Annotated in this window: 47 protein-coding genes and 5 pseudogenes; 40 read left to right on the top strand and 12 right to left on the bottom strand. The window is 41.3% G+C overall.

The annotated features are described in order from the left end of the window. Positions 1–342, top strand: a pseudogene (locus DOT_RS14305) (DNA alkylation repair protein); the annotation flags it as partial. Between the two features lie 1,047 nt (positions 343–1,389). Here the strand turns inward: DOT_RS14305 and DOT_RS14300 are convergent. Then, positions 1,390–1,701 (bottom strand): YmaF family protein, encoded by a 312-nt coding sequence (locus tag DOT_RS14300; protein WP_040412251.1) that lies wholly within the window; start codon positions 1,699–1,701, stop codon positions 1,390–1,392. Between the two features lie 243 nt (positions 1,702–1,944). After that, on the bottom strand, positions 1,945–2,487 hold the full coding sequence (locus DOT_RS14295; protein ID WP_009620045.1) for a TetR/AcrR family transcriptional regulator: 543 nt from the start codon (positions 2,485–2,487) through the stop codon (positions 1,945–1,947). A 184-nt stretch (positions 2,488–2,671) separates the two neighbouring features. Here DOT_RS14295 and DOT_RS14290 point away from each other — a divergent pair, with 184 nt between their 5' ends. The 4 genes from DOT_RS14290 (at position 2,672) to DOT_RS14275 (ending at position 6,337) form a co-directional block, all read left to right on the top strand. Further along, a complete protein-coding gene (locus tag DOT_RS14290) occupies positions 2,672–3,862 on the top strand; it encodes an NADH:flavin oxidoreductase (protein ID WP_009620043.1) in 1,191 nt (396 codons plus the stop codon). Between the two features lie 39 nt (positions 3,863–3,901). After that, on the top strand, positions 3,902–4,474 hold the full coding sequence (locus DOT_RS14285) for a flavin reductase family protein (protein WP_040412249.1): 573 nt from the start codon (positions 3,902–3,904) through the stop codon (positions 4,472–4,474). A gap of 271 nt (positions 4,475–4,745) precedes the next feature. Then, positions 4,746–5,669, top strand: a complete 924-nt coding sequence (locus DOT_RS14280; protein WP_009620039.1) for a DMT family transporter — start codon at positions 4,746–4,748, stop codon at positions 5,667–5,669. 326 nt (positions 5,670–5,995) lie between these two features. Then, positions 5,996–6,337: a chemotaxis protein CheX gene (locus tag DOT_RS14275; RefSeq protein ID WP_139024212.1), complete on the top strand. Its 342-nt coding sequence runs from the start codon at positions 5,996–5,998 to the stop codon at positions 6,335–6,337. Between the two features lie 196 nt (positions 6,338–6,533). On the opposite strand, the gene DOT_RS14270 is transcribed toward DOT_RS14275, so the two are convergent. From DOT_RS14270 to DOT_RS14255, 4 genes are all read right to left on the bottom strand, one after another. Continuing rightward, a complete protein-coding gene (locus tag DOT_RS14270) occupies positions 6,534–7,067 on the bottom strand; it encodes a UBA/TS-N domain protein (protein ID WP_009620035.1) in 534 nt (177 codons plus the stop codon). A 140-nt stretch (positions 7,068–7,207) separates the two neighbouring features. Beyond that, positions 7,208–7,426 (bottom strand): hypothetical protein, encoded by a 219-nt coding sequence (locus DOT_RS14265; protein ID WP_009620031.1) that lies wholly within the window; start codon positions 7,424–7,426, stop codon positions 7,208–7,210. A 65-nt stretch (positions 7,427–7,491) separates the two neighbouring features. Further along, positions 7,492–8,136, bottom strand: a complete 645-nt coding sequence (locus DOT_RS14260; protein WP_009620029.1) for a flavodoxin family protein — start codon at positions 8,134–8,136, stop codon at positions 7,492–7,494. A 62-nt stretch (positions 8,137–8,198) separates the two neighbouring features. Further along, positions 8,199–8,567: a helix-turn-helix domain-containing protein gene (locus DOT_RS14255; protein WP_009620027.1), complete on the bottom strand. Its 369-nt coding sequence runs from the start codon at positions 8,565–8,567 to the stop codon at positions 8,199–8,201. A 180-nt stretch (positions 8,568–8,747) separates the two neighbouring features. Between DOT_RS14255 and DOT_RS14250 the strand changes: the two genes are divergently transcribed. Further along, the gene (locus tag DOT_RS14250) at positions 8,748–9,452 is read left to right on the top strand and encodes a flavodoxin family protein (RefSeq protein WP_009620025.1); all 705 of its coding nucleotides are present in this window, start codon (positions 8,748–8,750) and stop codon (positions 9,450–9,452) included. Between the two features lie 54 nt (positions 9,453–9,506). On the opposite strand, the gene DOT_RS14245 is transcribed toward DOT_RS14250, so the two are convergent. Then, positions 9,507–10,454, bottom strand: coding sequence for a YafY family protein (locus DOT_RS14245; RefSeq protein ID WP_009620016.1), 948 nt, complete (start codon positions 10,452–10,454; stop codon positions 9,507–9,509). 215 nt (positions 10,455–10,669) lie between these two features. Between DOT_RS14245 and DOT_RS14240 the strand changes: the two genes are divergently transcribed. The 12 genes and pseudogenes from DOT_RS14240 (at position 10,670) to DOT_RS14195 (ending at position 21,763) form a co-directional block, all read left to right on the top strand. Next, positions 10,670–11,167, top strand: coding sequence for a VOC family protein (locus DOT_RS14240; RefSeq protein WP_009620012.1), 498 nt, complete (start codon positions 10,670–10,672; stop codon positions 11,165–11,167). 655 nt (positions 11,168–11,822) lie between these two features. After that, positions 11,823–11,942: pseudogene (locus DOT_RS28725) on the top strand (GTP-binding protein); the annotation flags it as partial. A gap of 308 nt (positions 11,943–12,250) precedes the next feature. Then, a complete protein-coding gene (locus tag DOT_RS14235) occupies positions 12,251–12,508 on the top strand; it encodes a type II toxin-antitoxin system HicA family toxin (RefSeq protein WP_009620009.1) in 258 nt (85 codons plus the stop codon). Positions 12,509–12,510: 2 nt separating this feature from the next. Further along, positions 12,511–12,855 carry a type II toxin-antitoxin system HicB family antitoxin gene (locus DOT_RS14230; RefSeq protein WP_009620008.1) on the top strand — a complete coding sequence of 115 codons (345 nt, stop codon included), beginning with the start codon at positions 12,511–12,513 and terminating at the stop codon, positions 12,853–12,855. A 279-nt stretch (positions 12,856–13,134) separates the two neighbouring features. Then, positions 13,135–13,746: a 3'-5' exonuclease gene (locus tag DOT_RS14225; protein WP_009620007.1), complete on the top strand. Its 612-nt coding sequence runs from the start codon at positions 13,135–13,137 to the stop codon at positions 13,744–13,746. 50 nt (positions 13,747–13,796) lie between these two features. After that, positions 13,797–14,528, top strand: coding sequence for a plasmid pRiA4b ORF-3 family domain protein (locus DOT_RS14220; RefSeq protein WP_009620006.1), 732 nt, complete (start codon positions 13,797–13,799; stop codon positions 14,526–14,528). A 384-nt stretch (positions 14,529–14,912) separates the two neighbouring features. Next, the gene (locus tag DOT_RS32420) at positions 14,913–15,035 is read left to right on the top strand and encodes a hypothetical protein (RefSeq protein WP_009620005.1); all 123 of its coding nucleotides are present in this window, start codon (positions 14,913–14,915) and stop codon (positions 15,033–15,035) included. A 285-nt stretch (positions 15,036–15,320) separates the two neighbouring features. Next, the gene (bioF, locus tag DOT_RS14215) at positions 15,321–17,261 is read left to right on the top strand and encodes an 8-amino-7-oxononanoate synthase (RefSeq protein ID WP_282433468.1); all 1,941 of its coding nucleotides are present in this window, start codon (positions 15,321–15,323) and stop codon (positions 17,259–17,261) included. Beyond that, complete coding sequence (bioB, locus tag DOT_RS14210; protein ID WP_009620003.1) at positions 17,258–18,229, top strand: biotin synthase BioB; 972 nt, start codon at positions 17,258–17,260, stop codon at positions 18,227–18,229. The genes bioF and bioB overlap by 4 nt, the downstream gene beginning before the upstream one ends. Continuing rightward, positions 18,222–18,902 carry a dethiobiotin synthase gene (gene bioD / locus DOT_RS14205; protein WP_009619999.1) on the top strand — a complete coding sequence of 227 codons (681 nt, stop codon included), beginning with the start codon at positions 18,222–18,224 and terminating at the stop codon, positions 18,900–18,902. Before bioB ends, bioD begins: the two co-directional genes overlap by 8 nt. Before the next feature lie 161 nt (positions 18,903–19,063). Continuing rightward, positions 19,064–20,404: an adenosylmethionine--8-amino-7-oxononanoate transaminase gene (bioA, locus tag DOT_RS14200; protein ID WP_009619996.1), complete on the top strand. Its 1,341-nt coding sequence runs from the start codon at positions 19,064–19,066 to the stop codon at positions 20,402–20,404. Positions 20,405–21,226: 822 nt separating this feature from the next. After that, complete coding sequence (locus DOT_RS14195; protein WP_009619992.1) at positions 21,227–21,763, top strand: hypothetical protein; 537 nt, start codon at positions 21,227–21,229, stop codon at positions 21,761–21,763. 526 nt (positions 21,764–22,289) lie between these two features. Here DOT_RS14195 and DOT_RS14190 read toward each other — a convergent pair. Continuing rightward, positions 22,290–22,829, bottom strand: coding sequence for a flavodoxin family protein (locus DOT_RS14190; protein WP_009619988.1), 540 nt, complete (start codon positions 22,827–22,829; stop codon positions 22,290–22,292). Between the two features lie 115 nt (positions 22,830–22,944). Here DOT_RS14190 and DOT_RS14185 point away from each other — a divergent pair, with 115 nt between their 5' ends. The 15 genes from DOT_RS14185 to DOT_RS14115 all read left to right on the top strand — a co-directional run bounded on the left by DOT_RS14185 (position 22,945) and on the right by DOT_RS14115 (position 35,851). Then, on the top strand, positions 22,945–23,844 hold the full coding sequence (locus tag DOT_RS14185; protein WP_009619985.1) for a LysR family transcriptional regulator: 900 nt from the start codon (positions 22,945–22,947) through the stop codon (positions 23,842–23,844). Positions 23,845–24,013: 169 nt separating this feature from the next. Continuing rightward, positions 24,014–24,421, top strand: a complete 408-nt coding sequence (locus DOT_RS14180) for a Panacea domain-containing protein (protein WP_009619983.1) — start codon at positions 24,014–24,016, stop codon at positions 24,419–24,421. 122 nt (positions 24,422–24,543) lie between these two features. Next, positions 24,544–24,888: a hypothetical protein gene (locus DOT_RS14175; RefSeq protein ID WP_009619981.1), complete on the top strand. Its 345-nt coding sequence runs from the start codon at positions 24,544–24,546 to the stop codon at positions 24,886–24,888. A 270-nt stretch (positions 24,889–25,158) separates the two neighbouring features. Next, positions 25,159–25,425 (top strand): hypothetical protein, encoded by a 267-nt coding sequence (locus DOT_RS30500; RefSeq protein ID WP_207637045.1) that lies wholly within the window; start codon positions 25,159–25,161, stop codon positions 25,423–25,425. A gap of 166 nt (positions 25,426–25,591) precedes the next feature. Then, on the top strand, positions 25,592–26,173 hold the full coding sequence (locus DOT_RS14165) for a DJ-1/PfpI family protein (protein WP_009619977.1): 582 nt from the start codon (positions 25,592–25,594) through the stop codon (positions 26,171–26,173). 394 nt (positions 26,174–26,567) lie between these two features. Next, positions 26,568–27,791 (top strand): Glu/Leu/Phe/Val dehydrogenase dimerization domain-containing protein, encoded by a 1,224-nt coding sequence (locus DOT_RS14160; protein ID WP_009619975.1) that lies wholly within the window; start codon positions 26,568–26,570, stop codon positions 27,789–27,791. Positions 27,792–27,920: 129 nt separating this feature from the next. Beyond that, entirely contained in the window at positions 27,921–28,337 is a 417-nt protein-coding gene (locus DOT_RS14155; RefSeq protein WP_009619972.1) for a Rid family hydrolase, read from the top strand. After that, the gene (locus tag DOT_RS14150) at positions 28,334–28,549 is read left to right on the top strand and encodes a hypothetical protein (protein ID WP_009619970.1); all 216 of its coding nucleotides are present in this window, start codon (positions 28,334–28,336) and stop codon (positions 28,547–28,549) included. Before DOT_RS14155 ends, DOT_RS14150 begins: the two co-directional genes overlap by 4 nt. A gap of 208 nt (positions 28,550–28,757) precedes the next feature. Then, positions 28,758–29,894: a tyramine oxidase subunit B gene (locus DOT_RS14145; protein ID WP_009619966.1), complete on the top strand. Its 1,137-nt coding sequence runs from the start codon at positions 28,758–28,760 to the stop codon at positions 29,892–29,894. A 31-nt stretch (positions 29,895–29,925) separates the two neighbouring features. Further along, the gene (locus tag DOT_RS14140; protein ID WP_040412252.1) at positions 29,926–30,249 is read left to right on the top strand and encodes a (2Fe-2S)-binding protein; all 324 of its coding nucleotides are present in this window, start codon (positions 29,926–29,928) and stop codon (positions 30,247–30,249) included. Beyond that, positions 30,246–31,826, top strand: a complete 1,581-nt coding sequence (locus tag DOT_RS14135; protein ID WP_009619961.1) for an FAD-dependent oxidoreductase — start codon at positions 30,246–30,248, stop codon at positions 31,824–31,826. Before DOT_RS14140 ends, DOT_RS14135 begins: the two co-directional genes overlap by 4 nt. A 5-nt stretch (positions 31,827–31,831) precedes the next feature. Further along, positions 31,832–32,161: a (2Fe-2S)-binding protein gene (locus tag DOT_RS14130; RefSeq protein WP_009619959.1), complete on the top strand. Its 330-nt coding sequence runs from the start codon at positions 31,832–31,834 to the stop codon at positions 32,159–32,161. Continuing rightward, a complete protein-coding gene (locus DOT_RS14125) occupies positions 32,154–33,275 on the top strand; it encodes an FAD-binding oxidoreductase (protein ID WP_009619957.1) in 1,122 nt (373 codons plus the stop codon). The genes DOT_RS14130 and DOT_RS14125 overlap by 8 nt, the downstream gene beginning before the upstream one ends. Before the next feature lie 145 nt (positions 33,276–33,420). Beyond that, positions 33,421–34,758, top strand: a complete 1,338-nt coding sequence (locus DOT_RS14120; RefSeq protein ID WP_009619955.1) for an APC family permease — start codon at positions 33,421–33,423, stop codon at positions 34,756–34,758. A 274-nt stretch (positions 34,759–35,032) separates the two neighbouring features. After that, on the top strand, positions 35,033–35,851 hold the full coding sequence (locus DOT_RS14115) for a helix-turn-helix domain-containing protein (RefSeq protein ID WP_009619951.1): 819 nt from the start codon (positions 35,033–35,035) through the stop codon (positions 35,849–35,851). A 286-nt stretch (positions 35,852–36,137) separates the two neighbouring features. On the opposite strand, the pseudogene DOT_RS14110 reads toward DOT_RS14115, so the two are convergent. Further along, positions 36,138–37,908, bottom strand: a pseudogene (locus DOT_RS14110) (multicopper oxidase). Between the two features lie 44 nt (positions 37,909–37,952). On the opposite strand from DOT_RS14110, the gene DOT_RS14105 reads away from it, so the two are divergent. Continuing rightward, positions 37,953–38,225 carry an ATP-binding protein gene (locus DOT_RS14105; RefSeq protein ID WP_009619945.1) on the top strand — a complete coding sequence of 91 codons (273 nt, stop codon included), beginning with the start codon at positions 37,953–37,955 and terminating at the stop codon, positions 38,223–38,225. A 148-nt stretch (positions 38,226–38,373) separates the two neighbouring features. After that, positions 38,374–39,279 carry an AraC family transcriptional regulator gene (locus DOT_RS14100; RefSeq protein WP_009619942.1) on the top strand — a complete coding sequence of 302 codons (906 nt, stop codon included), beginning with the start codon at positions 38,374–38,376 and terminating at the stop codon, positions 39,277–39,279. Positions 39,280–39,350: 71 nt separating this feature from the next. Here DOT_RS14100 and DOT_RS31080 read toward each other — a convergent pair whose 3' ends face one another. Further along, positions 39,351–39,491, bottom strand: a complete 141-nt coding sequence (locus DOT_RS31080) for a hypothetical protein (protein WP_009619940.1) — start codon at positions 39,489–39,491, stop codon at positions 39,351–39,353. 332 nt (positions 39,492–39,823) lie between these two features. Here DOT_RS31080 and DOT_RS14095 point away from each other — a divergent pair, with 332 nt between their 5' ends. Both DOT_RS14095 and DOT_RS32725 read left to right on the top strand, forming a co-directional pair. Then, positions 39,824–40,267 carry a hypothetical protein gene (locus tag DOT_RS14095; protein ID WP_242833838.1) on the top strand — a complete coding sequence of 148 codons (444 nt, stop codon included), beginning with the start codon at positions 39,824–39,826 and terminating at the stop codon, positions 40,265–40,267. A gap of 57 nt (positions 40,268–40,324) precedes the next feature. Further along, positions 40,325–40,501, top strand: coding sequence for a DUF6199 family natural product biosynthesis protein (locus tag DOT_RS32725; RefSeq protein ID WP_083824113.1), 177 nt, complete (start codon positions 40,325–40,327; stop codon positions 40,499–40,501). Positions 40,502–40,523: 22 nt separating this feature from the next. On the opposite strand, the pseudogene DOT_RS31870 reads toward DOT_RS32725, so the two are convergent. After that, positions 40,524–40,697, bottom strand: a pseudogene (locus DOT_RS31870) (acetyltransferase); the annotation flags it as partial. Between the two features lie 15 nt (positions 40,698–40,712). Then, entirely contained in the window at positions 40,713–41,402 is a 690-nt protein-coding gene (locus tag DOT_RS14090; protein ID WP_009619933.1) for an aminotransferase class I/II-fold pyridoxal phosphate-dependent enzyme, read from the bottom strand. Between the two features lie 119 nt (positions 41,403–41,521). Between DOT_RS14090 and DOT_RS14085 the strand changes: the two genes are divergently transcribed. From DOT_RS14085 to DOT_RS14080, 3 genes and pseudogenes are all read left to right on the top strand, one after another. Further along, the gene (locus DOT_RS14085; protein ID WP_009619931.1) at positions 41,522–42,016 is read left to right on the top strand and encodes a GNAT family N-acetyltransferase; all 495 of its coding nucleotides are present in this window, start codon (positions 41,522–41,524) and stop codon (positions 42,014–42,016) included. 90 nt (positions 42,017–42,106) lie between these two features. After that, entirely contained in the window at positions 42,107–42,232 is a 126-nt protein-coding gene (locus DOT_RS32415) for a hypothetical protein (RefSeq protein ID WP_009619929.1), read from the top strand. Between the two features lie 26 nt (positions 42,233–42,258). Continuing rightward, a pseudogene (locus DOT_RS14080) lies at positions 42,259–42,629 on the top strand (response regulator transcription factor); the annotation flags it as partial.

Below are 42,629 nucleotides of genomic sequence, written 5' to 3'. Positions count from 1 at the left end.
CCTGAACTCTACGAAAAAATCAAAGTCTGGCTGATATCCGGTCAGACTTATACGGTGCGTTTCGGGATCGGAATGCTGATGAGCTTCTATCTCGATGACGCTTTCCGTACGGAGATGCTTGAGCTTGTTGCGGGCATCCGGTCGGAGGAATACTATGTCAACATGATGGTCGCCTGGTATTTCGCAACAGCCTTGGCTAAGCAGTACGAAGGGGCTTTGCCGTATATTCGGGAACAGCGTTTGGTGAAATGGACGCATAACAAAGCCATCCAGAAAGCGGTTGAGAGCTACCGGATCGGCGACGAAGTAAAGGCGTATCTGCGGACTCTGAAAGTAAAATGAAAGCACTGAATTGATGAATTCATTTGCCAGATCGTTTGGTCTGGCTTTTTGTTTTTTATTGGATTATTTTCACGATCTTGGGAGGAGTCATGGGAGCGATGATGCATAAAAATAAAAAGCTAATGGTGTTTATTTAAACACATTAGCTTATTTAGCCATATTCACAGTATTCATCTTTTTAGATAGCATGCTTATGCAACTTAAATAATTTTTTTGTATTTAACATATATTTTACATCTCTAGTTTTCAATGGACCCTGTTGCCTATAATCCATAAAAACAATTCCATAAATACCAATCATTACAATAATACTCAAAATTCCTGATAGCATTTGAAATTCCCCCCTCAAGTTATTGATTTATTCCTTAGATATAGGATAACACAATACCTAGGCATATGTCACATGCAAATTTAATATTTGTCAAATAGTTTTTTGTTATGGCAAAATTTATTCCTGCGTAAATTTAAAAACAATATTTAATCGCAAAGCATGTAAAATGTAATATTAATTAAGGAAAATTCACTTTTGGTTGGATTTTTTCAGCATAATTATATATAAATATATCTAATATTCGAAAAGAGATATTGGCACTAATCTTCGTAATCAGTTTATCTGATATGGTTGCAATAAAAAAAGATAATAGCTATTCTGTAGCGTGAGGCCATAGTGGCTAGAAAATAAAGTCGAGGAAGTTGTTGTTGGCAACGTTAAAGGCATAGAACGACGTACCTCACCTAGAAAGAACAAGCACAAGCACAAACGTTCTCGCAAGCATAATCCAAAAATGTCTCGGTGGTAATTTGGACGAACTACCACTTACATAAATTATAAATTGGCAGTTGAAGGGATGTCCTGTTTGTGGGATGAGAAAGAAAACTACCTCTAGAAATTATAGTTGTACTTGTGGTTATGGTTATTTTGGTTTGGTATATGTTCATTGTAAAGAGCGGATGCTAAGCAGCAGTTAATATATTGTTAATAGATTATTTAGAAATATTCAAGAGCCTTGAGATAAATTATAGTTAGAAAAATTTTGAAAGAATTATTCAGGAATTAGGTGCTGGCATGTCAAGACCACTTACATGGTGGCGATGCGCTGCATCATAAGAAGTGTAAAAGTCCCAATTGTGTGTATGATAGCCGTTAGGAAGTGGAATTGCTGGACTTGAAGCAGATTTATAGTAGTGAGTATGCCCGTATTCATACATGACAAAGCTTTCCGAATAATGAATGTGACTACCTTCAACTGTAACCACTGCCGGGCCAGTAATATCAAGACATTGATGGGAATGGTTATCATCGCAGGAAGTATGAGTAACACTACCGTGGTTGTGACTTAAGAAACCCTGATTATTCATAAAATCCTAACCTCCTCCCGATTATTGTATGAGGATGGTTAGGATAAAGTCCCCTAAAGTTAACTCAATGTGTTTTCAGAACCGACAAATCAAGTACTCCAGGCACGTTGGTGTTACTTCATTGAAGGTTTTTATACAGCATTTAGTATCTATGAATTAGGCACGCAGAGTGTGTTGTGAGAATAGAGAGGAAATAGTCTTGTATTAAAGGCTTTGGGGCATTTTGTCCCTATTTTTTATGTGTTAATAGGTAAACCCATTTTGGACTTTATCAGCCAGAGCTAAAATCGCTTGGTGATCAATTTCAGCAAATTCATGTTGTTCAAGGACACTTATAATGCCACTTATAACAAAAGAAACGGTGCATCGGGATATTCCATTACTTCGATCTATATCATTCACTCTTTCTAATACTTTCCCAAGGATTAGTTGTTTCATTTTACACAAACTAGATGCAAGGCTTGGGGATTTAAGATAGGGCATATACAGTTCTCTATTCATTTCGAATATATCCATAATATTTTCCAGAATAACTGAAAAATTATTTATTATATCAGCAAAGTTATATGGTGCAAAAACTGCACTTAATTCATCTACGATAGTATCTCTTAAGCGATCGGCACAATCATAAATATCTTTATAATGCAAATAGAAAGTACTTTTATTGATATCGGCTGTTTCACATAAACTTTTTACAGTGATATTCTCCATGCTCTTTTCTGATAACAGTTTGGCAAAAGCGGCTTGGATAGCTTGTTCTGTTTTTCTTACACGTCGATCGTTCATCTTAATTCTCCTCTTATAATAGACGTAGTTGATAGATTGGTTGAATAACAGACTTTAGTCTCGACATTGATGGTTGATGGAAAAAAATTTTATCAATATAATAAACTTGTGTCTAAGAATAGATTGTAGTCTATTAAAAGATTCGAGTCAAGAATGGCAAAGTCTATTATAAGGAGGGTCGGGGTTGAAAGAAGTATTTTCAGAAGCTCAAATTGCTGGAGTTACACTAAAAAATAAAATTATTCGCGCTGCAACCCATGAGGCCCTAGCAGATGATTTGGGAAATCCTACTGAAGCGTTAATCAAGAAATATGAGGCGCTAGCAAAGGGGGACGTTGGAGCAATAATAACTGGCTATGCTGCAATTATGCAAAATGGAAAATCACCACTAGCTAATATGTTAATGATTGATAATGATGAAAAAATTCCATATTATATGAAACTCGTAGATCGAACTCATCAGTATAATTGTCCGATCTTTTTGCAGATTACTCATTGTGGTAGACAGACGTTCTCAAAGACAACGGGTCTGCCTACTGTCTCTCCGTCTCCTATCAAAGATAAATTATACAATGAAGACATTCCTCATGAATTGAATGACGCGGAAATCTATGAGATTATAAATAATTTCGTAAGTGCAGTAGAAAGAGCAAAGAAAGCTGGTTTTGATGGTGTTCAGTTACAACTTTCACATGGGTATTTGTTATCATCATTTTTATCTCCTCATATGAACAAACGAAAGGATAAATGGGGTGGAAGTACTGAAAATCGTTTTCGGATTGTTAAGGAGATTATGGAACGGGCCAGGGAGAAGGTCGGTTACTATCCAATTATTGCAAAAATAAACGGTTATGAAAAATCAAAAGACGGTATAACGCTGGAGGAAGCTGTATTAATTGCCAAGTGCCTTGAAAAATCAAAATGCGATGGGATTGAGGTATCCTGTGGCATTGCTGAAGAAGGATTCATGGCTTTAAGAGGTGATTTTCCGTTTGCTATGATAGCGAAGCATAATCATTTAATGAAAAGAATTCCCAAAATCCTTTATCCTGTGGTTAAACCTGTATTAAAATATTCCTTTGCAAGCCCAGAACCTAGGTACTTGTATAATGTTAATAGTGCCAAGAAAATCAAAGAAAATGTAAAAATACCTGTTATTGTTGTAGGAGGCATTAGAAAGCTCAAAGATATTGAAGATATTATTAATAACGAACAAAGTGATTTTGTTTCTATGTCCAGACCATTTATCATTGAACCAAACATTGTAAAGAAGTTCATGGAAGGAAAACAGCAACAATCAAAGTGTATAAATTGCAATTATTGCCAAATTGGAATAGAAAGAAATCCATTGAAGTGTTATTACGGAAAAATTTAAGTGTTTAAACACAATAAATTTAAAAATGGAGTGAATAATATGAGTAAAAAAATTATAAACAAAATGAATGTTTCACCATTACCAGAACCCACTGTGCTGGTAACAGTAAAAGCAGAAGATAAAAGTCCCAATATTATTACAATAGCGTGGACTGGTGTCTTTAGTCACAGCCCTTCTACAGTATACATTGCGGTACATCCAGCTAGATATTCTCATTCAATGTTAAAAGATTCGATGGAGTATGTCATAAATATACCTTCTGAAAATTTAGCCAAGATAACTGATTATTGTGGAATTGTATCGGGAAAAAATATAGATAAATTCAAAGAAACTGGTCTAACGCCTATACCAGCAAGTATTGTAAAAGCTCCGTTAATAAAGGAATGTTTAGTAAATATAGAATGTAAAGTAAAGGATATCCTAAATTTCGGAAGTCATGATATATTTGTTGGAGAAGTTGTTGCAACACATTATGATGAAGAAGTGCTTAACGAAAATGGGGTTCCTGACGCAGAAAGAATAAGATCTTATGGATATACTTTTGGAGAATATCGTTCTATGGGAGAAAAATTAGGATTAGCAGGTTATAGTAAAAAATCGATAGAAGATTAAAGAAAAGTTGTAAATAGTTTGGATGTATTTTTCGAAATACCTCCTTGAGGTGATTCCAGAGTCCGTGTTGCGCTTTTACCTTTCTGCATATTGCATATATTGAGAAGGTGCTGCTCATTGAAATATGAGCAGCACCTTCTGCTTATAGTCGCGTTCTAATCAATGTGAATAACATTCTTACTACACTGGAGAAGGAGAATTCAATTTATTAGAGCTATCCGGACTTACAAGTGCTATTATAGTAGTATTACAGGAATGGAGAATAATCACAATGCCAACAGGAAAAAAGCTGATTTATCTGATATTAGTGTTAGTTGTCCTATTATGGGGTTTGAACGTTGTAATGATCAAATTTTTAACTCAGCAGATGTCCCCGATCCTGGTAGCTGCAATACGAATACCTCTTGCGGGAATTGTTTTGTTATTTTTCGTTTTAAAAAAATACGGGTTGTACAATCCCAGAAAGAAACAATGGGGATTGCTTTTTGGTATAGGATTAATCTCTGTTTGTCTGCATCAGTTGCTTTTGGGCTATGGAGTTTCTGTGACTTCATCTGCAAATGCTTCTCTTATCCTGGCCTTAAATCCTCTGACAACGGCGTTTCTAGCCTCCATATTTGTTGAGGAAAAATTCACTAGGAATTTAGGACTGGGAATACTATTAGGATTTGCAGGGGTTGTTTTGGTAGTATTCTCAAAATCTTCAGATGGCGCTATTGAATTTTCGTTAATCGAAGATGTCATTATGTTAGTAGCCATGTTGACGTATGTCATTGGGGGTTTGCTTATCAAAAAACTGTTGGAAACGCCGATTCCAACCTTAGTAGTGACTGCCTACTCTACCTTAATAGGAGGAATATTGTTAAATTTGGGGACGCTGGTTTCCTTTGGGCCTTCGGTTTATGGACAGATTCATTTATCATCAACAGCTGTACTTGTCTTATTTTTATCAGCCTGGGGAGCTACAGCATTAGGTACAGTGGGATGGAATGAAGGTATTAAACAGTTGGGGGCCAACAGAACGGCTATGTTTTTAAACGGTATGCCTTTTGCAAGCATGTTCGGTGGTGTCGTCTTTTTAGATGAGAAAATTGCCGGGATCCATATCTTTGCACTTATCCTCACTACGTTGGGTATTGTGATTGGGAGTATTCCTAAAAAGAAAGTCATTCTTTGGAATAATACAAAAATATGAACTTGCCAATAGAGTTCTAATTGGAACTCTATTGGCAGGTATAGTTGAAATTCAAGAATCAAATTTGTCCTATATGAAACAAGATGAGAGGTGATTTTTCCTCTCATCTTGTTTTGCTTCGCGTGCTTCAAATATGAGAATGCCAACTTAACACTGGTGGGGTCAATGTCATAGCATCGAACTATGCGCTTCTGCTTCGATTTTGGCTCTCAGGCTTATAATCCTCACAGTAGACCCTTTGTCGGAAGCTTTTCAGTCTTAGGTCTTTAAATTCACGAAAGCAAAGCGAAACAATAGATGTGCCCTATAGGAGCGAAAGCACTCTTGTGCTAATAGGGATAACGGGTGGATTCCATGGAAGTGTCGTAATGTCCTTTAGCAAAGCAATCTGTTGTAAGATTGCTTCGGTTATGATGGGATGCTCACTGATTACAGAAATTGATGAAATAGGAAAAAGTGCCATTGGGGAATTATGCAACATGATCCTAGGCCATACTGCAACTATATTTTACAGAGATAATATAATCGTAGATATCACACCTCCTACGATTTTAACAGGAGACAATATTCAATTGAGCATACCAAATACAGTTGTGGTATCTATACCTTTGTTATTTGAGGATGAATCACAAATTGAGATCAACGTATCATTTGCCGATGGAAATTAGCCAATCGATTAAGCGCCCGGAAGCTCACAACTGTGAACTTCTGGGCGCTTCACTAGTTCTATGGCTGAGTGAAACGATGTCGTATCGAGAAGGGTCAAAATAGATCATCTCCGCTTTTTTCGCTTAAACCGGATATATCTGAAAAATGATGACACGAGCTCGAGACATCCTTTGAGATTCAATCATCGGGATTTCCTTAGATGTTTACAGATTTCTTGAAATTTTCAGCAGCGTCAGCCACACTGTTCATCGCCTCATTGACTTTGTTATTATCAAACTCAGGTCCGATAAACCGATAACGTAAGCCGAAGAATAATCCGATGATAATCAGTGGTAGGGTAACCCAGAATGCGAAGATCAGCAGCAAGCCAAGGACAAGAACGGGAAATGAGCCTTTGATTTCCTCGCCCTTAAGTACTGCGAAGGAATTTGTGCTCCCTTTGCGAATCATTTTCGTACAAAACTGTCCGATTTTCTTCAGGCCGGAAGAAAAGTGATTCCCATGGTGGCAGTGATGATGTCTATAATGATGATGATGTCCATTATGATAATGAGTTTTTTCGTTCTTAAAATAACTGTCTCCAATTGGGGTTTTTACCTTTCCCTGTTTCTCCAACAGGATAATGGCTTCAAGCAAATCACCGTTTGTGGCATCCAGAGCCAACTTGGCTTCTTCGTAGCTAATGTTGGCCATTGTACATAATTTTTCCACTTGTTCTAAGTTTGTCATGATTAATTCCTCCTTGGTTTTGGTATGTCTAAATTCTAACTTCCAAAACTTCAAGGAGAATTTGCCTAAAATTAAAATTCAATTAAAACGATGGCCGGAACCATCAAGATTGGCAGAGTAAATTTTACCATCGACCCTCATTACTCATCCGCCTCCACTTGCAGTACGAAGATTTGGATTTTGACGGGCACTGTGGCATAATTTCTGTTACAGCCATACACACGGATGGTTTCATAATTGGCAACCGGAATCCCATTCGGCAGCGCAGCGTTCAGGCGAACAGTCTCCCCGGCTGGAATGGTGAGTGCCCCTTGCGGGGTCCGGAAGAGAAGATGGTTTTGCTCAATGGGATGGCTCACGAAAATATCCCCTCTCGTTGATACTAACTATAAGAGGGAAAAGGGACATCATTCCTGCCGGATGCTTATGAAACTAGATTTTTTCCCGCTTCGTAAGCTTGTTTCAGCAAAGACTGGGCATTTTCGTAAATAGCCTGCCCTCGGGCTCCGAAAGTTTTCTCCAGTTTTTCGGCCTCAAGGTTAACTTGGCCAGGGATTACCATCCCGTCAGCAATAATTTCCTGGATTGTTCCATTATTTTTGTGCTGAGCTAGATTAAGTTTCAAAAATTCCCGTACGCCATCTGTCATTCCAGGCAGACTTGCTGCGCATACCCCGATAGCCACACCATTTCTGTCTTTGGGGGTTAGAGCACTGGTGATATTGGCTTTACCGTCTGTAAAGTCAAATTTCATGACCTGCCCCACCAGCCGGTCGCATAGAGATTTAAACTGTCCGGGTACATGACCTGAATAGACCGGTGCCCCAAGAACAATGCCGTCGGCACGGTCCAGCTTTTTTACCACCATATTTACATCATCCGGTGCTAATCGGCAGACCCGATCAGCCCTGCATTTCATACACCCGATACAAGGGGCAAATTTTAAATCGCTGATGTAGATCTTTTCAACTTCTGCCCCGGCATCTGCAGCACCTTTAAGTACTTCATCTATCAACAGATCTGTGTTGCTTCCCTTTCGGGGACTGCCTACTATACTGAAAATGTACATGTTTATTCCTCCTCGTTGTGCCTAGACCGGTACGGTCCCACGTGCCTGTTACTTCGAACTTGTTAAGAGTCACCCTGTTCGATTTCCGGTGCTTTGTCGCAATTAATTTCCAGTTGCTTGTTTACCCATTCATCCAGATCCCTTAATATAGGAAGCAAACTTTTGCCGTTGTTGGTTAAGGAATATTCCACCCGAGGCGGCATTTCCAGGTATTGAACGCGATTGATTATTTTGTAATACTCTAATTCCTGCAGGCAGTTACTTAGAGACATATTCGTAATGCCAGCTAATTCTCTTTTTAACTCATTAAAACGTACTACGTCTTTTTTGCTTAAAGTACATAGTATAGGCAATTTCCATTTGCTGCCGAGTACTTGCAACAAATATTGAACAGGGGTAGTTAAAGGCTTATCACTTCTTCTGTTTCCCATCAATCGAACCCCTTTAGTCAATAAAATATACTTAGTCAAAATAATTTGCGTACTTGTATAGTTTTGACTAAGTAATATAATTATAGCATGAATTAAGGTCATGAAAATAGCTGTGCAGAATGTTATTTTTAAAGTTAAGCAGTATCTAATAATTCAACATAATTGAAGGAGAGAACTATCGTGAAGATTATTGCTCTTAACGGCAGCCCACGAAACACTTGGAATACCGCAACCTTACTGAACAAAGCTCTTGAAGGGGCAGCTTCCCAAGGCGCTGAAACAGAATTAATTCATCTTAATGATTTGAATTACAAAGGGTGCATCAGCTGCTTTGCGTGTAAAAGAAAAGACGGGCAGCATGGAAAATGTGCCATGAAGGATGATTTAGCAGAGATTCTGGAAAAATTAGAAACAGTTGAGGCGATTATTTTTGGTTCGCCGATTTACTATATGAGCATTACAGCCGGAATGAGGGCACTTTTAGAGCGTTTCTTGTTTTCCCATAGCATCTATAATCCGGAAATACCAACAGTGTATCCCAGGAAAATTCAAGCCGGATTTATCTATACTATGAACGCAACAGAAAAACAAATTGAGCAATTTGGACTTAAGCAAAGTTTAAATTTACATGAAATGATGATTGCCAAAACCATTGGAAATTCTGTTACAACCCTCTACAGCTATGATACTTATCAATTTTCGGATTATGAAAAATATGAATCATCGATGTTCTCTGAAGAGGCTAAGGCAAAACAAAAAGCTGAACAATTTCCGCTTGATTGTCAAAGGGCTTTGGAAATGGGAATCAAGCTTGCATCCAATGAGAGTGAGTTCTTGAGTTATAAGTTTCCTTGGACACAGCATAGAGACCTGGGTGAAGATTGAGAGACAGAAAGGCGGATAATATAGAGGCTTTTTATTTGGATGTTTGGAAAATAATTATTTTTCCCCATATATTGCGAGGGTATCCCGTAATCTGTTGATAAATAAATCTTTAAGTTCCGGTGGATCTAAAATTACTGCTTCTGGACCAAAGGTTGAAATCAGCGATGCAATATATGGAAATTCACATCTGGATACATATTGATGCAATATGCCTGTATTTTCGTCTTCCCATGTTATTTTAGAGAATTCAAAAAATGGATTTGAAAAGCCGCGAACCGCTTTTCTGCTTATACGCAGTACAAGCTCACAAGGATTTTCAGTAGGTATGGAACTTCTTTCATTTAACCATTGCTTCAAGTGAGGGAGTTCTATTTTACTGATGCTTCCCTCTCTTAATTCGATAATTCTGTCCGCCCTAAAGAGGCTGATGCGATCATGATTGAGGTCATAGGCAGGAAAATACCAGTAGCCGTTTTCAGAATATATTCCGATTGGAATTGCCGTTTTTTCTTTCCGAGTATCTAATGAATCATAATAAAAAAATAAAATTTGATTTGTGATTGAAGCACGGAAAATGGTTTTGAGAAAGGGAGTTTTCTCTATTCTAAGTGGAATTTTCATAAACATATGTTTTTGAATGCTGATAAGTCTGTTTCGTAGCGGTTCAGAAACTTGAGCAAGAAGTTTATATGTTACCGAATCAATTTCAGCTTCATAGGGGATATCTTGATATTGCTTAAGTGACTCATATGTAAAAATAACAGAGGCAGTTTCCTCTTCTGTGAAGGAAACTGGTGGTAACATTTCACCATGAAGCATAGAATAGCCGCCGTTTCTTCCTACTTCGGAATAAAATGGCACACCCATTTCCGTTAATTCAAGCAAGTCTCTTTGAATCGTGCGGATACTGACATTAAATTCATCTGCTAATTCCTGCGCAGTAAAATCCTTCCTTCGATTAATATATAACCAGATATCAATCAAGCGTTTTATTTTTGACATAGTAAAAATCCTTTCGTAATCATGACAATATTTGTCGTAATTTGATAGTACAATAGTGTTATCAAATAGTAAAGGAGCGAGAAAATTAAATACGAAAGGAAATTTGAAGCGATCAGAAATATGGTAAATATGGTATTTGTATCCATATTTAATGGATTGCAATTTATATGAAGTTATTTATTGTTATTTTTATGAACTCAAAGGAGGAACATTCAATGTCGCATACAGAACAAGCGGAGTCAAAGAAATATAACACAGTATCCATATGGTTAACCACGAAAAGTACAAATGAATTAATTATCTTCTTAAAAGCAGCTTTTAATGCCAAAGAGCTTGGCCGGGTATATAATCCAGATGGTTCGATAGGTCATGCAGAAGTACAGATAGGTGACTCAAAAATACTAATGTTTGATTCAAAACCGGAATGGCCTGCCGTTCGCAGTTTTATTCACTTGTATGTCGAGAACGGAGATGAGCTTTATGAGCAAGCACTTAAAGCTGGAGCTAAGTCTATGACAAAGATGACAACTCATTTTTGGGGAGACAGGGGTGGACGCGTAATAGACCCCTTTGGAAATGTATGGTGGATAAATTCACATTTTGAGGATGTGAGCGCAGAAGAAATGGAAAGTCGTTCAAAGCAAAAGGAGTTTATAGAAGCAATGGCTTACGCGCAAAAAAGCTTTAATCCATTTTTATCAACTGACTATTAGTCGAATTCATGATGAAAATCATAATTGAACTGTAATGAAACAGTTGCTTTTGTTTCTTACGATACGCGTTAACGTGTATACAAAGACCAAAAGTATGTTGCCGCTAAGGCCCCACAAGGCTTTAGCGATTTTGTTTGTGTATCTTCAAGGCACACTGATATTACTTTATAGTAACATCAATACCATCACATCAACGCACGCGGAGACGACAATAAAGCTATATTGGAGAAGAAGATAATTCAAAATATTACCAATCTTGGTTTAATATAATAGTTGGAGCGTCTCAAGATCAAATCGAATTGACATTGACATATACTTGTGATAATACTATTATGTTACTTGAGTTTAGACTGATAAGGAGTTTTATCTTATATGCGGCAAGGTATTCTTTAATAATTATTCAATTGAATAAGGAAAGGCGCTCATGTCCTGTGCTTGATATATTCAGTCCAGGATCTGTTTGGTGTGCTTTTCTATTTAAGGATACTCTCATAAGAAATACCTATCTGCTATATTACTCTTACCAAAAGAGTGCTTAACTGCATTTTTTGGTGTCCCTTTTTGGCGGAAAAAAACAGCATGAAAGCTGTCCCCTTGTGATGAGAGTATCGACATCACAGGGGTTTTTTTATTTGCCAAGGGAGGATAAATAAATATGAAAATTATTAATCTAGGAATATTAGCGCATGTAGATGCAGGAAACACTATAGTAACAGAAAGTCTATTATATAAAAGCGGTGCAATTCGTTCAGCAGGAAGGGTTGATAATGGGACTAATTTAAACTTAAGATAGGATGTACTGTATTTCCTGGCGCTTAGTTTGTTTTGCCAAATTAGGCGAGAAGTGGCGGCCACGCGGCCGTGTTTTTTGAATTCTTCCTGCGGCATCGGTGCATTCTTTCTTTGACTTGCCCCAACGTCATTGTATGATCGGGTCGGGAATGTTACTCATCCCGGGGAGGTTCACCGCAAGATGCTAACGGAAGGCGCAGCTCACTAAGTTAATAACGCAAAGGAATATGCAACTAATATTTAGTTGCATATTTTGATCTTTGATAATATATTTAAGATAAGAGGTGCACGATGAGCAAAAGAGATAAACTTATAGATAGATTGCTTAAAAGACCTATCGACTTTGAATATGATGAAGCAAGAAGTCTGTTAGCAAAATTCGGATACAAAGAAGACAACAGGGGGCGTACTTCGGGGTCGAGAGTTGCTTTCGTCCACTGGGAAACAGGACATATTATAAGACTTCATAGACCGCATCCGGGAAATATATTGAAGAAATATCAAATCGAGCAGTTGATTGAAGAGTTGAAAAATCAGGGAGTGGTTTGATTATGAAAGATGTGATGATATACAAAGAATATATTGGTTCAGTGCATTACAGCACAGAAGACGAGATTTTCTATGGCAAGATTGAAGGCATAAATGATTCAATCAGTTATGAAGGCAGTAGTGTCAGTGAACTAAAGTCAGCATTTGAAGAAGCGGTTGAGGATTATCTTGAACTGTGCAATTTGAATGGTAAAGAACCTGAAAAGATGTATAAAGGCAGCTTTAATGTAAGAATAACTCCTGAGCTTCATAGAAAAGCAGCACAAAGGGCCTTGATAGAGGGCAAATCATTGAATCAGTATGTTGAAGAAGCGATAGAACAGTATTCGGCAAAAGAACAAAAATGAAGAAGAACTTATAATTCGGGCTAACCGCTTGGTTAGACAATCTGGGGGGCTGGCGTGCATGCAACACGTTTGTCCTTTTGTTTTACCTGCTTTTCTTAGGTTATCTTTAAGTCTTTAATTATGCATTTTGTAAGAAATAGCTATAGCTGCAGCAGGGTTTAGTAGAAAAAGCAGAAATTATGTATGAGTGTATGAGTAAAAATAGTGCTAAAAACCTGTGCAAAAGACAATTTTCTGATTGGCTTGCTCAAAGATCCAGAGAAATAGGAGGAAAGTTCAATGAGAGCCGTGTGTATAGACTTTGAAACTGCGAACGGATTTATTGGCAGCGCCTGCTCGGTTGGAATTGCAGTTCTTGAAGAAGGACAGATCGTCGATACTCACTATTGGCTTATAAAACCACATCCTCGGTATAGTTACTTTGACCCTTTGAATGTCTCAATCCATGGAATTAAAGCGCAAGATGTCAAGGACGCTCCAGAATTCGATCTCATTTATGGGCAGATTAGTCCTTTCTTTGAGAATGCCTATGTTATTGCTCACAACGCTTCCTTTGACATGTCGGTGCTGCGTCATGTTTTGGACTTATACGAAATCCCATATCCTGAATTAGACTATTTATGTACCTATAAAACGGCACTTAAAACGTGGAGTGGCTTAGATAACTATAAACTTGATACGGTTTGCAAATTTTTAAACCATAATTTTGCCCATCATAACGCTTTAGAAGATGCTATCGCTTGCGGCAATGTTCTATTATCAGCCTTATCTGCCAGGGGAGTGACCACAATAAAGGAGCTCGCGGCTCTTGTGGGAATGAGGCTTGGTAAATTGTACACAGGAGGATATAACCCGTGCAGCATAGCGAAGCGAACATCTAAAAAGGCTTAGAGTCTCCTCAAATAGATATGTGATCAAGTTCTTGGACTTAGGAGGAAAAAATGCAAATATGCTGTACAAAAAAACTAAATGACGAAATGAGGATAGTACCTGGGAAAGGAACTGAGGAAAACGATTTATTTTGTTGGAGCGTACATTTAATCACGGTGAAGCGCAGAAAGACCCTTGTCGCAGTCAATGACAGCAATCGCTATGGATTTGTTCTGCATGGCTTAAGAGCCAACGATTTCAAACACCTCAATGAGTTACTTATCCAAGGAATTAGAAATTGCTTGAGAGACGAGCAAATAAAGAGCGAAATCATCGAAAGGTATTTGAAAGCAGCCGGAGAGTTAGTTTTCTCTAAGACCAGAGGTGCTAAATATGTTGCTCGCCTCAATAAAGCCTGTGAACAGGTAAAAATATTTGATGATAGCTTAGATTCAAAGGAACTTTATCAGACGAATGTTGCCCAAAGGATGAATAATGATCTCATGAAAAGCCCCCAGGAATCTGATTATACATACCCCCATGCTCTTTTATACAGGGATTTCAAGCTTTTTGCCGGGGAAGAAATCGTTCAGTGTGAGGCCGTCGATATAATGGTTAAGCTGAATTTAGATCACCACACAGCCTGGAGACGAGTTATTACTCCTGTAGATATTACGTTCAAACAGCTTCATATCATATTACAAGCAGTATTCGGTTGGAAAAGTTATCATCTGTATGATTTTGAGATTTTGGACGAGGCAAATAAGATGGTTCAGCATCCATTAGTATTGTCTGGAAGATGAAGGAGCCTTTGCCGGGGTTTGTGATGAAGAAGACGGTAAAGGTCATGCAAATTTTACAAAATGGGTAGGCCACGGTCAGTTCCATATGGAAATAGAGGGTCAGCTATTGATGACGGGTGTCTGGATGAGCTTTTTAGCGAAGGCAGAAATGAAGACGAATAAGGGCCTTTGATCTGACAGCAGGGGTATTTTCCCAATATTGACCAAAAGCCATAACACTACAGCGTTGCTTGTCCAACTGCTTGGTTCCAGTTAATAGAGATATGAGCAAATTTGTTAATGTGGACATGACTTTTCTTGGAACGAGAAAAGACCTCCGATTTCTCGAAGATCTTATTTGCAAGCTATTTTGTACTAGCCACACCCTTTTGGAAAGGGGGGGCTATGATGATCTCAATGGTTGAGGCGATGTATCTCATGATTGCATTTGCAACACTCGTTGTTATGATCATAAAGAAGAAATTACCGCCCCCACTAAGGATTGCGGTTATTTCTTATAACCTCTAATTCGGGTTAACCTTTCGGTTTGACAACCTGCCGGGCTGGCGTTATTGCAACACGTCGGTCCTTTTTTTAGATTGTACCCAGAGACTGTAAAATATGCAACCGGCTCACATAGGGAAGGGCTAGAACGAGTCGAAAGCTATTGTAAACCGTGATATTAAAAATGGTTGACAATAAGGAGGGGAAATCTATATTATATAAGTAATATCGAAGAACTATTTTAGGATAAGATTGCCGTTTAATTCATTTGATGAGTGGTGTCTTTTTCATAGTTATTTAAGAAATCAGGTGAAGCTTTTGGAGCTATACAGTTTGAAAATGAGAGCAAGCGAAAGCAATGCTGGAATTGAAAGACATATTTCAGGCGTCGAGAAAATAGTAAGCGAGGGCAACATCGGGAAATATTTGGAAGATTTATTGAATAGAGCCTTGCATCATTCCAAAGGTAAGGCGGATTTTATTAATCTTAAACTAGAAAAGGTAAGCAAAGACGATATTTTATACTTGGATTCATTACCCGTTAGTACGGTTTATGTAGATAATTATCAAGAAGGGCTCCAAAGGGTAGTAGCTCTTCTTGAACAGATGAACATTGCAAATCCAAAGGAAATTATTAAAAAAATCAACGAAACCTATACTATGCGTGGCGCTATATTATTGGATGTAGACACTTTAGAAAGATTAGAGCCTAACCAAGCGAGAGGCATCCGCGCTACCTATATGGATGCCGATAACTCTTTTATCCCAGAAACTATACAAGTTAAGAACCATTATAATGAAGCAATCGTATTAGCTACGAAAGTAGCCTATGCTCCCAATATTATTGCTGAAATCTGTATTTCTGATGATCCGGATTATGTAACAGGTTATGTGGCATCTAAAGAAATAGGATATGTACGAATTACGAAGCTTAAGGAAAGGGGAAGTCAGGAGGGAGGCAGGATCTTCCTCTATAGGGGGGAACTTTCCGCAGTCCAAGGTTGCATTGATTATCTGGAAAAGCAAAAAGTCTTAGTTAAAAATGTGCGTTCCATTACGAATAATCAATATACGAATAATAAATGGAATTTTATCGAAAATTCTTTAGAAAATTTAAAAGACAACAACTTGTACCGAAGTATGAATGAACTTTACTCAGCGCAAAGTGCTCATGTCAACTTTCGGGGCCAAGACGTGCTTATGCTGGCTTCCAATAGTTATTTGGATATGTCGAATGATCCCCAGGTAAAAACTTATACCATAAAAATTATGGAGGAATATGGTGTAGGCTCGGGTGGATCCCGCCTGACAACCGGCACAACAAGGATACATAATCAATTGGAAACGTTGTTAGCAAAATTTAAAGGAACAGAGGCGGCTTTAGTTTACAATACCGGATATATGGCCAATGTGGGAGTTATTTCGTCCCTTTGTTCTAAGGATGACCTGATCTTTAGTGATGAGTTGAATCATGCCAGCATCATTGATGGGTGCCGACTAAGCAAGGCCGGAATTGTAGTCTATCGTCATAAGGATATGAACGATTTAGAAGATAAAATAAGGGCCAATCCGTGTTCAAAAGGGTTGATCGTCAGTGATGCTGTTTTCAGTATGGACGGTGATATCGTGAATTTGCCGCGCTTGTTAGCCATTGCGGAGAAATACGGCCTATTTTCAATGATTGACGAGGCTCATGCCACAGGCGTAATCGGTGCCAAAGGACTGGGGACCGTAGAATATTATGGGCTGGATAAAAAGCCCGATATTATTATGGGAACTTTAAGTAAGTCAATTGGAAGCGAAGGCGGATTTGTATGTGGAAGACAAATCTTGATTGAATATCTTAAGAACAAATCACGTAGTTTTATATTTTCGACATCCTTGTCTCCTGCTGTTATGGCATCCTCTATAAAAGCGCTGGAACTGATCATGAATGAACCTCAAAGGGTACAAGCCTTGCAGGAAAATATCCAATACTTTTGTCAATGTCTAAGAGAAGCGGGAATTGAGGCAGATTCGAAAACTGCCATTATTCCGATTGTCATTGGTGACGAGAAAAGAGCACTGGAGATATCCAAGCAGTTATTTGAACAGGGTTATTATATCTCGGCCATTCGCTATCCTACCGTTAAAAAAGGGAGTGCCAGATTACGAGTAACCTTGATGGCGACGCATACCAAGGAAGAACTGAAACGTACGGCCGAGACGATCGGGATTATTCTAAACAAGTATCAAGGAGGGTCCAAATGAATAGGATTCAACACTATCACGAAAAAGTGATCAATGGAGCTTCGCTAACAAAGGAAGAAGCAATGCTCCTTGCAGGCGCTCCCTTAGAAGAAATCTGTCCGGCTGCCAATGAAATAAGAAAACACTTTTGCGGAAACAACTTTGATATTTGTGCCATCATTAATGGGAAGAGCGGCAGATGTTCCGAAAACTGTAAATACTGTGCTCAATCAGCTTTCTCCGGTACTAAGATCGAAGAATATTCACTTTTGGATACTGAGACCCTCGTAAAACAGGCCAAGTACAACGCTCAAAGAGGAGTACTTCGTTATTCCATCGTCACTTCCTCGAAGAGCTTGAACAAAGAGGAAGTCAACAAGGTATGTGAAAGCATTCGGGCAATAAGAAAGGAAACAGGGATTGCTGTTTGTGCTTCCTTTGGACTTTTGACAGAAGAAGAGTTCAATAAATTGAAAGAGGCGGGTGTAAGCAGAGTACATAACAACTTGGAAACCTCCCGCAGAAACTTTCCAAATGTTTGTACTACCCATTCTTATGATGAAAAGATTGAGACGATAAAGGCTGCCCAAAGGGCGGGACTTAATGTCTGCAGCGGAGGTATTATGGGGCTTGGGGAGACCATGGAAGATAGAATTGACATGGTGCTTACCATTAGAGAATTAGGTATCCGTTCGATTCCAGTGAATATGCTGAATCCTATTCCCGGGACTCCTTATGAAAATGTGCAGAAACTTACCAATGAGGATATGTGCAGAATTGTCGCGGTATTCCGCTTCTTGGTGCCGAATGCCGCCATTCGGCTGGCAGGCGGCCGAGGATTATTACCGGACAAGGGCTTAAAATGTTTCCAGTCAGGTGCCAATGCGGCTATTTCAGGGGATATGCTTACCACATACGGAATCTCTATTGAACAAGATCTGAAACTTTTAAACGAATTGGGTTATAAGGCTGTGTTGTGGAATGAGTAAAGGGATTTTTATTACGGCAACGGGAACGGATGTCGGAAAAACCTTTGTCACAGGATTAATTGTAAAAAAGCTTCGTGCTGCCGGATACAAGGCAGGCTATTATAAAGCTGCCTTGAGCGGGGCCGAGATAACAGAGAATGGCTTAATTCCGGGTGATGCCGACTACGTTAATCGGGTAGCAAATATCGGAGAAACGATGGAGAATCTTGTGTCGTATGTTTATGAAAAGGCTGTTTCTCCACATCTGGCAGCCAGGCTGGAAGGCAATCCGGTGGAAATGGAGGTTGTTAAGGCTGCCTACAAGAAAGCAGCCTCCCAATATGACTATATTACCGTGGAAGGCAGCGGAGGAATCATATGCCCTATTCGTTATGACCATATAAAGATTATGCTTGAGGATATTATCAAGGAATTAGCTTTAAGTACTGTGCTTATTGCTGATGCAGGGCTGGGAACTATTAATGCAGCAGTGTTAACAGTTGAATATATGAGGCAGAAAGACATTCCAATCAAGGGGATTATATTCAATCATTATCATGAAGGCGATGTCAGGGAAGAAGATAATATAAAAATGGTAGAAATCATGACTGGTCTGCCTGTAATAGCTTGCGTAAAAGATAATGATCCGGAACTTAGCCTGGATGCAGACAAACTCGCCGCTCTATATGACTAGTAATATATTGGAGATAAACCGGAAGACCATAAGCCTGAGAGATCGAAAGACCTAAAGACCGAAAGATGAGAGACCGAGAGACCATAAGACCAGAAGACTAAGAGCAGAAAATAAAAAAACTTAAAAACTGAAAACTTAAAGAAGAAAGAAGACGGATAAAGGTGAATCTGGTTGAAAAGGATTTGAGATATATCTGGCACCCTTGTTCCCAGATGAAAGATTATGAAGAGCTTAAGCCGATTATAATCGACCATGGGAAAGGGGTCTATTTATACGATAAGGCAGGTAAGGAATACATCGATATCGTAAGTTCCTGGTGGTGTAATCTTTTAGGACATTGTAATCCAAAGATTAATAATGCCATCAAGCTGCAATTGGATAAGTTAGAGCATGTTATCTTCGCCAACTTCTCTCATGAACCAGCCATCAATCTCTGTGAAAAGTTAATGGAGATTATCCCCCCAGGACTTACCAAATTTAATTTTTCGGACAATGGTTCTGCAGCGGTAGAATGCGCTTTAAAGATGAGCTTTCAATATCAGTATCAGACAGGCCATGCCCGGAAAACCAAATTTATGTGTCTGACGGAAGGGTATCACGGAGAAACCATTGGAGCCTTGTCAGTTGGAAGCATGGATTTGTATGCCAGAATCTATAAGCCTATGTTAATGGACACCATTCCTGTACAAGCACCCGACTGCTATCGATGCCCTTATGGAAAATGCCGAAGCGACTGTAAGACCGAATGTTTTGAACATGTCGAAAAGGCCTTTGCCGAGCAGGCCGATGAAATCTGTGCCATGATCGTAGAGCCGTTGCTTCAGGGGGGTGCAGGTATGCGAATCTATCCTGCAATCTATTTGAAAAAACTTCGTAAATTATGTGATGAGTATCAGGTAATTTTAATTGCTGATGAAATCGCCACAGGTTTCGGCAGAACCGGAAAAATGTTTGCCTTTGATCATGCGGAGGTAAGTCCTGACATTATGTGCGTTTCTAAAGGTCTGACAGGCGGTTATCTGCCAATGGCTATAACGATAACGACCGATGAGATTTTCGATGCCTTTTACGCAGATTATAATGAAGGAAAAGCATTTATGCATAGCCATACCTATAGCGGAAATCCTCTGGGATGTACAGCGGCCTTAGCTGTTCAGGAACTATTAAGAAAAGACCACATTTTGGAGAAAGCCGCAGTAAGAGCTGAATATCTTCATCATAAATTAAATGAAGCATTATTGGAGCATTCTCATATTGGCGAAATCAGACATATTGGCTTGGTGAACGCTATGGAATTGGTAATCGATAAGAATACAAAGCAAGAATATGATTCTAAACTTCGCATAGGTTATCAGATTTACAAGAATGCTTTGGAGAAAGGTCTGATCTTAAGGCCGCTTGGAAACGTGTTATACTTTAATCCGCCACTGACTATCAATGAGGAAGAGATAGATAAAGCTGTATCAATATGTACTGAGTCAATTAAAGAAGTAATTGGCTGAGAATCTCTCTCCGGTACAGACCATATCTGACGTATTCTCAAAAATTATAGTTAAAGCTGGTTTTCCTCTTGGACAAATTCTGAAAGGTAATTACCAAGAATTGTAGAATAAGATATAGGATAGTGCTGAACCAGACGAACAGGGTTTGAAAAAGTAATAAATTAACAACACTTGAATGTAATTATTGTTTTTGAGGTTTTTTCCTAAGGGAACAGTTGGGGAGGAATATGGCGTGGACAGAGATTACAAAGGATTGTTGAAGGAAAACTTGAGGCTGTGTCTGCGGTTGCCGAAGATATGCCCGTCTATCATCGAGTGTTGAAAAAGTGTACTTACAGATTATGAGCAAGTGCATAAGGTGTTTTTATTGCTAACCTGCGACAGATTCGCTTTAATCTTGCAGCCCATGAAGAAGCAAAACGTTCCATTATCAACTATCTGAGAGGAAAAGTAGGCAGTGATGAAAAATCCTATGTTCGAGAACGGGATTTTACGACGTATCTTCTCGCCGAGTTTTTATGACGATAAAACCCGGGAGTCCTTTGTTGTGGGAACGGTCTTACGGCCGTAGGCCAGGGACTGAAAGAAATACTAACTCAGTATTCGGACCAGCTCTCTCACCTATCACAGTTACTCGACAACGACGTTTTCTGGTGCTCTTTCGCCAACGGTTGAGTATAAAGGAGCGGGGATTGTTACAGGCTCTATGGGACTTGTAATCAATTGGAGCAATAGTGAAACATTTTGGCCTAATGCTTCTTTAAACAAGGTAAGTTTTTAAGAGACAACTGAAGTTACCCCAAGCGGAGTTTCTTTAAGATAATGGGGCTTGGGGTAACTCCTCGCCAAACCCTGTCGGATACAGGAAAATACGGATCTGATAGCCAAGGACTGGAATCAAGGTATTACTGTCTTGCATCTGAAGTATTTCAAACAGAATACACGACAAGGTTGTGGGAATTCTCTATGTATACTGACCAAGCAACTAAAGCACAAACGGTTATGGATTTAAAGGTATTGAACGGATTGTTACAAGGTTATCAGAATGACTCTCCTTTTTTGATTTTGAATCTGAATGGTAGTGTTAATGAAAAAACATTGGATCAAATAATTGCCCCTTTAATTCAGAAGCCACTATGGGAAGTGGTGGCCGAGATGGATAGGTATCTTGATGTACTCAATAGAACAATAATTCAACCGGACAAATTGGAGGAATTGAAGCAAAAACAAGCGGACCTTAAGGAAATACATGATATCGCCGAAATACTTAGAGGGCTCGATGTAAAAGAGCCCAAAAATGAAGTGCGATATCACGAAAATGTTGAGAAGCTGTTGTCTATCACGCAGAAATTACACTAAGGCACTCCTTGGAGGCCGACATATATAATTCGCGTTGGCTGTTTGATTTCAACTGAGGTTTTAGGACTATCAAAGTTTGATGAGATGGTTTTCAAAGAGGTTATACGAGAAAGCATCGTTCCAGAGTTTAACACTCTGGTTTTTGTTTTTAATTGAGGGTATCAAATTAGAGTTAGTTAAACCGAAGGTTTTGTCTTAGATTAAATAATCAAAGGAAAAATCAGTCTTTTCTATCGGGCCGATTTGGCAACCCGAGGCACGTGGAGACGATAATAGTGCTATATCGAGTAAAAGATAAATTCAAAGTATTGAGATTGGGTTCAAAAGAAAATCAAATATGTTTCCTCAGACAAAAAAGGGAGTATACCCTTGATTGAGGAAACATATTTGATAGTCATATTGCGATGACCACGGCATGTGGAGTGTGTAGTTCATGTGGAGACCTATAGGTTGGTTGAAGTATTATTGGCAGAAATGAAAATTCTGTCAGATTTATTTGTGTTGGTAGCTGTTAAGCAGCCATTATCTAATTTAGATTGAAACCAAGTTGATAAGCTTCATCGATGCAAGGGAAATTGTTTACCTCACCTGCGGCATCTACTCCTTTGGCACTGATGATTCCAAGGTTTGTAAAGCCAAGGAAGTTAACAAGTGCATGGTAATAATTAGTCATGACTTCTGTAACGGAATCTTCAGATTTGGAGGCAGTGGTAAGCAGGATAGTAGATTTGATTTTACGTTTGAGTACACTTTCCGCATAAGTACGATCGATGACATTTTTAAAAGAACCTGGAAAACCAAGATAATAAACTGGAGATGCAATTACCAAGGTGTCATGTCGTTGAAGTAATTGCATTAAATCGACCATATCATCCTTTTGAGCACATACACCTTCATTCTTTAGGCAATAATTACATGCAAGACAGGGAGATATTTTTTTGCCGGCAAGGTGATATTCTGTGATTTCATGTCCTTTTTTTATCGCACCACGAATAAAAGCATCAGCTAAAAGAGCAGAGTTTCCATTGTTCCTTGGACTACAGTATAGTACCAGAAGTTTTTTCATTGTTAGTCTCCTTTGATATAGTATTTCATTTAGTAAAAGCGTATCATAGTATTCGTAATCAGTAAAATTGATAGATTAGATAATAGGTATCTAAATAAATGATAAGGTGAGCAAAATGGAATATCGTAACCTGATAAGTTTTCGAAAAATTGTAGAATTGCAAAGTTTTAGTAAAGCGGCAGAAGCACTTGGCTATGCACAGTCAACGGTAACGACACAGATGAAACAATTAGAAGAAGAATTAGGTATCAGGCTTTTTGATCGTATTGGTAACCGAATAGCATTAACTAATGCAGGGACAACCTTTCTAAATTATACAAACCAGATTATTTCGTTAACCGATAGGGCCAAAGAGGCATTAATAGAAGATAATCTTCCAAGTGGTATACTAAAAATAGCGGGTATTAATTCTTTGTGTGTTAGCTTGCTGCCAGAAATCATTAAAGGTTATAGCGAAGAATATAGAGAGGTGAAACTAGAAACTACTACAGGTGCAATCAAAGATGTATTGACTTGTGTTCGTAATGGTAACGCGGATTTTGCACTATATATGGATTTTGAAGGGCCAACGGAGGAATTTGTTACGGTATATAAAGAAGAAAACCCGTTGCTTTTTTTATGTGCACCGGATAATACACTAAGAAAAAAGAAGAACCTAATGTTGAAAGATTTAAAAGAAACTAATTTTATAGTCACGGAACATAACTGTAGTTATCGAAAAAAACTTATGCAATTACTCGGACAGAATAATATAGAACCGAACATCTATCTGGAAACCGGCAATACCGAAATTATCAAGAAATTTGTGGAGACTGATATTGGAATTACCATGCTTCCCGAACTGTCAGTACGTGAAGAAATGCAAGAACAGAAATTGATGAAGCTGGAGATTACGGAACAATTACCGAAAACGAATATCTATGTGGTGTATCACAAAAATAAATGGGTAACTTCGGCAATGAGAGAATTCATAAAATATCTAGACATTCATTTTGGAAAAACTCCCTCATATTAATTGAAAAAGACTTAAGGATTATCTAATGGCGGCATCTATTCTCCAATGTGTTCCCTAAATGAACAATTCGACGCCCCGAGGCAGGTTGGCCGAATTTGAAAAACTACAATGAAGTAACTTCTGCGCACGTGGAGACCGTGGTAGTGCTGACTAAGTTAGGCATTACAGAGTGGCAGGCAAAGACAAATTTTCAAAAAAACCGAAGATGTTATGGTACTCGGATATTTTGAACTTCAAACGATATGGAAAATCTATTACAGGGCTTGCTTATAGTGCTTTACCCTTGGGAGCAGTACCCGAAGGCCATGAACACATTGTGTTATTGGATGGAGTAAGTTTTGACACTGTCTTTTATGGGGAAAAAGAAGCGTATAGGTTTAAGCCTACTCCAGGGCTTGAATTCAAAGCAATTTCAGATGATGAAGAGTTTAAGACGATAGATAAGGTTATTAGTGAGTTTGGAAACTTAAGTACAGATGAGATTGTTGATAAAATGCACAATGAAGATGCTTATAAATATACACCGAGTTACAAATTGATCTCTTATTCGTTTGCAGACCAACTTTCAATTGAGTAGTTTTAGGACGCAAAAAAGCGCCCTGTTTACAGAGCGCTTCTTAAGCTAATTTTGCAATGCGTTGAGATTTCCATTCATGATATCAGTTATTCTTATTATATTGAGCAAAGAGTGAGTGATATATGAATAAGTCTATCATATTTCTTTTGGTCTTCCTTCTAATCGTATTAAGTGGGTGCCAAGATACAAGAAAAACGTTGCAAGAACTCAATAATAAACAAGTAGCATTTGGTGCTCCCGAAAATGAAGATGGCAAGTATGAAATGAACGCATCAAATGAAGATACAGTTCTGAGTCAAGCTAATGAAATAAAGGAAGAAAAAGAATTCCAATCTATTTGGATTGTTAATGCATATGGGGATAAAAAATTGATAAAAACTTTTTCAGAAGGGTTATGGTATGAATACCCTCGTATGTCCCCTGATTTAAATAAAATTATGATAGGCAAGGGAAACTTTTTAAAGTAATAGAAACTAAGATCGAACCAGAATTTGAAGACAATTATCAATCCGCAGTTCCCGTCGAATTCAGATGGTTATCGGACAATGAAACAATAATTTTGGAGGGCTGGAATCAGAAAGAAAATACTTGCAGTATCTACCGTTTTAATACTTCGAACGGAATGGTTCATAAGATTATTGACAACGCTTTTAGACCCGATTTAAATATGCAAAACAATAATATCATTAGTTTGGAGAAGAATACGCTGGGTACACCTCCACACATTGTGCGGATATTTGATTAATGGGAATCTAACTAGGGAGAGAGATTTTCAAAGTGAAAATGTATATCTTGGTGGGGTAGAGTGGGACATAGATGGAAAAAAAGTCTTTATCTCAGCTAGTTTTATGATTGGGAACAAAGTGGATAGGAACGGTGTAATTGTTTGGAACACGGAAAATGATTCGATTTCAAGAGCAATATATATTCCAAGGTATACCTATTTGATTAGTGTTAATCCTGGTGGCAAATCCATAGTGGTAATGGATTATTACTTCAGCTGATTATGGAGAGAATCATCCAGATGCACGTTAGGCAATTAATTGGAATTGCGATAGTTCAATTTGGTAAGGCCTTGAAACCATTGATGTTTAGAAGAAGTAAGCCGTAAATCATAAAGTTACGAGGGAGGAAAACCAAGAAAAATCTAATTTATATAGGGAGGATTGTATGAAAACATTATTACTTTTAGCAAAAGGATTTGAAACCATGGAATTTAGTGTCTTTGTAGATGTATTAGGATGGGCAAGAAATGATTATGGATGTGATGTACAAGTCGAAACATGTGGATTCAAGAAAGAAGTTACGAGCACTTTTAATATTCCTATATTAGTGGATAGGACAATAGATGATATAAATGTAGATGAATATGACGCATTGGCGATTCCTGGAGGATTTGAAGAATTTGGATTTTACGAAGAAGCATATGATGAAAAATTTTTGAATTTGATTAGGGAATTTGATGCTAAAGGAAAGATAATTGCAACAATTTGCGTTGCAGCTTTACCGCTAGGAAAAAGTGGTGTGTTGAAGAATCGTAAAGCAACAACCTATCATTTGAAAAATGGGTATCGTCAAAAGCAACTGGCAGAATTTTTAGTGGATGTAATTGATGAGCCTATTGTAGTTGACAAGAATATTATCACATCTTACTGTCCAGAGACAGCGTCAGGAGTTGCATTTAAGCTACTGGAGTTATTGACATCTAAAGAACACATGGAAGTAGTCAAAAACGCGATGGGATTTTCATAAGGGTTCTCAGTTTGTCAGTAATGAGTATATAATTATTGTTTCACAATGTTTTTATATAGCGACACAGGTCAAGTTCCCCTAATTCTTATTCGCGAATCAAAACAGATGATGTGTTCAACCTATTGGAATATACGCGCATGAAGGATATTGGCCATTGCCAAAAAACGAGTTGGTTGTCCTGGAAAAGTATTGTCTGGGAGATGAAGAAGCCGCTGCCGGGGGTTGGAAGAGGAGGACGATAAAGGTTAGAGATTGACAAGTGAAGTAGCTCCGATTTTTACAATTATCGAGAATACAAATAGATTATATTATAGCTAGCCAGGACAAAGGAGTCTGATATCTTAAGGGAAATCAGTCTCCTTTGTCATTAAATCTATTTTTAGGAGGTGTTAGCTTGTCTGAAACAGTGCTTAAAATTAATTTGGATAAATACAGAATTGATGGGGAAGCAATTTTAGTTATGGATACAGTGGAGAAAACCGTTCCTGCGAAAGGTGGTATTCGCATTCACTCTCGGGTAACTGAGGAGGAGATTTCTGCTCTGGCCGCAGAAATGACCTATAAATGTATTCTTGCCGACTTGCCATTTGGCGGAGCTAAAGGGGGCATACGGCTTGCAGATTTAAACCAAGTTGAAGAGGCCATGTATGCATTTGGTCGCGAGTTAGCAAAGATTGATTTTGTTCCAAATAAATGGTGTGCTGCTCCGGATGTCAATACAGACTGCAAAAAAATCGATGCTTTTATTGCCGGGTGTGCTTCTGTAAAAGGGTGGCGCAAATCCAGACTGGCTGCAACAGGAAAAAGTACGGGAATTCCCCATGAGTTAGGCAGTACCGCTTATGGAGTTGTATTTAGCATAGAAGAAGTTCTTAATAATATGGACCTGAATTTAGATATAAAAGGATCACGGGTTATTGTTGAGGGGATTGGAGAAGTAGGCGGAAATGTTGTTAAAATCCTCCTTGAAAAAGGAGCTGTCATTATGGGAATAAGTGACGTAAGCGGCGCGGTTTATTCCCCCGCTGGTCTTTCGGCAACCTCTCTTGTTAACTTGATTGACTCTCGTACTTGTCTAAAGGACGGACTGCAGGATTTTGCAGGGGCTCAATATTATTCCGATCCGGCAGTTCTTTTGACTCAGGCGGCTGACATCTTAGTCCTGGCAGGCCCGGGCCGAAGCGTGAATTCAGCTGTTTGCGAAGGACTTAATGTTAAACTTATCGCTGAAGGAGCTAATATTGCTTACACTAACGATGACCTGAGAAGTATGATACATGCTAAAGGGATTATTTCTATTCCGGGAATTATAGCAAATTCAGGCGGAGTTATTTCCAGTTATGAGGAATGGCTACTAGAAATCGAAAACTTGATTTCGATTTCTATTGAGGACAAATGGGAACGAGTAAAAAGATCAATTGAAAAGCGAATATTAAGGAATATTATGGATATTTGTACAATGCTGAGAGCAGGGTCCGCTAAAAATCCTCTTCAATGTGCCTGGGAGATAGCAGACAAGCGTTTAGAGCAGAAACGATTTGAAACTCGTAATCTACGTAACCTTACGAAACAGATTAACAGTGAACTGGAAGAGAAATATTCGGTATATACCAGATAACTGGAATTATCCTGCTATTGGTTAGCTTGCAGGATCGGACTAAAAAAATGGCTATGCTGTCCAACAAAACGATCGGTATAACGCCGATAGTTGGCATGCCTTGAAGATTGGAAGGAGAAGAGATTTAAAATGGAATTGACGAGAACAAATTATTCATCGGGTGCTCCCTTAGAGGAAAAATCAGGATATTCACGGATGATTAAAGTTGGACCGTTTATCTATATAGGCGGAACAACAGCTGTACTGCCGGATGGAACAATTCATGGTGAAGGCAGCCCTTATGAACAGACAAAGTATGTTCTCGAAAAACAAGTGAATCTTTTGGGAAAGGCCGGTTCAAAAAAGGAAGAGGTAATCAAGGTAAAGGTTTATATGACAGATATGGGGTATGCGCCTGAAGTTGCCAAGGCTTATTCGGAAATATTTCGTGAGATTAAACCACTATGTACATTTGTCGGAACGCCTATGCTGAATCGGCCTACCCAATTGGTGGAAATAGAAATGGATGCGATAATTGGGGCAGCGGTTGAAGGGAGAGGTATATGACGGACGCGATATTTAGTAAAAAAGCTGAGAAAAACTCAGATGGTAATTTTGTTGCTAAATTATATCCTTATGGGGTTGAAACGGTTTATATCTATGAGCCGGGCAGCGAATCATATGTTATTGTCGAGCGCCATACTAGATCGCTGGTCTCCGGCTTGGAATTTTTTCATTCTCTGGAAAGAGATTTAAACCTTGAGAGTATTCAGGAGTAAGAGATACCCTTAAATAATTCAGGCCATCATGGTTTCCCATCTGTTCGAAGCAATTTCCGGCAGTTCCGATTTATACAATAATTCGCCAAAGACGGCGTGTAAAATGAGCATCAGAGAGAGACAAGGGAGTCTGCAGTATCTGTTGAGGATACCGTGGGTTCCCTTTGCTGCATTTGGATGAAATAGAAGATAGAGGAGGCAATTGTTTATGAGCAGCACTAACATTGATTTTTTGTATTTGAGTGAAGAGGATATGATCGCCGCCGGGGTCAAAGACATGGCAGGCTGTGTGGAAACAATGGAAGAGATGTTCAAACTTATGAAAATCGGAGATTATCGCATGGGCGGGTCGAACGGCAACTCCCATGGTGTCATGATGGTTTTCCCGGATAGCTCCCCGTTTCCCAATATGCCAACCAATGGGCCGGACCGGCGATTTATGGCCATGCCCGCTTATCTCGGCGGCAGATTCGATATGGCAGGTATGAAGTGGTACGGCTCTAATGTAGAGAACAAGAAGCAGCAGCTGCCCCGCTCCATTCTGATGCTGACGCTCAATGACAAAGATACCGGCGCTCCCCTTGCCTACATGTCGGCTAACATTCTGAGTGCTTACCGTACCGGTGCCGTGCCCGGTGTCGGCGTAAAATATTTTGCTAAGGAAGATGCCAAGGTTGTCGGTGTAGTCGGGCCAGGCGTTATGAGCAAGACTTCCTTTGCGGCAATCATGGCGGTGCGCTCCGGTATTGAGACCGTCAAAATCAAGGGACGCGGAGCAGCAGCCATTGAGAACTTCGCGGAACATATCCGGCAGGAATATCCCCAGGTTAAGACTATTCAAGTAGTAGAGACAGTGGAAAAAGCAGTCCGCGGCAGCGACATTGTCTGCTTGTGCACCTCCAGCCCGACAGGTGATCCGAAGGAGTATCCCTATGTCAGTGAGGAATGGATTCAACCGGGCACACTGTTTCTTTGTCCGGCGGCTGCGCGCTTTGATGATGATTTCATCCTCAACCGTGCCAGAAACGTTACTGATAACATTCAGCTCTACGAGGCCTGGGAAGAGGAATGTGGCTATCCGGCCTACAACACCGTTCCGATTCCGGCTGTGCACTGTATGGACCTGATTCACGAAGGAAAGCTGAAGAAGGAGCAGGTAGACGACCTGGGCGACATTCTGACAGGCAAGATCCCGGTACACCGCCAAGAAAACGAAATCATTATTTATTCCGTTGGCGGTATGCCGGTGGAGGATGTTGCCTGGGGGACAGTCTGCTACCGCAACGCGCTGGAAAAAGGTATCGGTACAAAGCTGAACTTATGGAAAGCTCCGGCTCTGGCGTAATCGCTGCGAAAAAGAAAGGGGACATGAGATGATGCGTATTGAGGAGCATCCAATTTTGGGAGCGCCGCAGAGGGGGCGGCTCATCACGTTCACATATAACGGCAAGCCCATGGAAGGTTATGAAGGCGAGCCGATCGCCTCGGCACTGCGTGCCGCCGGTGTGATGGTACACCGCTATTCCAAGAAAGAAAACAAACCCCGCGGCATATTTTGTGCCATCGGCCGCTGTACGGACTGCGTCATGATCGTGGACGGCAAACCGAATATCCGTACCTGCGTCACCCCCCTGACAGAAGGTATGAATGTGGAAACCCAGTACGGCATATCCGGCAAGCGCAAGGAGGGTTCCGCATGAAACGTTACGATCTGATTGTGATCGGCGCGGGACCCGCCGGGTTATCCGCATCCATTGAGGCGGCCAAACGCGGGCTTGCCGTTGCGGTCTTTGATGAAAACGCCAAACCGGGAGGACAGCTGTTTAAGCAAATCCATAAATTCTTTGGCGCCAAGGAGCATAAGGCCAAGATTCGTGGCTTTCGCATCGGCGAAGATCTGCTTGCTCAGGCGGCGGAAACCGGCGTAGAAGTCGTTCTGAACGCCGTCGTCATCGGACTGTTTCCGGAAAAAGAAATCACGGTGAAAATTGGTAGCGATGTGCGGCACTTCAAGGCCGATACTATCATTATCGCCACCGGCGCTTCCGAAAATATGGTGCCTTTTGAGGGCTGGACACTGCCCGGTGTTATTGGTGCAGGTGCGGCGCAAACCATGATGAATTTGCACGGCGTTCTGCCCGGCAAGCGTGTGCTGATGCTGGGCAGCGGCAATGTCGGCCTCGTTGTCAGCTATCAGCTGCTGCAGGCCGGCTGCGAGGTTGTGGCCGTCTGCGACATGGCACCGCGTGTCGGCGGCTATGGTGTCCATGCGGCGAAAATAGCGCGCTGCGGTGTACCCTTTTATATGGAACACACCATCGTCAAGGCCGAAGGCTCTGTTCAGGTAACCGGCGTAACAATCGGCCGGGTCGGCGCAGACCGCCAAGTCATTCCGGGTACGGAAAAGCACTTGGCAGTCGATACGATCTGTTTGGCGGTTGGGCTTTCCCCCATGTCTCAGCTAGCCGATATGGCCTACTGCGCTATGGAAGATAATCCCCGCAAGGCCGGCTATGTTCCTGTAGTCGATGAATTCGGCGAGACCTCTGTACCCGGTATCTTCGCAGCAGGCGATGTTTCCGGAATCGAAGAGGCCAGCTCCGCGATGATTGAAGGGCGCATTGCCGGCGTGGCGGCGGCTTACCGGCTGGGTTTTATCGATAAAACAGCCCTTAACGCGCAGGTACAAGAACTGAAACCCGCACTGTCCAGTCTGCGGCAAGGCATGTTCGCTCCAGAAAGCCGCGGCAAAACAATCACCAAAACTGAGGAAGGCTGCGCCATCTCCGAAAACCTGCTTAGGGTTGGCTTTATCGCGGAGGATGAAATCAGCCGCTATCCTGGCGTGACAAAGCAAAAAGGCGTTCATCCTGTTATTGAATGTACCCAGAATATCCCCTGCAATCCCTGTCAGGATGCCTGTCCCAAGAAATGTATCCGCATCGGCAGTCAAATCACCGCGCTGCCTGTGGTCGACGAATCCGAAACATGCATAGACTGCGGAATGTGCGTTGCTTCCTGCTCCGGACAGGCAATTTTCCTCGTTAACGAAGATTTTGCAGAAGATTATGCAACGGTTACCCTGCCCTATGAATTCCTTCCGCTTCCCCCCGAAGGCGACAAGGGCTTCGCCCTCGGCAGAGACGGGCAGAAAGTCTGCACGGCCGAGGTTGTGCAGGTCCGGAGTGCTCCGGCTTTTGATAAAACTCATTTACTGACCATAAAAGTGCCGCGTGATATGGCGATGAAAGCACGATTCTACAAGGCGGAGGTGTAAGACGCATGGCAAAAGACAGAACGAAGGAAATTGGCGCCTTTGCAGCTGCGCCCGATGACAATCTGATTATCTGCCGCTGCGAGGAAATCACCAAAGGTGAGATTCGCAGCGCGGTGCATGACGGTATGTTCACCCTGACCGAGATCCGGCGCTATCTCCGTACCGGCATGGGATTGTGTCAGGGACAAACCTGTTCCCGCTTGGTAAAGGCCATTGTGGCCTCCGAACTTGGCGTTACGCCGTCTGAGTTGGAACCGGCAGCCTCAAGAGCGCCGATGCGTCCGATTGAAATGCGGATACTAGCTCGGGATTTAGGAGGTGATCAGCATGAGTAACCACGCGGAAGTTTTGATCATTGGTGCAGGTATCATTGGTTGTGCCACTGCCTACTACCTGGCTAAAAAAGGAATTAGCGTCCTCGTTTTGGAGGGCAGCGACAGTATTGGCGACGGCGGTTCGTCCCGAAACGGCGGCGGCGTCCGGCAGTCAGGGCGCGATCCACGTGAGCTGCCCATCGTCATGTACGGTATCCGACATATCTGGCCAAACTTAAAGGATGAACTCGGTGTCGATGTTGAGTACTATCAAGAGGGCAACCTGCGCCTGGGTAAAACGGAAGCCCACCTCAAGATTTTGGAGGTACTTACTCAGAGATCGGTTCAATGCGGTCTGGATGTAAAAATGATTTCCGGAGTGGAAGCGCGGGAAATCTGCCCCTATCTTTCAGATTCCGTGCTGGGCGCAAGCTGGTGCCCGACCGATGGGCATGCCAATCCGCTGCTGGCAACCCTGGCCTTCTATCGCCGGGCGCGGCAGTTAGGTGCTCGCTTTATTACCGGCGAAAAGGTCGCGGAAATCCGCAAACTGCAGGGTGCGGCACGGCAAGTCGTCACTCAGAACAATGTGTTTGAAGGAGACCGGATTATTGTTGCTGCCGGTATGGAGAGCCGCCCTATTTTGAACACCGTCGGCATCGACGTACCGATGACCCCGCTCCTGTTGGAAACCCTGGTCACCGAAGCAGTCGAGCCAATGTTCTATCAGATGCTGGGTACAGCGGCAGCCGATTTTTACGGCCATCAAAGTACGCATGGCTCCTTTGTATTCGGCACGAATTCAGGACTGGAGCCCTATGCTAAGCCAGGCAAGACTGTCAGCTCTTCGGTCAGTGCTTCTGCAGCGTGCCGGGGCATTCTAAGCTATTTTCCGGTTCTCGCGGATCTTAAGATCATTCGTACCTGGGCCGGCTGGATAGATTCCTGCGCCGATCACGTGCCGGTGATCAGCCCTGTCGAGGAAGTTCCGGGCCTGATCGTTGCCTGTGGCTTTACCGGGCATGGTTTTGGTATTGCGCCGCCGGTTGGTATGCTGCTTTCCGAACTGGCAACCGGCAGCGAACTGACACTGGACCTGAGCGATCTCCGGTATGATCGTTTTAAGGCCAGATAAACATTTGTATTTGATATGACAGACAAAGGGGTCTGGACTAAGAGCATTTCAGCCCCTTTGTCTATTTTTTTAGCCTAAAATCGTGCAGCGGTGTGTGGCAAGGCTGGATTTTACTGCACGCGGCTGAGAAAAGGAGGATAAATTAATGAGTACACATTCTACATTAAAACGAACACTGTCCACCAAGGATCTGGTCGTCTATGGACTGGTGTTTATGATCCCGCTGGCACCGGCCGCAATGTACGGTGTTTACCTGGGACCGTCTAACGGCATGGTAGCGCTTTGCTATCTGATCGGGATGGCAGCAATGTTGTTTACCGGCATGAGCTACCGCTCTATGGCCCGGGAATATCCCCTGGCAGGCTCGGTCTATCTGTATGTTCAGAAAGGCGCTATGCCGCAGTTGGGTTTTTTAACGGGCTGGTCTATTCTGCTGGACTATTTTTTGATGCCCGCCACAGTCGTAATTATCGGAAGCTCCTTTGCCAATGCGCTGCTTCCCACGGTTCCCACCTGGATCTGGGCCCTGGCTTTCATCATCTTCAGCACAGTGACGAATATCCTTGGCGTAAACCTAATGTCAAAGTGCAGCTGGATTTTGTTCGCACTGCAGATTCTGGTGATTGTGGCCTTTGTCGCATGCACAATTCATTTATGGATGGCCGGTACGATTCACTTTAATACCCTTTCGTTCTACAATCCGGGGCACTTTGAGCTTTCCGGTGTTCTGCAAACGACCGGTATCGTTATTCTAAGCTATCTTGGCTTTGATGCAATCAGTACCCTCGCCGAAGAAACCGTCGACCCGGAAAAATCCGTCGGACGCGCTATTATTTGGGCTATTTTGCTCAGCGGCGGTCTTTTTATAGCCATTACTTTCTTAGCCGGCATGGCTTACCCTAATTACCAAAACCTGAAGGTGGACTCTGCATTTATTGATATTGTCAGCTTTGTCGGCGGCAAGTGGCTCACTGTGTTTACCACTATCGTCCTAGTTCTTTCTTTTGGTGTGGCGACTTGCCAAACCTCACAGGCCGCTGTGGCACGCGTGCTGTTTGCGATGGGGCGGGACGGCGCTCTGCCCAAGCAGCTGTCCTATGTTAGTCAAAAGCACCAGACTCCGTTTGTTGCGATTACTTTTGTCGGATTGGTCATCACACCAATTTCTCTGCTCTGTTCGCTTGATCTTATTACCACAATGGTCAGCTTCGGCGCTTTGTTCGGATTTATTCTGCTTAATATTTCTGTTATCTGGAAATTCTATAGGCTGGATAAAGAAGGCAGAGGGCGCAACCCGGTAAGACACGCGCTGCAATATCTGATTTCCCCGCTGATCGGGCTGATTGTTACAGGAAGTATTTTTATAAATCTTGGAACGGCAGCACATATAGTAGGCTTTACTTGGCTCGCAGCGGGTGTGATCTATCTGTTTATCTTAACTAAGGGCTTCCGCACACCTGTTCCACAGCTAGATCTGGGCTAAGGTTAAAAAAATGCCAATGACCTGTTGACAATTTTCTCTGCGGACGATATTTTAGAGAAAGAAACAGGTGCAAAGATGCGTCCGCATTTTTGTACCTGTTTTCTTATAAAGCTTGTTAAGATGGTTTCCCAAGTGTCTTCGGCCGCCATTCCAAACGCTATTAATCTGCTCAACCACCATTAGAGGAGCATCTGTCCCAAGCAGGCATTGAAGTATAGGTTTTTCAGCCATCTATTTTTTTATTTAAAGTAAGTGTGTGTAGGAAGGTGAACACATGAAACCGGTACAGCCTTATTTCGTATTTGCTACCTACCAATATCATAAAAGAATCGTGATGAGCAATGGAATCGCCCATCTCTACCACTATTGTTACAATTGCGATGAATTTGGCAATATCAGTGCAATCCCGGATGGGTGTGTAGACATTTATTTCGAGAAAGACAGTTCCGGTGTTCATCCGAGAGCGTGCGGCACAGTATTGAAACGGACTCTTATAAATAATCAAAAAGAACACGAATACTTCGGCATCCGATTCATGCCCGGTGTTCTGCCTGCGAATCTGAAAGTTCAAATGAAGGATCTCATTGGGCTGGAAACCGATCTTATCTACCTCCTCAAAAATAAAGACCTTGTGAAACGAATCGAAGAGACGCAGGACTGGCAGCAGTGTATCCGCCTGTTTCTGGAGGATTATTCCGCAAGCTTAAATGAAGTGTCCTGTTTTTCTTCGGGGAATAGCCGCCAACAGCTTGCTGGTTACTTAAAGGATACAATAATTTCCACTATGGGCTGCATAAAGATACAGGAATTATCAGAGAAAACCGGTTACTCAGCACGGTACATCAACATGTTATTCGAGCAGTACATTGGACTCAGCCCCAAGACCTTTGAAAGAATTTTGAAATTTCAAAACGCCATTAATCTACTCAACCACCATCAGGAGGGGCATCTGACCCAGGTTGGCATGGAAGCAGGTTATTTTGACCAGGCCCATTTTATTCGGGAGTTCAAAAAGCATACTGCGATGACGCCTGCCGAATACCGCAAGCTGATCCGGGAGCATTCTTATCTGCAGCGTTTAAGTATCGATTGATTTGTTCTCTGAGCCGCAGGGAAAACAGAAAAGGGCGCCAAGCAGTTTTTAAGACTGACTGCCGCCCTTTGGCATAGTTGTTGAATTATTTGGTGAATGGTGGAAGGAAGCGATACAACAATTACAGATATTTATAGATAAGCAAATTCAGTAATGAAAACGAAAACAGGGTGCTTCGCCTTTAACGCGGAGCATCCTGTTTTCGTTCAGGCGGCCTTCAGGTCTCATGCTCGAATTCAACCCTCCGTTGTATTTGTGCACAATGCTTTCGGAGCTTTAACAGCCTCTAACAATCTTCCCGCGGATTTCTGACTTTGTAGGGACGCATCATATCATTGTCTTCGTGGTCAAGAATATGGCAGTGCCAAACATAACCTGGCTCCGCGGCAGGATTGAAGGGGAATTGGTTAATGCCGGGGATTGAAACCACCTCGTCTTGCGGGGCGAAGCGAATCCTGATCGTAGTTACTTGTCCCGGATAGGCTTGTATTGTATCTTTCCAACCATTTTCATGAGCCGGTGGGTTAATCGGTCCATCCAGGAGGTAGGGTTCCACAGGCAGTACTTTAGTTGGATGCTCAAGGGGAGGCTCACCGTTTAGGGTTAACCAGTCGGTTGTATATCTGTTTACCAAAAAGGCCTGACGACTGATCAACCGGAACTGAATTAAGTGGATGTGAATCGGATGAGCCCCTCCCGTCAGGTTAATGATTTGCCAGTCCTCAGTAGATCCTACTAAGGGAAGTTCGGAGGTAGGCATATGCCATTTCTGACCGTCCAGCAGAAATTCTAAGGGTCCTGTGGGACCTAAAACCAGATAGAGGGTCAAGGTGCGTTTTTTACTGTCACGTTTGAGCGGGTAGAGAGTATTCAGGATTTTCGGCAATGGCGGGGGTATGACAGCGGGTTTGCTCTGCACCTAAAATTGCATAATCTGTCCCGTTGTCTGGGGATCAGGCGGATTCCCATTAGGGAAGGGAGCATTGGCAGTATTAGTCATAATCAGTTTTGTGCCCGGTGTCAGCTGGGAGAAGTCTACAAGGATGTCAACTCTTTCGGCAGGAGCTATGAGCAGGGAGTCGAGCTGAACAGGTTTTGGCAGCCGCCATCTGTGCCGATTTGCACAAACGGCATCGGATTTGAGAAGACCATATTATAGAAACGATCATTCGATCCGTTCAAAATCCGAAAACGGTATTGCCTGGGTTCGACATTTAAATTAGGCCAGACCTTGCCATTCACAATAATCGTATTACCTAAAAACCCTGGTATCCAGTAGGGATGAACATTGGGAACGACTCCCTTACTGGGATAGGCCAAGGAGCCGTCGTCATAGAAGGATCTGTCCTGGATGACCATGGGCAGCTCAATTTGCCCTGCGGCAACACGGAATACTTTCCATCAAGGGGATTTTGAGGGTCACGTAATACATAGAAACCAGCCAGTCCCATCATGACATTAAGCCGGGTCATGCCTAAGGTATGGTCATGATACCATAAAGTCGTCGGTTCCTGCTCATTAGCATAATGATAGCGGGATTTAATAAAGGTTGGTCCGGTTATGGCTTCCCCGGCAGTAAACCATGCGTCCGGGAATCCGTCAGATGATGGCTCAGTTTCTCCGCCGTGCAAGTGGGGCACCATAGGGACGGGACTTTGGGCCAAAGGATATCCCGGCGGAAACGGCAGGAAGGGGGGCATAGGCATTTCCATGTTATTGGGGTTAGCCCAATGCAGAGTAGGATCTACAGCCAACGGATGGGGTTCGGTTAGGTTGTTGCACCATTGTACATTGATGGGAATGTGCCTTTTGGCTTCAAAGGTCGGACTGGGTGTAGACCTGAAATCGGGTATGATCTCATTGGTTTCAGGAATCCTGACTTTGCCGCCATAACCCCAGACGGTTGTTGCCGGAAAACCCTCGGGCAGAATTTGCTGGGTGAACCGGCTGGCTGTGACCCTATAGTCGTGGCTTTTGATTTTACCGCTGACCGAATGCTTGACAACCGTCGGCATAAAGACCGGCGGGACAGAAAATTGGTTCACAAACTTCGGAATAGTTGTGGGATCAAGGGGAGTAGGCGCTGCACTTCCTGTTTCATTTGTATGTCCTAAGCTGGCATAGGGGTACTGAAGGAACAATTATTCTGGAAATTCAAGATAGGGGAATCGGTATTTCTGCAGAAGACATAGCCCAGGTTTTTGAGCCGTTTTTCAGAGCGGATAAATCCAGATCAAAGGCTAATGGCGGGGTAGGTCTGGGGCTGGCAATATGTGCAGAAATTGCCAAAATTCATGATGCGGAAATTAAAATAGAAAGTCAGTTCAACAAAGGTACAACTATAAAAATAATCTTCAATAGGATGACTCCTTGAGGATTCCTCTAATAAAAAAAGGCTTGCAAATTTGTTCGAAATTCGCTGCGGAGATGCTCAAAGAATCTAAAGTGATTGTTTTTGCTAGCAATTCAGGTCAAGAATTACATCTCCTTTTGATTTATGCTATATATCGGGAGGTGAGAAAATGAATCAGGTTGAAGGAATCAGGGCAGTGCAAAGAATGCAGGATTATATTGAGGACCATATATCTGAAGAGATTACCCTTAAGCAACTCTCCAATGCAGCCGGTTATTCTCCCTGGCACTCAGCGAGAATTTTTAAAGAGATAACTGGGAGAACCCCCTTTGACTATATTCGGGCTTTAAGACTAACCGGAGCAGCCCTGGTTCTTCGTGATCAGGAACGAAAAGTAATCGATGTTGCCCTGGATTTTGTTTTTGACTCTCACGAAGGCTTTACCCGTGCTTTTGCCAAAGAGTTTGGCTTACCCCCTAAAAGATATAGTCAAAACACCCCGCCCATTCAACTTTTTATACCTGTAAAAGTTTTCGATACCTTCCGAGCATTGCATAAAGGAGGAATGACTATGAGTGAGAAAAAAGCAACCAAAACCGTATTTGTGCAAATTATTGAACGTCCTGCCAGAAAGGTACTTCTAAAGCGGGGAATCAAAGCAACGGATTATTTTGGCTATTGCGAGGAAGTCGGCTGTGATGTGTGGTCAATGCTTTCAAGTGTTAAAGAAGCAATTTATGAACCCATTGGAATGTGGCTGCCGGAAAACCTGATAAAAGATGGTACTTCCCAATATGTACAGGGCGTGGAAGTGCCCCTTGCCTACAACAATGCTGTTCCGGACGGATATGATCTGATTGAGCTGCCGCCATGCCAGATGATGATATTTCAGGGAGAACCTTATAACGATGATGACTTCATGGAGGAAATCGGCAAAATTTGGCAGCACATTGAAAAATTTGACCCTAAAATTTACGGATTTAACTGGGCACCTGAAGCAGCACCGAGATTTCAACTTGCCCCGATGGGGTATAGAGGGTATATTGAGGCCCGACCTGTTGTTACTGTGAATTAACGCCAAAAAAACCCCGGCAATCGTGAAGCGTGCCGGGGTTTTTTCCGAAATCTTAGCCTATGATGATTTTCTCAGAGCGAATCATCCAATATTTCAGGATAAGTCAGGATCATGCGAAGGACCTTATTTTCCGGTTTAATATCTGCCAGAGATTGCCCTTCTTTCAGATCGAATTGAAAATACAAAGCGGCGGCACCTTCGACCTTAAACATTCCATAAATTTGCCTATTAAAGAAGCTATTAAGAAAATCACCAATATCCCTATTAATAACTTTCTTACTGATTTACAAGACATTTTCTTACTCCTTTTTTGATTGTATTCAATATTATTGACGGTCAAAGTTCTAGCGTTCTGACGCATTGTATTTTGTCTTTTTCGTCTAAATTGTTGTTCAAGAATATTATCCCCAATTATACCAATTTAGAAAGTAAATGTAGTAATATAGAGAAAAGACCAGCCTTGGCGCGGACGAAAAGAATCTACAGTATTTCTTCGTAGTAAGAATATTTGCCTCAAAGAAGGAGTGAGAATTTATTGAGAAAGATGATTTATTTACTACTGATTTTCTGTTTGGTGCTTGCTACTACATTGGAGTGCAATAAAGAATCCGATTCGGAGTTTTCTAAAGTCGTGAGACAAGATATCCCTAAGAGAGTTCAAAATTTTATTGATACAACTAGTGAAAAAAATGGCGTCTATCTATATGCTAGTAATTTTGACAATGATGACTACGACTACCTCTTTTTAAATGCAATTAATGTTAATCAAGGAGACAGAGCATCTTTTTTCACAGATGTAGAATTTGAAATAGAAGAACAAGAACATACACTTAAAATTAGTTTTAATGAAGAACTGGCTGATGATTGGAATTATACTCAAAAAATTGAGAACATGTTGATTTATAAGATTAAGTTGTCAGAAAAATTTGACACTATAAAAGTTTTCAAGAATGGTGAAGCAATTCCTATAGATGTAGTTGGCGTTTAATATCAGTTGGGTACTAAGGAATGAAAAAGCGGGGAGGAATTTGAAGCGCCTGGATTTATTAAAATAATTGCAAGTGTATTTCTACTTATTACCATAATAAATCCTAGAATTACATGGATGATTTCTGAAGGCTGGAAATTTAAAAACGCCGAGCCGAGTGAACTGTATTTAATAATTAACAGAATAATGGCTGTCGTCATCTTTATTGTAATTTGGGTATTAGTTCCTAACTAAAGAGACTAAAGAACATCATTCTTATAATAACCTTATCTCCGATAAATTCGTAATGGTGCGTGATATGCTCTTCAAACCGCTCAGCACCGTTAACATCGTCATAGTAGGTGTAGTCTCCAATAATAATATTGGGGCGTGTTATAACATTTTTAACATAGCATATACTTTTGATTTTCTCGTTAGGGTAAATTGCAATAGGGTTTGGCCCTGTTCAGGTCTTGCCTTGTATTTTGTTCAGCCGGCATATTTTACCTAATTCCTCAGGATTCATACCATAATCATCATTTTTAATCGGAAAAAGCTTAATGTTCAGAAGATTAGCAATCCCAACAAAGCTTGGATAAGTGTATTCATCCACTGCAATTTTATCCCTGTAATCAAACAGAGCAGCCAGAACAATATTTAGAGCGTTTTGACTGCCCGAAGCGAAGGTAATCTGTTCTCTGTGTGGATGAAGATGATATCTTTCCATTCCGCGGGGAGTACCGTACCTTAATAATCGGGTCGCCTCTGGACTGTTTATTACCTCGCGCGCAGCCGCCAGCGTTATATTGTCCACAGAGTAAAAAGGACTCATTATACCTAATTCTATCTGAGTATTTTTATTAACAAAAATATTTTCAGATAATTGGCCGGATGAAAATTTGGCATTCGGACTGACAAATGATCCTTTTCCCTTAACAGTATAAATCACTCCTTTTAATTGACAGGTTTTATATGCCCTTGTGACGGTGCCGAGGTTTATATCCAAAAAATCAGCCAATTCTCGCTGCGGTGGCAGCTTGCCGCTTATAATTTCCTGTTCAAGAGCAAGTGATAAAGACAGATAGATGGGTGGACTTAAATCAGCTCTATCTGGCTTGAATGACATGGGGTAATCATCAAATGAGTTTATAGGCATGTTTTCATCTCCATCGCCATCTCCATCAAATTATACTACATACAATTGTAGCCCTTCCTCTTTGGCAATTCCATATTATAATTTTGATTATTAGTTGGATAAAAAAATAGGAGGGTAAAATGAATATTAAGTTTGAAAAAATGAGTATTGAACATCAGAAACCGGTAATGGAAATTTTTAATTTTTACATTGCCGGAAGCACCGCTGCTTTTCCTGCCACTGTGCTCCCGGAACCGTTTTATGAAATGCTGATGAAAAAATCAGAGGGGCTCAGTGCATATGCACTGCTGGAAAACAATCAAAATAAAGTCGTAGGTTTCTGTTCGCTGAATCCATACAGCCCGTTTTCAACATTTAAGGCAACGGCTACAATTACATATTTCATTGATAAAGAATATGTCGGTAAGGGTCTTGGGACACAATGCTTGGCAAAGCTGGAGGAAGACGCCCATGAATTAGGTATTCATAATATTATCGCAGAAATATCTTCCAGAAACGATGATAGTATTGCCTTTCATAAAAGACATGGATTTGAATTGGTTGGGAAACTGAATGATATTGGGAAAAAACTCGACAGCATTTTCAGCGTTGTTTATATGCAAAAGACTATTTGATTTCAACATTTAGCTAAACCTGTGGATTTGAAATGGATTAAAACAAATATTGGCGAACATCTCTAATCACAGATAGCCTGAGAATTAGAGATGTTACTTTTAACATTCAATATTAACAAGCTGATCTTAGCAGTCAGTAAAGCTCCTTATGATGAAGAACTTCATACGGCGAGCCAGGGGCCGGTTTTTTATCACCCATCTTTCATGATAGAATAGTATCGTGAATAGGGAGGGGCTGTTTCATGCATAAGATCCTGATTGTTGAAGACGATGCCGTCATTGCAAAAGCGATTAAAAACATATCGGGACCTGGGGGTGGGAAGGGGAATGTGTGACGGACTTCGAGCAGGTGATGTCTCTGTTTGTCTCCTACAATCCCCATCTTGTGCTCCTGGACATTGCGCTGCCTTTTTACAATGGCTACCACTGGTGCAGTGAGATCCGCAAGGTGTCCAAGGTACCCATCATCTTTATCTCCTCCGCTTCCGATAATATGAACATCGTCATGGCCATCAATATGGGCGGTGATGATTTTATTGCCAAGCCTTTTGACCTGAGCGTTCTGACGGCCAAAGTTCAGGCCATGCTGCGCCGGACCTATGATTTTGCCGGA

Origin of the sequence: Desulfosporosinus sp. OT, assembly GCF_000224515.1 — a bacterium.
Taxonomy (GTDB): Bacteria; Bacillota; Desulfitobacteriia; order Desulfitobacteriales; family Desulfitobacteriaceae; genus Desulfosporosinus.
Note: the sequence above shows the minus strand (reverse complement) of the source record. Positions and strands in the feature narration are given on the sequence as shown.

What these genes read in the sequence shown, in the direction of transcription:
- DOT_RS14300 (WP_040412251.1), bottom strand. Translation starts at nt 1,701, where the DNA reads ATGAATAATCAGGGTTTCTTAAGTCACAACCACGGTAGTGTTACTCAT.
- DOT_RS14295 (WP_009620045.1), bottom strand. Translation starts at nt 2,487, where the DNA reads ATGAACGATCGACGTGTAAGAAAAACAGAACAAGCTATCCAAGCCGCT.
- DOT_RS14285 (WP_040412249.1), top strand. Translation starts at nt 3,902, where the DNA reads ATGAGTAAAAAAATTATAAACAAAATGAATGTTTCACCATTACCAGAA.
- DOT_RS14280 (WP_009620039.1), top strand. Translation starts at nt 4,746, where the DNA reads ATGCCAACAGGAAAAAAGCTGATTTATCTGATATTAGTGTTAGTTGTC.
- DOT_RS14270 (WP_009620035.1), bottom strand. Translation starts at nt 7,067, where the DNA reads ATGACAAACTTAGAACAAGTGGAAAAATTATGTACAATGGCCAACATT.
- DOT_RS14260 (WP_009620029.1), bottom strand. Translation starts at nt 8,136, where the DNA reads ATGTACATTTTCAGTATAGTAGGCAGTCCCCGAAAGGGAAGCAACACA.
- DOT_RS14255 (WP_009620027.1), bottom strand. Translation starts at nt 8,567, where the DNA reads ATGGGAAACAGAAGAAGTGATAAGCCTTTAACTACCCCTGTTCAATAT.
- DOT_RS14245 (WP_009620016.1), bottom strand. Translation starts at nt 10,454, where the DNA reads ATGTCAAAAATAAAACGCTTGATTGATATCTGGTTATATATTAATCGA.
- DOT_RS14240 (WP_009620012.1), top strand. Translation starts at nt 10,670, where the DNA reads ATGTCGCATACAGAACAAGCGGAGTCAAAGAAATATAACACAGTATCC.
- DOT_RS14235 (WP_009620009.1), top strand. Translation starts at nt 12,251, where the DNA reads ATGAGCAAAAGAGATAAACTTATAGATAGATTGCTTAAAAGACCTATC.
- DOT_RS14230 (WP_009620008.1), top strand. Translation starts at nt 12,511, where the DNA reads ATGAAAGATGTGATGATATACAAAGAATATATTGGTTCAGTGCATTAC.
- DOT_RS14225 (WP_009620007.1), top strand. Translation starts at nt 13,135, where the DNA reads ATGAGAGCCGTGTGTATAGACTTTGAAACTGCGAACGGATTTATTGGC.
- DOT_RS14220 (WP_009620006.1), top strand. Translation starts at nt 13,797, where the DNA reads ATGCAAATATGCTGTACAAAAAAACTAAATGACGAAATGAGGATAGTA.
- DOT_RS32420 (WP_009620005.1), top strand. Translation starts at nt 14,913, where the DNA reads ATGATGATCTCAATGGTTGAGGCGATGTATCTCATGATTGCATTTGCA.
- bioB (WP_009620003.1), top strand. Translation starts at nt 17,258, where the DNA reads ATGAATAGGATTCAACACTATCACGAAAAAGTGATCAATGGAGCTTCG.
- bioD (WP_009619999.1), top strand. Translation starts at nt 18,222, where the DNA reads ATGAGTAAAGGGATTTTTATTACGGCAACGGGAACGGATGTCGGAAAA.
- DOT_RS14195 (WP_009619992.1), top strand. Translation starts at nt 21,227, where the DNA reads ATGGGGCTTGGGGTAACTCCTCGCCAAACCCTGTCGGATACAGGAAAA.
- DOT_RS14190 (WP_009619988.1), bottom strand. Translation starts at nt 22,829, where the DNA reads ATGAAAAAACTTCTGGTACTATACTGTAGTCCAAGGAACAATGGAAAC.
- DOT_RS14185 (WP_009619985.1), top strand. Translation starts at nt 22,945, where the DNA reads ATGGAATATCGTAACCTGATAAGTTTTCGAAAAATTGTAGAATTGCAA.
- DOT_RS14175 (WP_009619981.1), top strand. Translation starts at nt 24,544, where the DNA reads ATGAATAAGTCTATCATATTTCTTTTGGTCTTCCTTCTAATCGTATTA.
- DOT_RS14165 (WP_009619977.1), top strand. Translation starts at nt 25,592, where the DNA reads ATGAAAACATTATTACTTTTAGCAAAAGGATTTGAAACCATGGAATTT.
- DOT_RS14155 (WP_009619972.1), top strand. Translation starts at nt 27,921, where the DNA reads ATGGAATTGACGAGAACAAATTATTCATCGGGTGCTCCCTTAGAGGAA.
- DOT_RS14150 (WP_009619970.1), top strand. Translation starts at nt 28,334, where the DNA reads ATGACGGACGCGATATTTAGTAAAAAAGCTGAGAAAAACTCAGATGGT.
- DOT_RS14145 (WP_009619966.1), top strand. Translation starts at nt 28,758, where the DNA reads ATGAGCAGCACTAACATTGATTTTTTGTATTTGAGTGAAGAGGATATG.
- DOT_RS14140 (WP_040412252.1), top strand. Translation starts at nt 29,926, where the DNA reads ATGCGTATTGAGGAGCATCCAATTTTGGGAGCGCCGCAGAGGGGGCGG.
- DOT_RS14135 (WP_009619961.1), top strand. Translation starts at nt 30,246, where the DNA reads ATGAAACGTTACGATCTGATTGTGATCGGCGCGGGACCCGCCGGGTTA.
- DOT_RS14130 (WP_009619959.1), top strand. Translation starts at nt 31,832, where the DNA reads ATGGCAAAAGACAGAACGAAGGAAATTGGCGCCTTTGCAGCTGCGCCC.
- DOT_RS14125 (WP_009619957.1), top strand. Translation starts at nt 32,154, where the DNA reads ATGAGTAACCACGCGGAAGTTTTGATCATTGGTGCAGGTATCATTGGT.
- DOT_RS14120 (WP_009619955.1), top strand. Translation starts at nt 33,421, where the DNA reads ATGAGTACACATTCTACATTAAAACGAACACTGTCCACCAAGGATCTG.
- DOT_RS14115 (WP_009619951.1), top strand. Translation starts at nt 35,033, where the DNA reads ATGAAACCGGTACAGCCTTATTTCGTATTTGCTACCTACCAATATCAT.
- DOT_RS14100 (WP_009619942.1), top strand. Translation starts at nt 38,374, where the DNA reads ATGAATCAGGTTGAAGGAATCAGGGCAGTGCAAAGAATGCAGGATTAT.
- DOT_RS31080 (WP_009619940.1), bottom strand. Translation starts at nt 39,491, where the DNA reads ATGTTTAAGGTCGAAGGTGCCGCCGCTTTGTATTTTCAATTCGATCTG.
- DOT_RS14095 (WP_242833838.1), top strand. Translation starts at nt 39,824, where the DNA reads ATGATTTATTTACTACTGATTTTCTGTTTGGTGCTTGCTACTACATTG.
- DOT_RS14090 (WP_009619933.1), bottom strand. Translation starts at nt 41,402, where the DNA reads ATGCCTATAAACTCATTTGATGATTACCCCATGTCATTCAAGCCAGAT.
- DOT_RS14085 (WP_009619931.1), top strand. Translation starts at nt 41,522, where the DNA reads ATGAATATTAAGTTTGAAAAAATGAGTATTGAACATCAGAAACCGGTA.
- DOT_RS32415 (WP_009619929.1), top strand. Translation starts at nt 42,107, where the DNA reads ATGTTACTTTTAACATTCAATATTAACAAGCTGATCTTAGCAGTCAGT.